Annotated in this window: 53 protein-coding genes and 2 pseudogenes (1 of these 55 only partly in view); 24 read left to right on the top strand and 31 right to left on the bottom strand. The window is 75.8% G+C overall.

Features of this window, described 5'->3' with window-relative positions; all coding sequences use genetic code 11:
• Positions 1–207, bottom strand: the beginning of a protein-coding gene (locus tag FHN55_RS02460; RefSeq protein WP_218974282.1) for a TetR/AcrR family transcriptional regulator. It extends 363 nt beyond the left edge of the window; 207 of the gene's 570 nt are visible here — the first part of the coding sequence; its start codon is at positions 205–207; the stop codon falls past the left edge of the window.
• A gap of 126 nt (positions 208–333) precedes the next feature.
• Between FHN55_RS02460 and FHN55_RS02455 the strand changes: the two genes are divergently transcribed.
• Together FHN55_RS02455 and FHN55_RS02450 are read left to right on the top strand one after the other, a co-directional pair.
• Positions 334–1353, top strand: coding sequence for an aldo/keto reductase (locus tag FHN55_RS02455; protein ID WP_139710447.1), 1020 nt, complete (start codon positions 334–336; stop codon positions 1351–1353).
• Positions 1353–2228: pseudogene (locus FHN55_RS02450) on the top strand (LLM class flavin-dependent oxidoreductase). The gene FHN55_RS02455 and the pseudogene FHN55_RS02450 overlap by 1 nt, the downstream one beginning before the upstream one ends.
• Before the next feature lie 14 nt (positions 2229–2242).
• On the opposite strand, the gene FHN55_RS02445 reads toward FHN55_RS02450, so the two are convergent.
• From FHN55_RS02445 to FHN55_RS02430, 4 genes are all read right to left on the bottom strand, one after another.
• Positions 2243–3493 carry a Bcr/CflA family efflux MFS transporter gene (locus FHN55_RS02445; RefSeq protein WP_139710445.1) on the bottom strand — a complete coding sequence of 417 codons (1251 nt, stop codon included), beginning with the start codon at positions 3491–3493 and terminating at the stop codon, positions 2243–2245.
• Positions 3494–3589: 96 nt separating this feature from the next.
• Positions 3590–4291 carry a hypothetical protein gene (locus FHN55_RS02440; protein WP_218974281.1) on the bottom strand — a complete coding sequence of 234 codons (702 nt, stop codon included), beginning with the start codon at positions 4289–4291 and terminating at the stop codon, positions 3590–3592.
• Entirely contained in the window at positions 4288–5436 is a 1149-nt protein-coding gene (locus tag FHN55_RS02435) for a zinc-dependent alcohol dehydrogenase (RefSeq protein WP_139710443.1), read from the bottom strand. The genes FHN55_RS02440 and FHN55_RS02435 overlap by 4 nt, the downstream gene beginning before the upstream one ends.
• Before the next feature lie 96 nt (positions 5437–5532).
• Positions 5533–6366 (bottom strand): helix-turn-helix transcriptional regulator, encoded by an 834-nt coding sequence (locus tag FHN55_RS02430; protein ID WP_139710441.1) that lies wholly within the window; start codon positions 6364–6366, stop codon positions 5533–5535.
• Positions 6367–6477: 111 nt separating this feature from the next.
• Here FHN55_RS02430 and FHN55_RS02425 point away from each other — a divergent pair, with 111 nt between their 5' ends.
• A complete protein-coding gene (locus tag FHN55_RS02425) occupies positions 6478–7461 on the top strand; it encodes an SDR family oxidoreductase (RefSeq protein ID WP_139710439.1) in 984 nt (327 codons plus the stop codon).
• 32 nt (positions 7462–7493) lie between these two features.
• Here FHN55_RS02425 and FHN55_RS02420 read toward each other — a convergent pair whose 3' ends face one another.
• A complete protein-coding gene (locus FHN55_RS02420) occupies positions 7494–7895 on the bottom strand; it encodes a LuxR C-terminal-related transcriptional regulator (RefSeq protein ID WP_139710437.1) in 402 nt (133 codons plus the stop codon).
• Between the two features lie 172 nt (positions 7896–8067).
• On the opposite strand from FHN55_RS02420, the gene FHN55_RS02415 reads away from it, so the two are divergent.
• Positions 8068–9006, top strand: a complete 939-nt coding sequence (locus tag FHN55_RS02415; RefSeq protein ID WP_139710435.1) for a hypothetical protein — start codon at positions 8068–8070, stop codon at positions 9004–9006.
• A gap of 7 nt (positions 9007–9013) precedes the next feature.
• Here FHN55_RS02415 and FHN55_RS02410 read toward each other — a convergent pair whose 3' ends face one another.
• A complete protein-coding gene (locus FHN55_RS02410) occupies positions 9014–10258 on the bottom strand; it encodes an FAD-dependent monooxygenase (protein WP_139710433.1) in 1245 nt (414 codons plus the stop codon).
• Between the two features lie 55 nt (positions 10259–10313).
• On the opposite strand from FHN55_RS02410, the gene FHN55_RS02405 reads away from it, so the two are divergent.
• The gene (locus tag FHN55_RS02405) at positions 10314–10754 is read left to right on the top strand and encodes a MarR family winged helix-turn-helix transcriptional regulator (RefSeq protein ID WP_180357586.1); all 441 of its coding nucleotides are present in this window, start codon (positions 10314–10316) and stop codon (positions 10752–10754) included.
• 40 nt (positions 10755–10794) lie between these two features.
• Here FHN55_RS02405 and FHN55_RS02400 read toward each other — a convergent pair whose 3' ends face one another.
• Together FHN55_RS02400 and FHN55_RS02395 are read right to left on the bottom strand one after the other, a co-directional pair.
• On the bottom strand, positions 10795–13176 hold the full coding sequence (locus tag FHN55_RS02400; RefSeq protein WP_139710429.1) for an EAL domain-containing protein: 2382 nt from the start codon (positions 13174–13176) through the stop codon (positions 10795–10797).
• Positions 13177–13316: 140 nt separating this feature from the next.
• Complete coding sequence (locus FHN55_RS02395; protein ID WP_373995692.1) at positions 13317–13667, bottom strand: antibiotic biosynthesis monooxygenase; 351 nt, start codon at positions 13665–13667, stop codon at positions 13317–13319.
• A 112-nt stretch (positions 13668–13779) separates the two neighbouring features.
• Here FHN55_RS02395 and FHN55_RS02390 point away from each other — a divergent pair, with 112 nt between their 5' ends.
• The gene (locus FHN55_RS02390; RefSeq protein ID WP_139710427.1) at positions 13780–15300 is read left to right on the top strand and encodes a cell wall-binding repeat-containing protein; all 1521 of its coding nucleotides are present in this window, start codon (positions 13780–13782) and stop codon (positions 15298–15300) included.
• Positions 15301–15332: 32 nt separating this feature from the next.
• The gene (locus tag FHN55_RS02385) at positions 15333–16415 is read left to right on the top strand and encodes a hypothetical protein (protein WP_139710425.1); all 1083 of its coding nucleotides are present in this window, start codon (positions 15333–15335) and stop codon (positions 16413–16415) included.
• Between the two features lie 19 nt (positions 16416–16434).
• Here the strand turns inward: FHN55_RS02385 and FHN55_RS02380 are convergent, their stop codons facing one another.
• A complete protein-coding gene (locus FHN55_RS02380; RefSeq protein ID WP_139710422.1) occupies positions 16435–16647 on the bottom strand; it encodes a hypothetical protein in 213 nt (70 codons plus the stop codon).
• 236 nt (positions 16648–16883) lie between these two features.
• On the opposite strand from FHN55_RS02380, the gene FHN55_RS02375 reads away from it, so the two are divergent.
• Positions 16884–17867, top strand: a complete 984-nt coding sequence (locus FHN55_RS02375) for a hypothetical protein (protein ID WP_139710420.1) — start codon at positions 16884–16886, stop codon at positions 17865–17867.
• 34 nt (positions 17868–17901) lie between these two features.
• Positions 17902–18267 (top strand): nucleotide pyrophosphohydrolase, encoded by a 366-nt coding sequence (locus FHN55_RS02370; RefSeq protein ID WP_139710418.1) that lies wholly within the window; start codon positions 17902–17904, stop codon positions 18265–18267.
• Here FHN55_RS02370 and FHN55_RS02365 read toward each other — a convergent pair.
• Both FHN55_RS02365 and FHN55_RS02360 read right to left on the bottom strand, forming a co-directional pair.
• Positions 18257–18982 (bottom strand): class I SAM-dependent methyltransferase, encoded by a 726-nt coding sequence (locus tag FHN55_RS02365; RefSeq protein ID WP_139710416.1) that lies wholly within the window; start codon positions 18980–18982, stop codon positions 18257–18259. The genes FHN55_RS02370 and FHN55_RS02365 overlap by 11 nt on opposite strands.
• A 20-nt stretch (positions 18983–19002) precedes the next feature.
• Positions 19003–20571, bottom strand: coding sequence for a glycosyltransferase family 39 protein (locus tag FHN55_RS02360; protein ID WP_139710414.1), 1569 nt, complete (start codon positions 20569–20571; stop codon positions 19003–19005).
• Between the two features lie 110 nt (positions 20572–20681).
• Between FHN55_RS02360 and FHN55_RS02355 the strand changes: the two genes are divergently transcribed.
• From FHN55_RS02355 to FHN55_RS02345, 3 genes are all read left to right on the top strand, one after another.
• Positions 20682–22466 (top strand): sodium:proton antiporter, encoded by a 1785-nt coding sequence (locus FHN55_RS02355; RefSeq protein ID WP_218974280.1) that lies wholly within the window; start codon positions 20682–20684, stop codon positions 22464–22466.
• A 72-nt stretch (positions 22467–22538) separates the two neighbouring features.
• Positions 22539–24833, top strand: coding sequence for a glycoside hydrolase domain-containing protein (locus FHN55_RS02350; RefSeq protein ID WP_180357602.1), 2295 nt, complete (start codon positions 22539–22541; stop codon positions 24831–24833).
• A 128-nt stretch (positions 24834–24961) separates the two neighbouring features.
• Complete coding sequence (locus tag FHN55_RS02345) at positions 24962–26296, top strand: glycosyltransferase (RefSeq protein ID WP_218974278.1); 1335 nt, start codon at positions 24962–24964, stop codon at positions 26294–26296.
• A 51-nt stretch (positions 26297–26347) separates the two neighbouring features.
• Here FHN55_RS02345 and FHN55_RS02340 read toward each other — a convergent pair whose 3' ends face one another.
• Genes FHN55_RS02340 through FHN55_RS02320 form a run of 5 tightly spaced genes read right to left on the bottom strand, consistent with a single transcriptional unit; the run spans position 26348 to position 31821 of the window.
• Positions 26348–27655, bottom strand: coding sequence for an alpha/beta hydrolase (locus tag FHN55_RS02340; protein ID WP_257570636.1), 1308 nt, complete (start codon positions 27653–27655; stop codon positions 26348–26350).
• 32 nt (positions 27656–27687) lie between these two features.
• A complete protein-coding gene (locus FHN55_RS02335) occupies positions 27688–28494 on the bottom strand; it encodes an enoyl-CoA hydratase-related protein (RefSeq protein WP_139710412.1) in 807 nt (268 codons plus the stop codon).
• A gap of 5 nt (positions 28495–28499) precedes the next feature.
• A complete protein-coding gene (locus FHN55_RS02330; protein ID WP_218974277.1) occupies positions 28500–29186 on the bottom strand; it encodes an RraA family protein in 687 nt (228 codons plus the stop codon).
• A 23-nt stretch (positions 29187–29209) separates the two neighbouring features.
• Positions 29210–30592, bottom strand: coding sequence for an NAD-dependent succinate-semialdehyde dehydrogenase (locus tag FHN55_RS02325; protein WP_139710410.1), 1383 nt, complete (start codon positions 30590–30592; stop codon positions 29210–29212).
• A complete protein-coding gene (locus tag FHN55_RS02320) occupies positions 30592–31821 on the bottom strand; it encodes an iron-containing alcohol dehydrogenase (protein ID WP_218974276.1) in 1230 nt (409 codons plus the stop codon). Before FHN55_RS02320 ends, FHN55_RS02325 begins: the two co-directional genes overlap by 1 nt.
• A gap of 135 nt (positions 31822–31956) precedes the next feature.
• Between FHN55_RS02320 and FHN55_RS02315 the strand changes: the two genes are divergently transcribed.
• Together FHN55_RS02315 and FHN55_RS02310 are read left to right on the top strand one after the other, a co-directional pair.
• Positions 31957–32658, top strand: a complete 702-nt coding sequence (locus FHN55_RS02315) for an RraA family protein (RefSeq protein ID WP_139710408.1) — start codon at positions 31957–31959, stop codon at positions 32656–32658.
• Between the two features lie 51 nt (positions 32659–32709).
• Positions 32710–33396: a GntR family transcriptional regulator gene (locus FHN55_RS02310; protein ID WP_139710406.1), complete on the top strand. Its 687-nt coding sequence runs from the start codon at positions 32710–32712 to the stop codon at positions 33394–33396.
• Positions 33397–33445: 49 nt separating this feature from the next.
• On the opposite strand, the gene FHN55_RS02305 is transcribed toward FHN55_RS02310, so the two are convergent.
• The 13 genes from FHN55_RS02305 to FHN55_RS02245 form a co-directional block, all read right to left on the bottom strand.
• The gene (locus tag FHN55_RS02305; protein WP_218974275.1) at positions 33446–34774 is read right to left on the bottom strand and encodes an alpha-amylase family glycosyl hydrolase; all 1329 of its coding nucleotides are present in this window, start codon (positions 34772–34774) and stop codon (positions 33446–33448) included.
• A 107-nt stretch (positions 34775–34881) separates the two neighbouring features.
• Entirely contained in the window at positions 34882–37011 is a 2130-nt protein-coding gene (locus FHN55_RS02300) for a methyl-accepting chemotaxis protein (RefSeq protein ID WP_180357585.1), read from the bottom strand.
• 32 nt (positions 37012–37043) lie between these two features.
• Entirely contained in the window at positions 37044–38144 is a 1101-nt protein-coding gene (locus FHN55_RS02295) for a Gfo/Idh/MocA family protein (protein WP_180357584.1), read from the bottom strand.
• Positions 38141–39220, bottom strand: a complete 1080-nt coding sequence (locus FHN55_RS02290; protein WP_218974274.1) for a Gfo/Idh/MocA family protein — start codon at positions 39218–39220, stop codon at positions 38141–38143. Before FHN55_RS02290 ends, FHN55_RS02295 begins: the two co-directional genes overlap by 4 nt.
• A complete protein-coding gene (locus FHN55_RS02285) occupies positions 39217–39753 on the bottom strand; it encodes a gamma carbonic anhydrase family protein (RefSeq protein WP_218974273.1) in 537 nt (178 codons plus the stop codon). The genes FHN55_RS02290 and FHN55_RS02285 overlap by 4 nt, the downstream gene beginning before the upstream one ends.
• Positions 39750–40643, bottom strand: a complete 894-nt coding sequence (locus FHN55_RS02280) for an amidohydrolase (RefSeq protein ID WP_139710397.1) — start codon at positions 40641–40643, stop codon at positions 39750–39752. Before FHN55_RS02280 ends, FHN55_RS02285 begins: the two co-directional genes overlap by 4 nt.
• On the bottom strand, positions 40640–41437 hold the full coding sequence (locus FHN55_RS02275) for an enoyl-CoA hydratase-related protein (RefSeq protein ID WP_139710395.1): 798 nt from the start codon (positions 41435–41437) through the stop codon (positions 40640–40642). The genes FHN55_RS02280 and FHN55_RS02275 overlap by 4 nt, the downstream gene beginning before the upstream one ends.
• Positions 41438–41447: 10 nt before the next feature.
• Entirely contained in the window at positions 41448–42644 is a 1197-nt protein-coding gene (locus FHN55_RS02270; protein ID WP_218974272.1) for a CaiB/BaiF CoA-transferase family protein, read from the bottom strand.
• Positions 42644–44032, bottom strand: coding sequence for an ABC transporter substrate-binding protein (locus FHN55_RS02265; RefSeq protein WP_180357583.1), 1389 nt, complete (start codon positions 44030–44032; stop codon positions 42644–42646). Before FHN55_RS02265 ends, FHN55_RS02270 begins: the two co-directional genes overlap by 1 nt.
• 51 nt (positions 44033–44083) lie before the next feature.
• Positions 44084–45004 (bottom strand): carbohydrate ABC transporter permease, encoded by a 921-nt coding sequence (locus FHN55_RS02260; RefSeq protein ID WP_257570635.1) that lies wholly within the window; start codon positions 45002–45004, stop codon positions 44084–44086.
• Positions 45001–45960, bottom strand: coding sequence for a carbohydrate ABC transporter permease (locus tag FHN55_RS02255; protein ID WP_257570634.1), 960 nt, complete (start codon positions 45958–45960; stop codon positions 45001–45003). The genes FHN55_RS02260 and FHN55_RS02255 overlap by 4 nt, the downstream gene beginning before the upstream one ends.
• Complete coding sequence (locus tag FHN55_RS02250) at positions 45957–46859, bottom strand: NAD(P)-dependent oxidoreductase (protein WP_218974271.1); 903 nt, start codon at positions 46857–46859, stop codon at positions 45957–45959. Before FHN55_RS02250 ends, FHN55_RS02255 begins: the two co-directional genes overlap by 4 nt.
• 10 nt (positions 46860–46869) lie before the next feature.
• Positions 46870–47637 carry an RraA family protein gene (locus tag FHN55_RS02245; RefSeq protein ID WP_139710391.1) on the bottom strand — a complete coding sequence of 256 codons (768 nt, stop codon included), beginning with the start codon at positions 47635–47637 and terminating at the stop codon, positions 46870–46872.
• Between the two features lie 209 nt (positions 47638–47846).
• Between FHN55_RS02245 and FHN55_RS02240 the strand changes: the two genes are divergently transcribed.
• From FHN55_RS02240 to FHN55_RS02230, 3 genes are read left to right on the top strand one after another with little or no spacing between them, the layout of a single operon-like run.
• Positions 47847–48539, top strand: a complete 693-nt coding sequence (locus FHN55_RS02240) for a GntR family transcriptional regulator (protein ID WP_218974270.1) — start codon at positions 47847–47849, stop codon at positions 48537–48539.
• Positions 48536–49537 (top strand): C-terminal binding protein, encoded by a 1002-nt coding sequence (locus tag FHN55_RS02235; protein WP_139710389.1) that lies wholly within the window; start codon positions 48536–48538, stop codon positions 49535–49537. The genes FHN55_RS02240 and FHN55_RS02235 overlap by 4 nt, the downstream gene beginning before the upstream one ends.
• A 3-nt stretch (positions 49538–49540) precedes the next feature.
• Complete coding sequence (locus FHN55_RS02230; RefSeq protein ID WP_139710387.1) at positions 49541–50440, top strand: fumarylacetoacetate hydrolase family protein; 900 nt, start codon at positions 49541–49543, stop codon at positions 50438–50440.
• Here the strand turns inward: FHN55_RS02230 and FHN55_RS02225 are convergent.
• Entirely contained in the window at positions 50374–51177 is an 804-nt protein-coding gene (locus FHN55_RS02225) for an FxLYD domain-containing protein (protein WP_139710385.1), read from the bottom strand. The genes FHN55_RS02230 and FHN55_RS02225 overlap by 67 nt on opposite strands.
• Before the next feature lie 82 nt (positions 51178–51259).
• Here FHN55_RS02225 and FHN55_RS02220 point away from each other — a divergent pair, with 82 nt between their 5' ends.
• From FHN55_RS02220 to FHN55_RS02190, 7 genes and pseudogenes are all read left to right on the top strand, one after another.
• Complete coding sequence (locus FHN55_RS02220) at positions 51260–52189, top strand: sulfurtransferase (RefSeq protein ID WP_218974269.1); 930 nt, start codon at positions 51260–51262, stop codon at positions 52187–52189.
• 48 nt (positions 52190–52237) lie between these two features.
• The gene (locus tag FHN55_RS02215) at positions 52238–53404 is read left to right on the top strand and encodes a diguanylate cyclase (RefSeq protein WP_139710383.1); all 1167 of its coding nucleotides are present in this window, start codon (positions 52238–52240) and stop codon (positions 53402–53404) included.
• Entirely contained in the window at positions 53401–53964 is a 564-nt protein-coding gene (locus tag FHN55_RS02210; RefSeq protein ID WP_139710382.1) for a hypothetical protein, read from the top strand. Before FHN55_RS02215 ends, FHN55_RS02210 begins: the two co-directional genes overlap by 4 nt.
• Positions 53965–53984: 20 nt before the next feature.
• Positions 53985–54305, top strand: coding sequence for a hypothetical protein (locus FHN55_RS02205; protein ID WP_139710379.1), 321 nt, complete (start codon positions 53985–53987; stop codon positions 54303–54305).
• Positions 54306–54380: 75 nt separating this feature from the next.
• Positions 54381–54920, top strand: coding sequence for a dihydrofolate reductase family protein (locus FHN55_RS02200; RefSeq protein ID WP_139710377.1), 540 nt, complete (start codon positions 54381–54383; stop codon positions 54918–54920).
• 120 nt (positions 54921–55040) lie between these two features.
• Positions 55041–56033 carry a hypothetical protein gene (locus FHN55_RS02195; RefSeq protein ID WP_139710376.1) on the top strand — a complete coding sequence of 331 codons (993 nt, stop codon included), beginning with the start codon at positions 55041–55043 and terminating at the stop codon, positions 56031–56033.
• A pseudogene (locus FHN55_RS02190) lies at positions 55954–56607 on the top strand (hypothetical protein); the annotation flags it as partial. The gene FHN55_RS02195 and the pseudogene FHN55_RS02190, both read left to right, overlap by 80 nt.

Here is a 56607-nt window from a genome sequence, read left to right as displayed (position 1 = left end):
GAAGACGGCGGCGACCAGGTCCGAGCGCTGCGGGAAGCGCCGGTACACGGTGCCGACGCCCACCCCCGCGCGCTCGGCGACCTCGCGGACCGGGGCGTCGACGCCCTTCTCGGCGAAGAGGGCGGCCGCGGCGTCGAGGACGGCGGCCTCGTTGCGCTGCGCGTCAGCGCGCGGGCGGCGCACGGCCGCGGGCTCCTCGACGGTCACCGCGCACCTCCCCTCGACAAGCGGAACGATGTTCCGTATGTTTGCGGACGAGCGTTCCGCTTCTGTCGCCACCGTACGGCACGGCGAGCCGCGCGCTCCCACCCCACACCCACCCGGAGGCACTCCGTGCGCTACCGCACCCTCGGCGGAACCGGCATCAAGGTCAGCACGTACGCGCTCGGCGCCATGGTGCTGGGCAGCTACGGCAACCCCGACCGCAGCGAGGGGATCCGGATCATCCACCGGGCCCTCGACGCCGGCATCAACACCATCGACACCGCCGACTTCTACGGGGACTCCGAGGAGGTCGTCGGCCTGGCGCTGCAGGGCCGCCGCGACGACGTCGTCCTGGCCACCAAGGCCGGGCTGCCCTTCCCCGGAGACCCCAACCGCGGCGGCGGCTCGCGGCGCTGGATCGTGCACCAGGTGGAGGCGTCGCTGCGGGCGCTGCGCACCGACCACATCGACCTCTTCCAGCTGCACCGCCCCGACCCGGACACCGACGTCGAGGAGACCCTCTCGGCGCTGACCGACCTCGTGGCCAGCGGCAAGGTCCGGGCCATCGGCACCTCCTCGATGCCGGCCTCGGACATCGTCGAGGCGCAGTGGGCGGCGCAGCGGCGCGGGCTGCAGCGCTTCCGCAGCGAGCAGCCCACCTACTCGATGCTCACCCGCAGCGCCGAGGCGGAGGTGCTGCCCGTCGCCCAGCGCCACGGCATGGGTGTGGTCGTCTGGAGCCCGCTGGCCATGGGCATGCTCACCGGCCGGGTGCGCCGCGGCCAGCCGACCGACCTGACGCGCAGCGAGCGCTTCACCCACCTCGCCGACGCGGCGCGCATCGACGCCGTGGAGCGGCTGGTCCCGGTGGCGGACCAGGCGGGCCTGTCGCTGACCCACCTGGCGATGGCCTTCGTGGTCGCGCACCCGGCGGTCACGGCCGCGCTCATCGGTCCGCGCACCATGGAGCACCTGGAGGACCTGCTCGCCGGCGCCGAGGTGGTGCTGGGGGACGACGTGCTCGACGCCGTCGACGCGGTCGTGCCGCCCGGCACCGACGTGGGCCGCGTCGACGTCGCCCACACCCCGCCGGCGCTGGAGCGACCGACGCTGCGCCGGCGGGTGCTCGCCGAGCGGGCGGCCGCCTGATGAGCACCACGAGCTTCGGGATCGCCACCCCGCCCCAGCAGGTGCAGTACACCGACCTGCAGCGCGCCTGGCTCGAGGCGGACGAGCTGGAGGCGCTCGAGCACGCGTGGCTCTTCGACCACCTGATGCCCATCGGCGGCGACCCGCTCGGGCCGGCGCTGGAGGGCTGGACCGCGCTGACCGCGCTGGCGGCGCAGACGCGCCGGCTGCGCCTCGGCCTGCTGGTGACGAGCAACCGCTTCCGCCCGCCGGCCCACCTGGCCAAGATCGCTGCGACCGTCGACGTCGTCTCCGGCGGCCGGCTGGAGCTGGGCCTGGGCGCGGGCTCCCGACCGAGCCTGCCGACGGCGCGGCGCGAGTACGACGCGCACGGCCTGCCCTACGACGACGCCGCCACCGCCGTGTCGCGGCTCGCGGAGGCGTGCCGCGTCATCCGGCGGCTCTGGACGTCGACCGAGCCGTTCGACCACCACGGCCCGCACCTCGACCTCGTCGGGGCCTGGTGCTCGCCGAAGCCGGTGCAGCCCGGTGGACCGCCGCTGGTGGTCGGCGGGAGGTCCCGCGCGACGCTGCGGGTGGTCGCCGAGCACGCCGACACCTAGAACTACCCCGGCGGTGACGTCGAGGACGCCGCGGCCCGCAGCGCCCTGCTCGACCGGCTGTGCGAGGAGGTGGGGCGCGACCCGGCCCGGGTCGTCCGGTCGCTCGTGGTGCCGGCCGACCTGGGCGGGCCGGGCGGCGCCGCCTCCGTGCGCGACCACGTGCGCCGCGCGCAGGACGCCGGGTTCCGGCACGTGGTGCTCTCACCACCGGCGCCGTGGCCCGCGGGCTCGGTGCGACGGCTGGTCGACGAGGTGGTCGCTCCCCTGGTGTGAACGGCGGTGGCCGCTCAGGGGGCCGTGACGGCCCGCCGGCGCAGGTCCGGGGCGAGGGCGACCGCGGTCGCCGCCACGAAGCCGGGGACCATCAGCGCGGCCATGGCCAGCACCGACTCGTCGCCGACGAGCCCGGTCAGCGGGGTCACCGCGGCTCCGACGAGGAACCCGGACCCGCCGAGCAGCGAGCTCGCCGTGCCCGCGGACCGCCGCCCGGCCTCCTGCGCCAGCACGGTGCTGGCGGGCAGGGTGAACCCCATGCCGGCGACGACGACGGTGAGCAGCGGCCACACGACGCCCAGGTGCGGGTCCCCGCCGTCGTCACCCGAGGAGGCGACCACCGAGGTGACGAGCAGTGCCAGCGCCCCCGCGGTCGAGGTGAGCAGCCCGACGCGGCGCAGCGCTCGGGCCCCGAGGCGCACCACGGTGAGGCGGAAGGCCAGGCTCGTCGCGGCCATGGCGGCGGCGTTGGTGGCGAACACGAGGGAGTAGGTGCCGCTGCTGATGCCCAGCGCCCCCTGCAGCACGATCGACGACCCGCCGATGTAGACGAAGAACCCGGCCGTGGCCAGGCACTGCACGACGACCGGGTGCAGGAAGGCGCGGTCGCGGCCGAGGTCGGCCACGCGCGCCCCCAGGGCCCGCAGGCCGCCGCGCTGGCGGTGCTGCGGCGGCAGGGTCTCCGGCACGCCGGCCAGCGCCGCGGCGAGCATGAGCGCACCCAGGGCCCCCATCAGCCCGAACACCGCGCGCCAGTCGGCCACCTGCAGCACCAGCCCGCCGATGGCCGGCGCGATGACGGGGGCCAGCAGCGTGATGGCCGCCAGCGTGCCGAAGGCCTTCGCGGCGGCCGGGCCGTCGTGGGAGTCGCTGATGACGGCCCGTCCCACGGCCACGCCCGCCCCGGCCACCAGCCCCTGCAGGACGCGCAGCAGCACGAGGAGCGCAGCGCTGGGGGCGAGGACGCACAGCAGCGAGACGACCGTGAAGGCCGCGGCGCTGCCGACGACGACGCCCCGCCGCCCGCGTCCGTCGCTGACCGGCCCGGCGACCAGCTGCCCGACCGCCAGCCCCACGATGAAGCCGGTGATGGTCAGCTGCGCGCCCGTGGAGCTGGTGGCCAGCGCCTCCCGGACCTGGGGCAGGGCCGCGAGGTAGGTGTCGGTCGCGAAGGGACCGATGCCCGTGACGAGCGCGAGCGCCAGCAGCGACGGCCGGCGGGCGGTCGAGCGGTCCGGGTGGTCGGGCCGCTCGGTGGTCGCCATCAGCAACCATCGTGCGCCCGTCCGCGGCGGACCGCCCCTCCACGCGGAGGAGGGGCGGTCCGCGCGGAGGGGCGGGGCTGTCCGCCGGCTGCCGTGCTAGCGGCGGACGGCGCGGGTGAGCGCCCGCGCGCCCAGCACCGCACCGGCGGCGGCAGCGACCCACGGCCCGGCCACGAGCACCGGGTCGAGCAGCTGGTGGCGGGTGTCGGTGCGGCTGCTCCCCAGCCGCGAGCGCAGGCCGTGGTGGGTCACCTCGCCGACCACACCGGTCTCGGTGAACGGCTGGTCGGGCCGCCCGCTGAGCAGGGAGCGCGCGTGCGCACCCCACGCGTCGATCCGGTCACCGGCGATCAGCAGCAGCCAGTGCGCCAGGCGCCCCTCGCTGTAGCGGGCGTACGCCAGGCGCCGCACCGCGCCGGACACGCCGTGCAGCGGCTGCGCCGTCCCGAAGACCGGAGTGAGCTGCGCGTGCTCGATGGACCGCTCCCGCCCCCGCCCGCCGGGCTGCTCGTCCGGGTACTCCCAGTGCGCGCCGTACCGCTCCTCCTGCCACTGGAGCCGGGGGAAGGAGGGGCGGTCGGCGGGGTCCAGGTCAGCGCCCCACCCCGGGATGCGCGCCCGCAGCTCCTCCGCGCTCGGCGCGGGACTGCGCTTCTGGCTGATGTGGGGGGTGGCGGGGCCGCTGCGCCGCTCGGCTGCGCCGTCGGCAGTGCGGTCGGCAGTGCCGTCGGCAGGGCGGTCGGTCCGCTGGTGGGTGCTCATCGTCGTCGGGCCCTTCTCGTCATCAGCCGTGGTCACGCGGCGTCGGGGATCACGAGCGGCTTGATGCACCCGTCGAGCTTGCTGGAGAACACGTGGTAGGCCTCGGCGATGTGCTCCAGCGGGAAGCGGTGGGTCACCAGCTCGCTGGGCCGCAGGTGGCCGGCCTTCACGTGCTCGAACAGGCGCGGCCACTGGCGCTTCACCGGGGCCTGGTTCATCCGCAGCGTGAGGCCCTTGTTCATGGCGTCACCGAACTTCACCGCGTTGGGGACCGGGCCGTAGGCCCCGATCACCGAGACGGTGCCGCCCTTGCGCACGCCGTCGATCGCCCAGTTCAGCGCCACCGGCGACCCGCCCTGCAGCTTGAGCTTGGCGCCGGTGAGGTGCTGCAGGAGGTTGCCGTCGGCCTCGGCCCCCACGCAGTCGATGACGGAGTCGGCGCCGAGGAAGTCGGTCTGCTTCTTCATCTCCAGGACGACGTCGTCGACGTGCGTGAAGTTCAGCGTCTCCGCGTACGCCCAGGTGCGGGCGCGCTCGAGGCGCTCGTCGAGCTCGTCGACCACGATGACGCGGCCGGCGCCCATGAGCCACGCCGACCGCGCGGCCACCAGGCCGACCGGCCCGGCACCCAGCACCACCACGGTGTCGCCCTCGACGACGTCGGCCAGCTGCGCCCCGAAGTAGCCGGTGGCCGTCATGTCGGTGAGGAGCACGGCGTCCTCGTCGGCCATCCAGTCGGGGATCTTCGCCGGGCCCACGTCGGCGAACGGCACGCGCACGTACTGCGACTGCCCGCCGTCGTAGCCGCCGGTGGTGTGGGAGTAGCCGTAGATGCCGCCGACCGCCGTGGCGTTGGGGTTGACGTTGTGGCAGTTGGACACCAGTCCCCTGGAGCAGAACCAGCAGGTGCCGCAGAAGATGTTGAAGGGGACCATCACGCGATCACCCACGGTGAGGTTCTCGACGGACGAGCCGACCTCCTCGACCACCCCGATGAACTCGTGGCCGAAGGTGTGGCCGATCCGGGTGTCGGGCATCAGCCCGTGGTAGAGGTGGAGGTCCGAGCCGCAGATCGCGGCCAGGGTCACCCTGATCACAGCGTCGTTCGGGTGCTCGATCCTGGGTCTGGCCTTCTCCTCGACCCTCACCTTGTACGGGCCGCGGTACACCATCGCCTTCATCAGGACCACCTCATCCGTTGACTCCGCTCCACGCTCCTCCCTCCCCCGCCTGGGGGCGAACCGATCACGCTGCGTGATCACCGGCCGTGCGGTCGCTCAGACCGCCTGGTGGCCGAGGACGCCCAGCAGCTGGAGCTTCTCGGCGCTCTCGGAACCGGGCTCCGCGGTGTAGACGAGCAGGTGGTGCCCCTGGTCGGGGTCCAGCAGGGTCTGGCAGGCCAGCTCGAGCCGCCCCACCTGGGGGTGCACGAAGCGCTTGGGCTCCCGGGGCCGCAGGCCCACCTCGTGCCGCTCCCACAGCGCGGCGAACTCGGGGCTGCGGACCAGGAGGTCGTCGGCGAGGGCGGCCGCGCGGGAGCCGGGCCCGCGCCGCGCCACCACCTCGCGCAGGCCGGAGGCCCACAGGCGGGAGAGGTGCTCGTGGTCGACGTCGTCGTACAGCGCGCGGGCGGCCGGGTCGGTGAACCAGCGGTAGCCGAGACTGCGCGCGGGCCCGGTCCGCTGCGAGGCGTCACCGGTCAGCGCCACGCCGAGGCGGGTCTGGCGCAGGGTCTCCCCCAGCTCGGTGACCACCTCGGCCGGGGTGTCGTCGAGGCGGTCGAGGATCCGGAGCAGCCCGGGGCTGACGTGCTCGCTGCCCGGGCCGCGCTGGGGCGGTGCCTGGCCGGCCAGGCGGAAGAGGTGGTCGCGCTCGTCGACGGACAGGTGCAGCCCCTGGGCGATGCCCGCGAGCACCTCGGCCGACGGGTGCGGGCCGCGCTCCTGCTCGATCCGGGTGTAGTAGTCGGCCGAGAGGTGGCACAGCTGCGCCACCTCCTCGCGGCGCAGCCCGTCGGTGCGGCGGCGCACCCCGCGCGGCAGGCCGACGTCCTCCGGCTGCAGCGACTGACGACGACGGCGCAGGAACGCCGCCAGCCCGGACCTGTCCACGCGCCCATCCTGGGCGCGGGAGCCGCCGGGCACGAGGGCGCGTCCAGGGACTGCCGGTCCCTGGATGCGCGGGCCCTGGAGCGCCTCCGCAGGACGTCGCAGTCTCGGGGCATGGCACAGCAGCGAGCAGGGCGAGCAGCACGAGCGCGGGCGTCGGCGGAGCAGGCCGTCGTCGTCCCCGACCTCACCGGGCGGCGGGCGGTGGTGACGGGGGGCAGCGACGGCATCGGGCTGCGCATCGCCACCCGGCTGGCGGCGGCGGGCGCCGAGGTGGTGCTGCCCGTGCGCTCCCGCACCAAGGGAGAGGCCGCGGCGGCGACCATCCGGCGGTCAGCCGCGGCAGCGCGGGTGGAGCTGCGCGACCTCGACCTGGGGTCGCTGGCGTCCGTGGCGGCGCTCGGGGAGGCGCTGTGCGCCGAGGGGGCACCGGTGCACCTGCTGGTCAACAACGCCGGCGTGATGACGCCGCCGTCGCGGCAGACCACGGCCGACGGCCACGAGCTGCAGCTGGGCACCAACCACCTGGGGCACGCGGCGCTGGTGGCGCACCTGCTGCCGCTGCTGCGCGAGGGGCGGGCGCGCGTGGTCTCGCAGGTGAGCGTGGCCGCGGCGCGCGGGGCAGTGCACTGGGACGACCCCGACTGGGAGCGCTCCTACGACGGCATGGCCGCCTACCGCTCCTCGAAGATCGCCCAGGGCCTGTTCGCCCTGGAGCTCGACCGCCGCAGCCGGGCCGGAGGGTGGGGCGTCACGAGCGTGCTGTCGCACCCCGGCGTCGCGCCGACGAGCCTGCTGGCAGCTCGCCCCGAGGTCGGGCGGTCCGGCGACACCCCGCAGGTGCGCCTCATCCGGTGGCTCTCGCGACGGGGGCTGCTCGTGGGGACCCCGGAGTCGGCCGCGCAGCCGGCCCTGCTGGCCGCGACGACGCCGGCGCCCCCGGCGGCGGAGCGCGAGGTGCAGTTCGGCCCGTCCGGACCCGGCCGCCTCGGGGGGCGGGCGGCGGAGCAGCCGCTGTACCCGGCGCTGCGCAGCACCGCCGACGCCGCCCGGGCGTGGGACCTGTCCCAGCGACTGGCCGGGGTCACCCTGCCCTGAACCGCCGCGGGAGCGGGTCGGGCGGCGGCCCGTCAGTCGACCGTGAGGGTGCCCTCCCGGATGGCGGCCATCACGGCGCCGTGGCGGCTGACCACCTCGTACTTGCCGAGGATGCTCGACACGTGCCGCTTCACCGTGTTCTCGCTGATGAACAGCGTCGCGGCGATCTCCGCGTTGGTCTTCTCCTGCGCGAGGAAGTGGAGCACCTCGCGCTCCCGCGGGGAGATCTTGGTCCTGGGCACCTGGGGCGTCGGCTTCTCGACCACCTCGGCCATGCGCGAGAAGAACATCTCCAGCGACTCGGACCCCTCGCCGAGCGACAGCCGGCTCTGCAGGAGACGCCGGACCCGCAGGTAGAGGTCCAGCAGCTCGAACTCCGACAGGCCGTCCAGATCGTCGTGGGCTCGGAGGTCGACGACGTTCACCGTCGTCATCCGTGGCCCCGCGGTGTCACGTCGTCACGCATCCGCACAGTCTGTGACGATACGCAGCAGTTCGCTACGGTTCGCGCCCAGGTCGTCATGGGCGCTGCGCCACACGCCGCCCGGTGACCTCCCCTCCCGCGGGGCCGTGCTCGTGGGGCCGTGCTCGTGAGAGCGTGCCGCTGTGAGGGGGCCGGACGAGGGCGGTGACGAGCTCGACGACCTCGACCTGGACGCCCCGCCTGCGGCGCCGCCCGACCGGACCCCTGCCTCGGCCCGGCCCGTCGCCGGCCCCGACCTGCGCCGCAGGCGGCTGGGGGTGGCCGCGGGCGTCGTCGTCCTGCTGGTGGCGGTGGGCGCGACCGTCACCGCGCAGCAGCGCGCCGCCGACAGCCGCACCGACCCGCCGGACCAGGCGGCCGCGGCGCGGCAGCTGTTCCCCGCGCTGGGCGTGCCTGAGGTCGTGGGCAGGGAGATGGCCGACGACGACCTGGCCCGGAACGTCGGGGTGCAGGCAGGATCGGGCCGGCTGCTGGCGTCGGCGCCGGCGGCCTCGTACTGGGTGGCGCTCTCGCCCTCGGGCGGGGTGTGCCTCGTGGTGCGTGCGCCCGACCCCGAGCTCTCGGGCGGCCTGTGCACGTCCGCCGCGCGGGCCGTGCGCGGGGTGTCGCTGCCGCGGGGAGGCGGGCCGAGCGGCACGCTGCTGCCGGCCGGGGCCTCGACGCAGGAGGTAGAGGCGGCCGGTGACGCGGAGCTGGTGCCGGGCCTGTGGGTGGACGAGCAGACGGCCGCCGGCGCGGTGAGCGCGACCGTGCGGGGCGCCTCCGGCCGGCAGCCCGCCGTCGACGTCACCGTGCGCCGCGGCACCGGGTGGCTGCCGGTGCTGCTCACCGAGCCGGGACGTCCCTACGCGGTCGTGCTGGCGTGCCTGCGCCCCACCCGCGTGAAGCTCAGCCTGGACGCCGAGGAGGTGCCGTCGCGCCCCTGTCCCGACGACGTGCTCGTGAGGCCGTTCACCGGGACCGGTGAGCCCGTGCAGGTGGGGCTGCAGGCACCCGAGGGGCTGGTGTGGGCCGCCGAGGTGGTCACGTGCGCCGGCCCCGCCACCGCACCGGCCTGCTGAGGGAACCTCAGCGCAGGTGAGCGTGCTCCGGCAGGTCGACGGCGTCGGCCGGCGGGGAGATCAGCCTCTCGCCCAGCCTGAGGCGCTGCACTGGCCTGCTGGACGCGGCGCTGACGAGCGCGCCGAGGACGCGGATCTCCGCGGTGTGCCGCGGGTTGCCGATGCGCGGGGTGCCCGGTGGCAGCTTCTGCGCCGCGTCGACCAGGGGCCGCAGCGTGCGCTCGTAGGCCTCCAGGGCCTGCGGCACCGGTGCCCCGGGACGGGTGAGCTCACCGGCCAGCACGTACGCGCCCACCAGCGCGAGCGTGGTGGACATGCCCGAGACGGGCGAGGCGCAGTGCGCGGCGTCACCGGCGAGCACCACCCGGCCCTTCGACCAGCGCGGCAGCACCGCCTGCCCGAGCGCCTCGAAGTAGAACGGCTCGGTGTCGAGGGCGGCGGTCAGCCGCTCGCCGATCGGTCCCGTGCCGGCGTACAGGCGCTGCACGACCAGGGCCGCGGCCCGGGGCTCGAGCTCGTCCAGGCCGGGTACGTCCGAGAGGAAGGTCAGCAGCCCGCGCGTGGTGCCCTCGTCGTCGGGGCGCAGGTGGGCGCTGCGGCCGCGGCCGAGCACCTGCCAGGTCCAGTACCGGTCGTCGGTGGGCTCGCGGGGCACGGTGAGGTAGGCGCAGTACGCACCCAGCTCCTTGACGTGGGCGCTCCGGTCGCCGCCAAAGACCTGCTGGCGCGTGCGGGAGCGCAGCCCCTCGGCGACGACGACGACGTCGAAGCGCTCGCGCACGCCGGAGGCCAGCACGACGTCGACACCGCTCGCGTCGTCGTCCCCGCCCAGCCGGTCGTGGACCTCGGCGACCTGGTCCCCGAAGCGCCACTGGACGCGGCCGGGCAGACCCTCGCAGCTGTCGACCAGGAGCCGGCTGAGGCGCCCCCGGAGGACCTCCACCTCGGCGGTCGGGCCACCGGTCTGCGAGGTGGAGGCGGGGAACTCCCCGAGCACGCGACCGCGCTCGTCGAGGAAGCGGGTGCCCTCCTCCCCGGTGGTGTGCGCGAGAACGTCCTCCTCCAGGCCCATCCGGCGCAGCACCTCGCGGCCAGCGCCGCGCACGTCGATGTTGTGGCCGCCCTCGCGCAGCTCTGGCGCGCGCTCGACCACGGTGACGTCGACGCCGGCGCGGGCCAGCCAGTGCACGAGAGCGGGACCGGCGATGCTGGCGCCGGAGATGAGGACCTTCGAGGCGCGTGCCGTGGTCACGATGACTCCCTGCCGCTAGAGGTTGGCTAGACAATCTAGCGATATGCTCTGCGGCGTGCACCTCGAGCCGGACGACGTGACGCGGGCGCTGCAGGCCTTCGGCGACGCCAGCCGGGAGCTGCTGGCGCGCGTCTCCCGCCAGCAGGGGCTCGGGACCACCGACGTCACCGCGCTCTACCTGCTCGAGGGCCACGGCCCCCTGGGCGTGGCCGAGCTGTCCGAGCGGCTGGGCATCAGGACGGCCTCGACCACGGTGCTCGTCGACCGGCTGGCCGCCGCCGGCCACGTGCACCGCCAGCCCCACCCCACCGACCGCCGGCGCACCCTCGTGGTGCTGGACGAGGGCGCGCGGGCCGCCAACGAGGCCGCGTGGTCGGGGCCCATCAGCCAGCTCGACGCGGTGAGCCGCTCGCTGACGCCAGCCCAGCGCGACGTGGTGCTCGCCTTCCTGCGGCGCGCGACCACCGCGCTGGAGCACGGCGCCACCGGGTCCTGACCCCGGCGCGCCGCCCACCGTCCACCGGGCGGCGGGCGCGTCAGCGGCGGCGGTGGACCCGCTTCTCGGCGAACATCCGCTGGTCGGCGACGTGCACGAGCGCGGTGACGTCGTCACCGTCGGCGGGGTGCAGGGCCACCCCCGCGCTGACACCGACCGACACCGCACCGAAGGCGGTGCTGACGGGCTCGGTGACGTCCCGGCGCACCTGGGCCACCACCGCCGCGGCCTGCTGCGCCGCCTCGGACGGGTCGAGGCCGGGCAGAGCGAGGAGGAGCTCGTCACCGCCCAGGCGGCAGACCAGGTCGGCGCGGCGCAGGCGCCGGCGCAGGCGGTCGGCGAGGGCCACGAGCAGCTCGTCGCCCGCGGCGTGGCCGTGGGTGTCGTTGACGGTCTTGAACCCGTCGAGGTCGAGCAGCACCACGGCCAGGGCGGTGCCCCCGGCGCGCGCGTCCCACAGCGCGGTCTCCAGGCGCGACTCGAACCGGCGGCGGTTGTCCAGGCCCGTGAGGGGGTCGGTGAACGCCAGCTGCTCGATCCGCGCCAGGTGCGCGGCGCTGCGGTCCCGCTCGGCGGCGAGCTCGCGCTGGGCGCGGACCCGCTCGGTGACGTCCGTCTGCACGCCGATGTACTGCACGAGCACGCCGTCGTCGTCGCGGACCGGGGACAGGTGGATCTCGTTCCACCACGGCTCCCGCTCGGGTCCGCGGTGGTTGAGCAGCACGCCGTTCCACTCGCGGCCCGCGCGGACGGCGGCGCGGATGGAGGCCACGGCGCGCGGGTCGGTGTCAGGTCCCTGCAGGAACCGGCAGTTGCGCCCGAGCACCTGGTCGGCGCTCAGCCCGGTGAGCCTCTCGAAGGCGGGGTTGACGTAGACCAGCGGCTGGTCGGGACGGCGCAGCTCGGCGATGCAGACGCCGCTGGTGGACGCCGCGAGCGCCCGGCGCAGCAGCGCGTCGGTGACCGCGCCGGTCTCGCCGGGCTCGGGCGCGCGTCCCGTCGCGGCGGTGCCCGGGCCGGTACCCGCTCCGGCCGCGCGCGGCGCACGGTCCGGGGTGGCCACCTCGGCCACCGGCACCGGCGCGGGGGCGGGCACGGGCAGCGTCGGGACCCCGTCCTGGGCGGCGACCCGCGCCAGCAGCGCCCGGCCGGCCGCGGCGACGGTGGCGCGCTCGTAGGTGAGGGCGTACTCGAAGCGGCGCGCGGCGTCGGGGCCGTCGTCTCCCAGGTCACGGGCCAGCAGCGCGGCGCTGAAGTGCGGCGCGATGACGACGACGTCCCACTCCCCGCGCACCGGGTCCGCCGGAGACAGCGTGGCGCCGCGGACGCCGGGCATCGGCTCGGCGGGCAGGTCCTCGCCGAGGGCGCAGACGAAGGCGGTGCGCTCGGCCAGGTCGCGGTAGCGCCCGGTGGTGGCGGGGGTGAAGTGCCGGGCCTCCTGGAAGGTGGAGGCCACCACGCACGTGCTGCCCTGCCGCAGCGCCTCGCGCTCCAGCTGCTTGCTGAGCTCCACCAGCAGCTTCTTGGGCGCCTGGCGCAGCTCCACGCCGTCGGGCAGCAGGGCGAACGGGCTGGAGGCCAGCGGGTCGCGCCCGGCGCTCGCCGAGCGGCGCGGCAGCTGCAGCGCACCGGTGGGGAGGTGCTCGGCGGGCACGGCCTGCGGCCTGCCGAACATCCACCCCTGCCCCAGGCCGGCGCCCAGCGCCTGCGCCAGGCGCAGGTGCGCCTCGTGCTCGATGCCCTCGGCGAGCACCAGCGCGCCGCTGTCCTCGGCGTAGGCGTTGACGGCGTTCATCACCTGCGCGACGTCGGGGCCGGGCGCGTCCTGCACGAGGCGCAGGTCGAGCTTCACCACGTCGGGGCGCAGCAGCGGCATGAAGGCGAGGGAGAGCTCCTCGGCGCCGACGTCGTCCAGGGCCACGGCCCACCCGGCCTCCCGCACGCGCTCCACGGTGCGCAGCAGCTCCGCCGGGCGCTTGGCCAGCGCCCGCTCGGTGAGCTCCACGACCACCCGCAGGTGCCCCGGCGCGCTGGCGGCGATCTCCAGGAGGACGTCGAGCGGAGCGCTGTCGAGCACCTCGGGCTCGACGTTGACGAACAGCGACAGCGGCTCCACCAGGCCGTGCACGGCGGCCCCGCGGAACGCGGCCGCGCGGCAGGCCGCGTCCAGCTCCGGCAGCAGCCCGTGACGGCGGGCGGTGCCGAACAGCGCGTCGGGGAGGTGCAGCGGGGAGTCGGCGGGTCCCCGCACGAGCGCCTCGTGGGCGACGACCGCGCCGGTGGACAGGTCGACGATCGGCTGGAACCAGCTGACCAGCCGCTGCTCGCGCAGGAGGCGGCGGAGCTCTTCCGGGTGGCCGGCGGCGTGGTCGAGGGGTGCAGGCCGGGAGGGCAGGTCAGCGACCCTGTCGACGGCAGTCATGGCGGCTCCGAACGTGGTGCTGACCGCCCGAGGTCTCGACCGGCCCTTGAGCATCGGCTCCCCCGACGCTCGCCTTGACCCCCGAGGACCGATCTGCACAACCCCTGGCGCGCTCTGACCTGATCGGCCCCCGCGGTGGCTCAGAGGTCCACCACCTCGAACTCGAGCAGCGCCGACCCGGTGGCGACCGGGCGGCGCGGCGCAGGGCCGCCGTCGCCGTCGCTGTGGGCCACCCGCGGGCTGCCGTCGCGCCAGGCCTCGAAGGCCTCTCGGCTCGCCCACTGCGTCACCACGAAGTAGCGGCTCTCCCCGGCCACCGGTCGCAGCAGCTGGAAGCCCTCGAAGCCCTCCGCGCCGTCCACGGCGTGCTTGCGGGCGGCGAAGCGGCGCTCCACCTCCGCCCCGGCTCCGTCGGGGACGTCGAGGGCGTTGATGACGACGACGGACACGGGCGGACCTCCCAGGTGCGGGCGCTGGCTCAGCCCGATCATCGCGTCCACGGCCGACCCCTGCGCGACCGGGGTCGGCGCGTCGCGGGCGCGTCCTGGGCCGCGTCCGGGCGAAACGACCACGCGCGGCGCTCCGGGTCCCTAGCGTCGGGTCGTGCCGATCGTCCCGGTCCCGCCGCCGACGCAGCCGACGCCTCCGACGACGCCGCGCCAGACCCGCCTCACCGCGCTGGTGCTCGCCGGCGCGCTGGGGGCGGTGGCGGCGGGAGCGGTGCTCACCGCGCCACCCGCGCGCGCCGGGGTGCTCGCCGGGGTGCTCGCCGACGTCACGGCCGCGCAGGTGCCCGCGCAGCAGGCGGCGATCGCCGCCGTCCAGCAGGGCACGGAGGCCGAGCGCACCGCGAAGGGCCTGGACCAGCTCCACCGCGACGCCGCCCTCAACGCCGTCGCGCAGAAGTGGTCGGACCGGATGGCGGCCAGGGCCGACGGCGGCGCCGGCGGGTCGGCGCTGGTGCACTCCCCCGCCGAGCCGGCCTACGACTACACGAAGACCATGCCCGCAGGGTGGCGCGGCGCCGCGGAGAACATCGCCTACAACTCCGGCTCCGGCCCGCAGATGCAGCAGATGTGGATGGACTCGCCCGGTCACCGCGCCAACATCGACAACGGCGCCTTCGACTCCGTCGGCTACGGCATCTCCTACGACCGCGCCGGCCGCATGTGGGGCACCGTCGTCTTCGGCGACTACTACGCGGGCCCGTGGGCTGGCGCCCCCTCGCCCTCGCCGTCGTCCTCGCCGTCGTCACCGTCCCCCGCCGTCCCCACCAGCGTGGTGAAGGGCGAGGACCGCTACCGCACCGGCGTCGCGCTGGCCGCGAAGGTGGCCAGCGCGCCCGCGGCCGCGGTGCTCGTCTCCGGGGAGCGGCTCGTGGACAGCGTCCCGGCGGCGCCCCTGGCCAAGGAGCTCGGTGGGCCCCTGCTGCTCACCACCACCGGCGGGCTCTCGCCGGCGGTCGCGGACATGCTGAGGACCACGCCGTCGATCAGGTCGGTGGTGGTGGTCGGCGGGGAGGCGAGCGTCTCCCCGCGGGTGGTCAGCGACCTGCAGGCGCTCGGGCTGGAGGTGACCCGCGTGGCCGGCGCCGACAGGTACGGCACCGCCCTCGCGGTGGCCGCCCGGCCGGAGCTGGCCGGGAGCACCACCGCCTACGTCGCCCGCGGCAGCGGCTCGCTGGCGGACGCCGTCGCCGTCGGCGGCACCGCCGCAGCCCTCGGCGCCCCGGTGCTGCTGGCACCGCCGCGCGCCGCGGACGTGCCGCCCGCCCTCGCGTCGGCCACCAGCGGACGCACGGTCGTGGTGGTCGGCGGGACCGCGTCCGTGCCCGCGGACGTGGCGGCCGCCCTGGGTGCCGACGAGCGGCTCTCCGGAGACGACCGGTACGGCACCGCCGCGGCCGTGGCCGACCACGCGGTCGCCAAGGGCGTGGCGGTGAAGAGGGTGCTCGTGGCCTCCGGTGACGACGCGCGGCTCGCCGACGCCCTGGTGTCCGGGGCCGCCGGCCAGGTGGTGCTGCTGGTCCGTCCCTCGGGGTGGGGCAGCGCGACCACCGCCTGGATGACCTCGCACGGGGTGGGCGAGGCGCTCGTGGTCGGCGGGTCCACGCCCACCCGCTGACCGCGGCCGCCGCCGGGCCCTACCGTCAGCGCGTGCCCCGCGAGCGCGGCCCCTCCCCGGGAGCCGGTGACGTCGTCGACCTCGACGAGCCCCGGAGCGCGCCGCTGCCCCGCGGCGGCCCGCACGACCGGGCCGACGAGGACGAGGACGACGACGGGCGCCCGCACCGTCGGGTCCGTCCGCGCTGGCTGGCGTCCCGGTGGACCCTGCCGGTGGCCGTCGCGGTGGTCGCGCTGCTGCTGGAGCTGTCGGCGGGCCGTCAGCTCCGTGCGTCCGCGCAGGACGAGCTCGCCCGGGCGGTGCAGCTGAGCGCCGTCCAGCTGGGCGGCGCCAGCGTCACCAGCGCCTACGCCGGGGACCCGTCGACCTACGACGCCCAGGGCCGCCTGCTCACCGTCGTCCAGGTGCAGGTGCTCAACGGCGGCGACCGGCCGGTGCACATCACCGTGCGGGGCACGTCCGAGCCGCTCCTCACCCTCGCCGGTCCGCCGGCGGCCGCCGCCGTGGGACCTGCCGGCAGCAACGTCCTCGCGCTGCCCGTCGCCGTCGACTGCTCGAAGGCGCCCCCCGTGCCGCGCGCGTACACGGGCGCGGAGGACGCCGAGGGCGAGCAGGAGGCGCGGGTGTTCTCCCTCGACCTCGACGTGGCCGTGACCGCCACCGGCGAGGGGCCGGTGGAGCGCCGCCGCTACCTGGTCGCCGACTCGGGCTGGGGCTGGGGCGACATCGCCCAGCAGCTGGCGTACGCCTGCGACCCGGTGTCGTCCGGGGCGCTCTCGGTGTCGATGACCCCCCGCGACGACGGCCGCATGGACCTGCAGGTCCGCAACGACGCCGACACCGGCACCACGGTGGCGCTGGAGTCGACCCCCTGGCTGCGCGCCACCTCCGACGTCGAGCTGCCCGCGCGGGTGCCGGCGGGGAGCCGGCTGTCCGCGGTGGTCTCGCTCGACCCGGACTGCGCCCGCGCCGGGCACCCCTCCGAGGGCGGGCTCGAGCTGCACGTGGACCCGGTGCTGCTCGACGACGACGGCACCAGCCAGCCGGCCCAGTACCCGGGCGCCGCCCCCACGGCGGCGTGGGCGGCGCGCCAGGTGGCGCTGGCCTGCGGCTGAGCCGCCGCTGGTCCTCGGCTCAGGCGCCGCCGAGGAGCAGGTTCCTGCGGAGCTCCTCGAAGCGGTCGGGCGACGGGTCGGCCCCGTGCCCGACGGGCTGGTCGGTGGTCCACGTGCTGGGGTCCGGGCCCTGCGGCAGCGCCCCGAACCGCGCCAGCCGGGCACGAGCGCCGTCGTCGTCCCGCTCGCCGGCCCGCTCGCCGGCACCGTCGCGGGGCTCCTCCTCGGTCATGCGCCGATCGTCGTCCTGCGGCGCTCTCCGGGCAACGCCCTGGCCCTCGCGGACCGCCTCCAGGTGTCGGAACCCTGCCGCGACGCGTCGGAACCCGGCCCCGGTTCCGACAGGTCCAGGCAGGGTTCCGACACCTCCGGGCGGGGTTCTGGCTGGTGGCCCGGGCGGGCGACCCACGCCCGCCGGCGCCTCGCGACGGGGAGCACGCGGCGCCGCGCGGGGTGAGGATGGCGGGCGTGGTGGGCCCCCGGGACGACGTCGAGGAGCTCGACGCCGACCTCGACGGGCCCGAGCCACCCGCTGCCGCGCCATCCGCTGCCGCGCGCCGGGCGGCCGGACCGGGCGCGGCGCGGCGGCGCCGCAGGCGGCTGCTCGTCGTGGCGGGCCTCGTCGTCGTCCTCGTGGTCGCCGGGCTGGTGCGCCAGGCCGTGGTGCGGGACGCGCAGGGCCCGCCCCTGGACGGGTCGGCGTCGGCCACCGAGCTGTTCCCCGCGCTGCGCGAGGGCGGCGCCGCCGGCGCGGGTGACGGCTTCCCCGCGCAGCAGGCCGCCGACGGCCTGGGCGTGGTGCCGGGGACGGCGCACCTGCTCACCGCCACCACGGACCTCCTCTTCTGGGTGGCGCAGGACGACGACGGCGAGGTCTGCCTGGTGGTGCGCACCGCCGGGGAACCGGTGCGGCTGGGCGGGAACTGCGCGCCGCCCGACGAGGCCGCCTCCCGCGGCGTCTCGCTGCCGTCCGGGAACGGCGTCGTCGCCACCCTCGTGCCGGAGGGCTTCGACACCGCGCCCCTGGTGCGGCAGGGCTACGTCCGGCTGGCCGCGGGGCTGTGGGTGGGCGAGGAGACGGCGCAGCAGGTGGCCTCCGACGCCGTCGGCTCCGTCACCGCCCGGCCCGTGGTGCCCACCCAGTCCCAGACCGGCAGCGGGCGGCTGCCGGTGTTCCTCACCCGGGACGCCACGACCTACGCCGTGGTGCTCGCCTGCGTGGGCGTGCCCGACGCCGGCGGGCTGGCCGCGGACCCGACCGCGGCGCTGGCCGTGGACGGCCAGGAGCAGCGCCTGGGCTGCTCCTCCGTCCCCTCCTTCCGCAGGTTCACCGGCGACGGCGGGCCGGTGCGGGTGGACGTCGGCGTGCCGGGCGGGGTCCGGTGGGCGGCCCGGGTGGTGGAGTGCGAGGGGTCGCTGCGCGGCCCGGTGTGCGACCGCGGCGGCTTCTGACCTGCCCGGGTGCAACAGAGAGCACGATGGGCTCGTGCACGTGAGCGAGCTGCAGCAGCTGCTGCGCGACTTCTCCGCCGAGCGCGACTGGCAGCGCTTCAACACCCCGCGCAACCTCGCGCTGGCGCTGGTCGGAGAGGTCGGCGAGGTGGCCGAGCTGCTGCAGTGGCTCACCGACGCCGAGGCCGCCGACCCCAGCGACCAGCTGCGCCAGCGCGCCGGGGAGGAGGTCTCCGACGTGCTGGCCTACCTGCTGCTCCTCGCCGACTCCCTGGGCGTGGACGTGGAGCGCGCCTTCACCGAGAAGCTGGCCGCCAACGCGGAGAAGTACCCGGTGCACCTGGCCCGCGGCAGCTCGGCCGAGCACACCGAGCCGCCCCCGGAGCCGGTCACTCCTTGACGAGGTCGAGGGCGAGACCGCCGGACAGGAACGGCACCCGCTCGAGCCGCCGCTCGAGGCGCTCGGCCCACGGCGGCACCTGCTGCACGGTGCTGGGGAAGATGTAGAGCCGGTCCTTGCCGGCCAGGCGCCACCCGGCGGCCTGGGCGCGGCGCACGAAGTCGCCGGCGTCGAAGGTGCGCTCCCCCGCGGTCACGGTGTGCCAGAGGAAGACGTAGGGGTGCAGCCGGTTCGGCTCCATGGCGCGCCACCGAGCGCCGGGAGCCGCGACGCGGGAGGCCTCGGCGATGACGGCGTCCAGGTCCTCCACGTGGTGCAGCGCGTCGACGCTGACGATGAGGTCCACGGAGCCGTCGGCCGCGCCGGCCGGCAGCGCCTCGCCCGTGCCCACCTCGAAGACCACGTTGGCCAGGCCGAGGTCCTTGGAGCGGGCGTTGGCGAAGTCGACGTAGTTGGGCAGCGGCTCGACACCGGTGAAGCGCCGCTCCGGGTGGCTGCCGGCCAGGCGGCGCAGCAGCGTCCCGGTGCCCGAGCCGATCTCGAGGACCGTGCCGGGCACGCGGCGCAGCACGTCCTCGAAGTACTCGACGCGGCGCCGGGTCATGTGACCCTCGGCGCGCAGGGACTCGTAGGCCTCGGGCTGCTCGTCGTAGCTGGCGTTGTAGCGCCGCTGCTCCTCTGATGACCGAGCGGCCGGGTGGTCGCTGGAGGGCATCGCAGAAGAGTACGGCTCGCTCACTGCGCCACGCCGGGCGGCTCCTGCGACGCGAGCGCGCCGGTGGTGTCGGGGTCTCGGACCTCCCACAGCTCCACCCGCAGCCAGTTGTGGTCGGTGCTGGAGAGCAGGCGGCGGCCGTCCATCACCGCGCGCGCGTTGCCGGTGGTGCGGCCGAGGTCGTCGGTGGCGGTGGCCACGGACCCGACCAGCCACACCCGCCGGTGCGGGGCGAGCGCCGCGACCTTGTCCCCCACGCGGCGCACCTCGAGGCCGCCGAGGGTGTCGCTGGCCTCCGGGGAGGCCACGAGCAGCGGGTCGGCCAGGCGGTCGCTGCCGGCCAGCCCCGGCGGGTAGTACGCCTCGACCATGGGCCTCACGACGTTGCCGACGTAGACCACCGCGTCTCCCTGCTCCGCCTGCGCCGCGATCTGCCGGGCGGCGCCCTCCGGGTCGTCGAAGCCCGCCCGCGCCTGGCGGAACTGCACGCCCGCCGGCACCAGGGACACCAGGAGGACGACGACGGCGGCCGCGGCCGCCCACCCCGCCCAGCGGCGCCCGCGGGCCCGGCGGCGGGCTGCGGCGGGCAGCGCGACCAGGGCCACCGCGGCGAGCACGGCGATGGCGGGCAGGGCCGCGCTGGCGTAGCGCTGGTTGAAGTAGCCGCCCGTGAGCCCGAGCGTGGTGACGGCCAGCAGCGGCATCGGCGCCCACAGCGCCAGCACGAGGGCGTGCTCGGCGCGGCGGCGCAGCAGCAGCACGGCACCCACCACGGCCAGGCCCAGGAGGGGCCACCCGAGGAAGGGGACGTCGCTGGCGAGGCGCCAGAAGGTGAAGTACTCCGGCAGGGTGGCCGGTGCCGGGGGGCGCTCGGCGGCCTGCGCCGACCCGGCGGCGACGAGGCCCAGACCCACCACGCCAGCGGGCGCGGCGCTCGCCACCAGCGCCCAGCGACGCGCGCGGCCCGGCCGCAGCCACACCGCGAAGAACGCCGCCCCCACGGACGGCAGCGTCACCAGCGGGTGCAGGACGACGGCCAGCAGCGCCACCACCGCCAGCACCGGCCACAGCCAGGCGCGGGGGCGGTGGGTGGAGCGCAGGAGGAGCAGCACGGTGACCACCACGCAGGTGAGGGCCATCGGGTACGGGCGGGCCTCCTGCCCGTGCAGGTACACCGCCGGTGCCAGCGCTGTCAGCGCGCCCGCCACGAGCGCTCCCCACGGCCCGGCGAAGCGGCGCCCGAGCACCGCCACCAGCGCCACGAGGACGACGGTCGCCACGGCACCCGGCAGCCGGATCCACCACGACGCCTCGCTGACCGCGAGCCACGGGTGCATCAGCAGGTAGTAGCCGACGAGGCCGGCGTCGCGCTCGGACAGCAGCCCCATCATCTCGCCGACGCCGCGGCCGGCGGTGCTGAGGGTGTAGACCTCGTCGCGCCAGAAGGGCTTGGCGTCGTAGCGGTAGGCGGTCAGCGCGGCGGCCAGCAGCGCGGGGAGCAGCACCGGCAGCCAGCCGGAGCCGGCGCGCCAGCGGGCGCGCCGGGGGGCGGCCCGCTGCGTCGGCGGGTCGTCGAGGAGCGCGGTCACACCCGCGATCCTCCCAGCGAACGCTGGGAGCGGCCCGCCGGTGATCCCGCCCCCGGTCAGCGCGCGGGTCGGGTCGCCGCACCACCGTCCCCGCCTAGGCTGCTGTGCTCGTGACCCTGCCGGTGGAGCCCGAGGTCGTCGTCCTGCTCCTCCTGCTGGTGGTGGGCCTGTCGGCGGCGCTGTCGGAGCGGCTGCGGGTGGCGGCGCCGCTGCTGCTGGTGGCCCTGGGCGCGGCGGTGGCGGCGCTGCCCGGCGTGCCGGCCGTCGAGGTGTCCCCGCAGCTGGTGCTGTCGGGGATCCTCCCGCCGCTGCTGTACTCCGCGGCGGTCCAGCTGCCGGCGATGGGCTTCCGGCGCGACGCCTCCGCCATCAGCGGGCTGTCCGTGGTGCTCGTGCTGGCCAGCGCAGCGTCGGTGGGCGCGCTCATGAGCTGGCTGCTGGGCGTGGGCTTCTGGTGGGGCGTCGCCCTGGGCGCCGTGGTGTCGCCGACGGACGCCGTGGCCACCTCCATCGTCAAGGGCCTGGGCGCCTCGCCGCGGGCGGTGGCCCTGCTGGAGGGGGAGGGGCTGCTCAACGACGCGACGGCCCTGGTGCTCCTGCGCACGTCCGTCGCGGTGGCGGCGGCCGCAGCGGCGGTGGGGGCCGGCACCCCGCAGGGCGCGTCCGAGGGCCCGTCCGTGGGCTCGGCCCTCGGGGACTTCGCGTGGGCGGTGGCCCTCGCCGTCGTGGTGGGCCTCGTGGTGGGCCACCTCGACCTGGCGGTGCGCCGCCGCCTCGACGACCCCGCCGCCGGCACGCTGATCTCCTTCGCGGTGCCGTTCGCCGCGTCGCTGCCGGTGGAGCACCTGGGCGGCTCGGGGCTGGTGGCGGCCGTCGTCGCCGGACTGGTCACCAACCACCACGCGCCGCGCGTGCTGGGCCCGCGGGCGCGGCTGTCCGACGGGCAGACCTGGCGGTCCGCGTCCCTGCTGCTGGAGGGCGGCGTCTTCCTCCTCATGGGGCTGGAGCTGCCGGCGGTGCTGGCGGCCGTGGCGGCCGACCCCGACTCCGGCGGCGGCGTGGGCGAGGTGGGCCTGGGCCACGCCGCGCTCGTGGCGGCGGTGGCCCTGGTGGCCGTGCTGGCGGTGCGGGCGCTGTTCGTCGCGCTGCTGCTGGGGCTGTCCCGGCGGCGCCGGGACCGGGGCCGGCAGGTGCGCGAGAGGTTCAGCGCCTTCGCCGAGCGCTTCGAGGACCGCACGCCGGCGGAGGTCGCGGCCGCCATCACCGCCCGGCGCGCCCTGGCCGGTCCGGCGGGCCGGGTGAGGGGCGGCCTGCGGCGCGGCGGGCTGCGCGGTGCCTGGCGCGCCGCGCGGCGGCGGCCGGTGACCGAGGACGCCGTCGCCAGGATCACCGCCCGGCTGCGGCGCGTGCGCGCCGACCTCGACTACCTGCTCGACGAGCCGCTCGGCTGGCGCGAGGGCGTGGTGGTGGTCTGGGCGGGCATGCGCGGTGCCGTGACCGTGGCCGCCGCCCAGACCCTCCCGGTGGACGCCCCGCAGCGGGAGCTGCTGGTGCTGGTGGCCTACCTCGTGGCCGCCGGGTCGCTGCTGCTGCAGGGCCTCACGCTGCGCCGGGTGGTGCTGGCGGTCGGCTCCACCCGGCAGCGCAGCGAGGAGGAGGAGGCCGCGCAGCGCTCCGCGCTGCTGCAGCTGGTGGCCGACGCGGGGCGCGCCGCCGCCGTCCCGGACGGCACCGACCCGCGCCAGGCGCGGCTGCTGCGGCTGCGCGCGCAGCGCGACGCCCTGCTGGACGCGCGCGACGAGGGCTCCTTCGACGCCGAGGCGCTCTCCCGCGCCCTGGACGTGGTGGACGCCGACGAGATGAGCCTGGTGCTGCGCGGCGGCCCCGAGCGCTGACGGCCTGACGCCCCGTCCACAGTTCACGCGGACGAAACCCGGACGACCCCTGGGTGCCGCTACGTTCTCGCCATCTTCACCGAGATCGATCCCTTCGTCGGGACCGCAGCGACCCGGTTGCCGGCGCCACGCGGTCTCGCCGCTGCGTGGTGGTGGCCCAAGCCGCAGGTGGGCAACACCCACCCCGGCGCCACCAGCCCGCTGGGCATGGTCAGCGCCTGCGCCTACTCGGGGGCCTACCCCACCGGCTACGGCCAGTACGACAAGAGCCTGGAGGGGCTGCCCTCGGAGGTCTTCGACACCCTGCAGGCCTCGGGCTTCACGCACTTCCAGCAGTCGGGCACCGGCGCCATCCGCAAGTACTACAACTACCTGCGCGTCACGCCGATGGTGCAGCCCCTCGACGACCTCGGGCAGAGCTGGGAGCTCAGCGAGGAGACCGCCGAGGCCGGCTACTACGCCGCCACGCTCGAGTCGGGCATCCGCTGCGAGCTGACCGTCGGCCCGAAGACGGCGGTGCACCGGTACACGTTCCCGGCGCACCGCTCGGCGCGCGTCGTCGTCGACGCCTCCTGCGGTGGCCTGGCCATCGAGCACGGGCGGACGGTGCCGCTGCGCGCCCAGGTGGAGAACCTCGGCCAGGGGCGCGCGCAGGGCACCATCGTGGTGGAGGGCGTGCCGCTGTCCTTCGCGCTCGAGGTCGACACCGACGTCCCCGGCCCCTCCGGGCCCGCGCGGCACTCGGCGCCGTGGCGGCCGATGCTCTGGCACGACCGGCGGCTCATCGAGGGCGGCACCCGGCTCGACTTCGACAGGATCCGGCAGACCACGCTGCGGCCCTTCGGCCTGCTCTTCATGGGGGCGGCCCGCGCCGGCCAGACCGTGGAGGTGCGGATCGGCTTCTCCCTGCGCGGGGTGGAGCAGGCCCGCGCCAACCTCGAGGCCGAGCGGGCCTCGCGGCTGCCCTCCGCGCCCGGTGAGCCGGTCTTCGACGCGGTCCGCGAGCGCACCCGGGCGCGCTGGGCCGACCACGTGGGCCGGGTGGCGGTGGAGGGCGGCACGCCCGCGCGCCGCACCGTCATGGCGACGGCGACGTACCACTCGCTCATCAAGCCGTGCATCGCCGACGACGAGAGCCCGTTCTGGCCCTCGGACGGCCCGTTCGCGTTCGACATCTCCACGATGTGGGACATCTACAAGACGCAGGTGCCGCTGCTCGCCGCGATCGCGCCGTCGCGCGCGGCGGACCTGATGGAGTCGCTCATCAGGGTCAGCGAGGAGGAGGGCAACTTCCCCATCGGCTACCGGATGGCGCGCGGCGCGGACCGGTTCTTCCGGCAGGCGAGCGCGCTGGCGCACACGGCCCTGGCGGACGCGCACGCCACCGACCTCGCCCCGATCGACTGGTCGTGGGCGCTGGTGCACATGGACGACGACCTCCGCCGCGGCTACGGCGAGATGTTCATCGACAACGGCGTCGTCCACCCGATCTCGCACACCCTCGACCTGGCCTTCGCGCACCACTGCACCGCGCAGGTGGCGCGGGCCGTGGGTGACCGGCGCCTCGCCGAGGACCTCGCCGAGCGCTCGCTGCGCTGGGTCAACGCCTTCGACGCGTCCACCGGGCTCCTGCGCGACTCGGAGTACTACGAGGGCGGCAAGTGGAACTACTCGTTCCGCCTGCTGCACGACATGGCCGGCCGGATCGCGCTGGCCGGCGGCGACGAGGCCTTCACGGGCATGCTCGACAGCTTCTTCGGGTTCGGGGCCCCAGCGGTGCGCCAGCCCGGGCTGCGCCCCAACGCCGCGGAGATGGCCGCCGGGTACGCCCTCAACAGGTTCGAAGGCCTCAACAACGAGCCCGACATGGAGGCCCCCTGGGCCTACCACTGGGCGGGCCGTCCCGACCGCACCGCCGACGTCGTCCACGCGGCGCTCACCCACCAGTTCGGCACCGGCCGGGGCGGTCTGCCCGGCAACGACGACTCCGGCGGGCTCTCCTCCTGGTACGTCTGGGCCTCGCTCGGCCTGTTCCCGGTGGCCGGGCTCGACCTGTTCCTGCTGTCGGCGCCCGCCTTCGAGCGCGCCGTGCTGGCGGTGCCGGACGGCGAGCTGGTGGTCGAGGCCGTCGGCCACCGGGAGCAGCCCATCAGCTCCGACGCCGGCTTCGACCCCGACGTCCCGCCGTCGTCGTCCAGACCCCAGCACCTCCTCTCGGCGACGCTCGACGGCGAGCCGCTCCCCGGACCGCACCTGTCGATGGCGCGGGTCCACCGCGGCGGACGGCTGGTGCTCCACCTCGGTGAGGAGCCGAACGGCTACGGGCGCGCGGTGCGGCCGCCCTCCCCGGCAGCCCGCCCGCGCTGACGCCCCGGCAGCTCCCCCCGCCAGCTCCCCGCCAGCTCTCCCCGCCAGTCCCACCCGCACCACCGCGCCGGACCCGCCGGGACCGGTGCTCCACCCCACCCGATGCACCCACACCCGAGGAGGACCTCATGACCGGCATGAGCAAGCCCGAGCGCCGTCTCGTCATCCTGGTCCGCGCCGACCCGGTCATCTGCGGCCACTCCGGGGAGGCCCGCAACCTCGCCGAGGCAGCGCTGCTGCGCGGCTTCGACGACGTGCGGATCCTCACCTGGCCGATCGAGGCGCTGCAGGCGGCGGGTCTGCCCCTGAAGCCCCTCGACGCCCTGCTGCCCTACTCCCCCGGCATCACCGTGGAGCGGCCCGAGCCGGTCGGCGACAACCGCGTCCCCGACGGCCGGTACATCGCCGGGCTCGCCGGTCGCCTGGTCGAGCTGCTCGCCGAGGACGTGCCGACCGTGGTGCTGTCGATGTACCTCACGCCGCACACCGACGTCGTCGTCCAGGCGGTGGCGGGGGCGCGCGTGGCGGGCTTCGCCCCGGACGTGCGCACGATGGCCAAGGCCGTCGGGTCCGACATCACCAACGTGGTGTCCAACGCCCTGCGGACGGGCGCCTGGGGCGCCGCGGCGGTGGTGCTGAGCACCTACCTCCAGAACGACGACCTGCTCGCGGTGTCGGAGTTCACCAAGGAGGAGGTGGTGCGCTGGGCCGAGCAGGTCGACGCCCGCACCGGCACCCGGTTCGCGGCCGAGCTCACCGAGCGGGTGCGGATCAGCTACCCGCCGATCGACACCTCCGCCTTCCTCGACCTCGACCCGGCCGCCGTCGACGCCGCGCTGGCGGCCCGCGGCCTGGAGCGCGACGGGTACGTGCTGTTCCTCTCGCGCATCACCCGCGCCAAGGGCGTGGACGACCTCATCAACGCCTACCGCGCGTCGCGCACGCAGGCCACCAAGAAGCTGGTGATCGCGGGGGCGGGCAACGCCGTGGAGGCCGCGCGGGCGCAGATCGCGGAGGTCCCCGGGGACGAGGAGCGCATCCTGCTGCTGACCGACGTCTCCGACGCCGAGAAGCCGCTGCTCATGCGCGGGTGCGCGGCGTACGCGCTGCCCACCAAGCCGGTGCCGGAGTTCGTGGAGACCTTCGGGATCGCGCTGACCGAGAAGATGCTCGCCGGTGGCGGTCCCGTCATCACGACGCTCGTGGGCGGCACGGGCGAGGCGGTCGGCGACACCGCGCTCATCGTCGAGCCGGGTGACGTGGCCGGGCTGACGGCGACGATCGACCGGGCCGTGCTCGACATGGGCGAGGTGGAGCGCCTGGAGCTCGAGCAGCGCGCCCGCGAGCACGCCCTGCGCTTCGACAGGGTGCGCGTCTTCGACGAGATGCTCCCGGCCGAGGAGCCCGTCGCCGAGCAGCAGCACCAGGTCGTCGAGCTCCCCCGCGAGGGAGCTCCCCTCTGAGGCGCGCCTCCGGGACCGCAGCCGAGCGCCTGGCTGCGGTCCCGGGGGGCGTCAGAGGCGGCCGGCGGTCATGTCGACCAGGCGCGACAGCACCCGGTCGCCGTCGGCGCGCAGGCCGTTGTGGAGCAGCTCGTCGGTGACCCAGGTGCGCGCACCGAGCAGCGACGCCGTGGCGCGGGAGTGCTCGGCGAGCACGTACGGGTCGTCGAGGTAGACCGCGGCGGCCACCGGCACGCCGTCGGCCCCGCGGGCGACGCCGTCGAGCGCCGACGGGTCGTACAGGCGGGGCCAGGGGCGGTCCGCCAGCAGCCGGGCCGCCTCCGCGACCGGCGCCAGGGCGCCGACGCCGCCGCGCTCGGGGTCGAGCAGCCAGTCGCCGACGTGCTCGCCGGAGAAGAGCGCCGGGTCCCCCAGCAGGTCCGCGCCCTCACCGCCGCCGCCGAAGTCGTCGGGGCGGGTGCGCTCGGCCGACCACGCCGTGGTGGCGCCGTCGGCGTAGCAGGCCTCGTGCACCAGCAGGTAGAGCGGGTTGCGGGCCAGGCCGAGCGGGTCGGCGGCGTCGGCGCGGAACGCCGGGGAGCCCACCGGCCGCTCCAGCAGCGCGTGCAGGGCGTCGGCGCCGTCGCTCATGCCGAGGGAGTGGCCGGCGGCGCGCAGCACGCGCGACGTGACGCGGTCGCCCGTCGTCGTCCTGAGGTCCTCGGCGGCGAGGTGGGCGTGCAGCCGGCGCAGCCGCTCGAGGTCGTGCGGGTAGCGCTCGTGGTAGCGCGCCGAGAGCACGCGCATCTGCGCCCAGGTGGCGGCGTAGACCTCGTCGGGGTGGACGCCGACGGGCGGCAGGCCGCCCGTGATGTGCACCGAGCGCAGCGACGCCGGCGCCAGCGAGAGGTAGGTGAGCGCGCAGAAGCCGCCGAAGCTCTGCCCGAGCAGGCTCCAGCGGTCCACGCCCAGCGCCTCGCGGAGCACCTCGGCGTCGCGCACGATGCTGTCCGCGCGGAAGTGCGCGAGGTGGTCGGCCTGCTGGGCGGGCGTCATCCCGGGCAGGTCGCCGACGGGCGTGGAGCGCCCGGTGCCGCGCTGGTCGAGCAGCACGACGCGGAAGTCGCGCAGCGCCCGCGCCATCCAGCCGGACGTCAGCGGCGCCCCCGCGGGGCGGGTGGCCTCCTGGCCGGGACCGCCCTGGAGGAACAGCAGCGCCGGCCTGCCCGCGCCGTCGCCCACCGCGCTGACCTCGCGCGCGAAGAGCACCAGGGACCCGGCGGCCGGGTCGGCGTGGTCGAGCGGGACGTCGAGCTCGTGCTCGAGCACCCGCAGCCCGGGCAGGTGCAGCTCGGCGGTGCGCAGGTCGGGTGCGGTCACCGGTCCACCCTGCCGCACGCGGGGGCGGACGGTCAGGGGGTCGACCAGCGGGGGCGACGGCGCTCCAGGAAGGCGGCGACGCCCTCGTGGAAGTCGGGGTGGGAGTAGACGGCGGCGTAGACGTCGTCGGCGTCGACGGGCCAGCCGCCCGCGCCGACCACGTCGGCGTCGTCGAGGCGCTGCCCGATCTCCTTGGCCGCCGCCACGGCGTGCGGCGCGCACCGCGAGACGGACGCGAGCAGCTCCGCCTCCACCGCCGCCAGCTGCTCCGGCTCCACGACCCGCGACACCAGCCCCGCCGCCCGCACCTCCTCGGCGGTCGCGAGCCGCCCGGTGAGCAGCAGCTCGTTCGTCAGCGCCCGCCCCAGCGACGCGCGCAGCCGGGCCGTGGTGCCCGGGGAGACGCAGTTGCCGAGCGTGCGCGCCACCGGTGCCCCGAAGCGCGACGACGGCGTGGCCACCACCACGTCGCAGCACGCGACCACGGCCAGGCCCCCGCCGACGGCGGGACCGTCGACGAGGGCCAGCACGGGCACCCGCAGGGCGCGGACGGCGTCGAGCACGTCGACGATGTGCCGCTCGTACGCGACGCCGTCCTCCCCCGTGCGGATGCCCACCAGGTCGGCGACGTCGGTGCCGGCGGCGAACGTCCCGTCGCGCCCGGTCACGCTGACCAGGCGGACGGAGGCGTCGGCCGCGAGCGCGAGGCAGTGGTCGCGCAGCTGGGCGTACATCGCCTCGGTGAACGCGCCCCGCGCCGCGGGGTTGGAGATGACCAGCCGCGCGAGCCCGCCCTCGCGCTCCAGCAGCACCCGCCCCGCGTCGCCCTCGGTGGACATCGGCCTCAGCGGGTGCTCTCGTCGAGCTCCCAGCCGAGCTTGCCGTAGAGCGCGGCCCGGCCCTTCTTGTCGTTCTCGTTCTCCTGGCGGGCGTACCTGGCCACCAGCTCGGCGTGCTCGCGCGGCACGGCCACCACGCCGTCGCCGTCCCCGACGACGATGTCGCCGGGCTTGATCTGCACGCCGCCGATGGTCACGGGCACGCCGTACGTCTCGTACTCCACCCGGCCCTGCGTCATGGCCTGGTTGCGCCACCGCGCGAAGATCGGCACGCCCTGGGCGATGCACTCGTCGCGGTCGCGCGCGCCACCGGAGGTCACCACCGCCGCGGCGCCCTTGATGTGCATGTCGAGGGAGTTGTACGAGCCGATCTCCCCGCACCCGGCGTCCGGGGACTCGAGCACCACGATGTCGCCCTGCTGCAGCTCGGAGTCCCAGGGCTGGATCTGGACCTCCTTGTACCAGTAGTTGCGGGCCCACTCGGTGTACTCGTCGCCGGTGATCTGCGGCACCTGCTTCTGCGTGACGCGGGAGCGCACGGTGAACGCCGGCCCGCAGAACCTCATGCCCTCCGCGATCGGCATGATCGACCTGTCGACGCTGCCCTTGTTGGGCATGCCGATCCAGTCGAGCCCGTCGCGCACGTCCGCCACGCGCAGGCCCTCGAACAGCTGGGCGATCTCGTCAGCCACGTCACTCCTTCGTGTTGGTGCCGTCACCAGTCGACGGCGGTGTAGGTCGTCTCGAGGTACTCCAGGAGGCCTTCGGCGCTCCCCTCCCTCCCCAGCCCGCTCTCCTTGGTGCCGCCGAACGGTGCGGCCGGGTCGGAGACCAGCCCGCGGTTGACGGCGACCATCCCCGCCTCCAGGCGCTCGGCCACGCGCAGCGCGCGCCCCAGCTCCCCGGCGTAGACGTAGGCGACCAGCCCGTGCTCGGTGTCGTTGGCCAGCGCGACTGCCTGCTCGTCGTCGTCGACGACGACGACGGGCGCGACCGGCGCGAAGACCTCCTCGGCCAGCACCGCCGCGCCGTCGGGCACGTCGGTCAGCACGGTGGGCGGGTAGAAGCAGCCGGGGCCCTCGAGGCGCTCGCCGCCGAGCAGCAGGCGGGCGCCGCGGGCCACGGCGTCGTCGACGAGCCGGGCGGCCTTGTCGACGGCGGCGGTGTCGACCAGCGGCCCGCAGCCGGTGGCCGGGTCGCTCCCCCGGCCGACCACCACGGCGCCCATGCGCTGCGCGAGGCCGGCGGAGAAGGCGTCGGCGAGGCTGCGGTGCACGTAGAAGCGGTTGGCGGCGGTGCACGCCTGGCCGCCGCCGCGCATCTTGGCGACCATCGCGCCGTCGAGCGCGGCCTCGACGTCGCTGCCCTCCAGCACGAGGAAGGGCGCGTTGCCGCCGAGCTCCATCGCGGTGCGCAGCACCCGGTCGGCGCTGCGGCGCAGCAGCAGCTTGCCGACCTCGGTGGACCCGGTGAAGGACAGCATCCGCACCGCCGGGTGGCCCAGCAGCGCGTCGACCACGGGTGCCGCCTGCGACGTGGTGACCACGCCGAGCGCGCCGTCGGGCAGCCCGGCCTCGCGGAGGAGGTCGGCGAGGAGCAGCGCGGTGAGCGGGGTCTGCTCGGCGGGCTTGAGGACGGCGGTGCACCCGGCGGCCAGCGCGGGGCCGACCTTGCGCGTGACCATCGCCGCGGGGAAGTTCCACGGCGTGACGAGCGCCGCGACGCCGATCGGCCGGTGGCTCACGAGGATGCGGTTGCCGCCGCCGGGTGCGCGCCCCAGCCGGCCGGGGACGCGGACGCCCTCCTCGGCGTACCAGCGCAGGAACTCCGCGGCGTAGCTGACCTCGGCGCGCGCGTCGGGCAGCGCCTTGCCGTTCTCGAGGCTGATGAGCTGCGCGACCTCCTCGGCCCGCGCGGTCATGAGCGCGAAGGCGCGGGTCAGGACGGCGGAGCGCTCGCGCGGGGCGGCGGCCGCCCAGGCCGGCTGGGCGCGGGCCGCGGCGTCGGCGGCGGCCAGGGCGTCGGTCGGCCCGAGGTCGGGGACGGAGCCGACGACCTGGTCGGTGGCGGGGTCGAGGACGTCGAGCTGGGCGCCCATCAGGCCGCACCTCCCACGGTCAGGTCCCCGGCGTGCGCGGCGCGCAGCAGCGCGAGCGCGGCGTGCTCGTCGAAGGGACGGGGGCTGTTCTCCACCAGGCGACGGGCGCTGAGCGACGCCGTCGCGAGGGCGGGCAGGTCGGCCTCGTCGACGCCGAGGTCGGCGAGGGTCCGCGGGATGCCGGCGCTGGAGAGCAGGTCGGCGACGGCGAGGACGGTCCCGTGGGCGGGCCCGGTGCGCCGGTCCTCGGGGACGCCGAGGGCGTCGGCCAGCTCCGCGAGCCGGTCGCCGACGACGGGCGCGGTGAAGGCCACGACGTACGGCAGGAGCAGCCCCACGCCCACGCCGTGCGGGGTGTGCGTCAGCGCGCCGAGCGGGTACTGCAGCGCGTGCGCGGCCGCCGTCCCCGCCGTCCCGAAGGCGAGTCCGCCGGCCAGCGCGGCCAGGGCCATGCCGGTGCGGGCCTCGAGGTCGTCGCCGTGCTCGACGGCGCTCCGCAGGTGCTGTGCGGCGCTGCGGGCGCCGAGCAGCGCCCAGTGGTCGGTGAGCACCCCACGACCCACGAACACCCGGCTGCCGCTCAGCTCGTCGCCGTCGCGGCGGACGGCGGTGAACGCCTCGACGCAGTGCGACAGCGCGTCGGCGCCGGCCGCTGCGGTCACCGACGGCGGGCAGGTCAGCGCGAGCTCGGGGTCGACCACGGCGGTGTGCGGCACGAGGTGGCGGCTGGAGACGCCGACCTTCGTGGCGCGCTCGGCGTCGGTGACCACCGCGACCGGCGTGGCCTCCGAACCGGTGCCGGCGGTGGTGGGGACGGCGACGACGGGCGCGACGGGCCCGGGCACCAGGTCCTCGCCGTAGTAGTCCTGCGGGCGGCCGCCGTGGGCGAGCAGCACCGCGGCGAGCTTGGCGAGGTCGAGGCAGCTGCCTCCCCCGAAGCCGACGAGGACGTCGGTGCCGTGGCGGCGGGCCTCCTCGGCCAGCGCGGCGGCGTCCTCGACGGGCAGCTCGGGGACGGCGCGGTCGTGGACGGCGACGTCGAGGCCGGCGGCCCGCAGGCCGTCGACGAGCTGGCCGGTGGCCGGGTCGGCGGCGAGGCGGGGGTCGGTGACCACGAGGGCGCGCTGACCGAGCCGGGCCGTGGCGGCGGGGACGGACGTGCGGGTGCCGGCTCCGAAGAGGACCTCGCGGGGGCTGCGGAGCAGTCCCCCCAGCGGCAGCTCTCCCACGCTCGACCAGCCCCTTCGCCGTCGTCACCGCCCACCAGAAATCCGATCGGATCTGATGGACGACGACCCTGGCACGCGGCACGAGGCGCCGTCAAGGGCTTCCACAGATCCGATCGGATCGGATACCGTCGGGCGATGGACGAGACCCACGACGACGTGCTGGCCCTCTTCGACGGACTCCGCGTGGCCGACGTGCGCGACGGCATGGACTGGGTGGGGCTGCCCCACCGCGGCTCCGTGACCAGGGAGATCACCCCCGTCGCCCCCGGCATGCGGCTGTGCGGACGCGCCTTCACCGTGCGCACCCGCCCCAGCGACAAGGTGGTCCCCCACGGCATCTCGCCGGAGGAGTACACCGCCTGGGCGCACGAGTACTGGTACGGCGAGGTCAACACCTCCAAGGCCTGGCGGGACGGCCTGCGCCCCGGTGACGTCGTCGTCATCGAGGGCGCCGACCTGGGCGTCGGCGAGGTCGGCTCCAACAACTCCCTCGGCTGGCACGTGCTCGGCGCCGTCGGCGTGGTGACCTCCGGCGGGGTCCGCGACGTCGACGAGGTGACCGCCCAGGGCGTCCCCGTGTTCGCCCGGTACCGCTCGCAGTCGATGACGCAGGGGCGGATCGAGTTCGCCGAGGCCGGGCAGCCGGTGGCCCTGGGCGACGTGGTCGTCAGGCCCGGTGACGTGGTGGTGGCCGACGGCGACGGGGTGATCGTCGTCCCGGTCGAGCGCGCCGAGGAGGTGGCCCGGTACGGTCGCCAGGAGCTCGAGAACGACAAGGCCATCCGCCGCGGCTACTACCAGTCGCTGGGGTGGGCCCTGGACGAGACCGTGCGGTGAGCCGAGCAGTGGGGTCAGCGGCCGAGACCGTGCCGCGGTCGGGAGGTCGCAGTGCCCAGCCAGGAGCGGGACGAGCAGAAGGGCCTTCCGCTGCCGCGCGTGCGCCTCGGTGACGAGGTCTACGACCAGCTGGTCTCGCGCCTGCTCTCCCACCAGCTGGCCCCCGGCGACCGGATCACCGTCGACGCGCTCTCCCGCGAGCTCGGCGTCTCCCAGACACCCATCCGCGAGGCGCTGACGCGCATGGAGGCCGGCGGGGTGGTGGTGCGCACCCACCTCGCCGGCTACCGCGTGGCCCCCGAGCTGGACCGGCGCTCCTTCGACGACCTCGTCGAGCTCCGCCTCCTGCTGGAGCCGGTGGCGGCGCAGCACGCCGCCGAGCGCACGACCCCCGAGCAGCTCGACGCGCTGCGCGAGCTGGCCTCCGCCATGGAGGCGCAGGAGTCCGGTCCCGACGGCACCCAGGACTACGCCGCGTTCGCCGGCCTGGACGCCCGCTTCCACGACGCCGTGGCCGAGGCCGCCGGCAGCGCGCTGCTGCGCGAGGCGCTCGCCCGCCTGCACACCCACCTCAAGCTGTTCCGCCTCAGCAGCGGGCGTCGGGTGCTCACCGAGGCCCTGGCCGAGCACCGGGCCGTGGTCGACGCCGTGGCCGCGGGCGACCCGGACGCCGCCGCGGCGGCCATGCGCGAGCACGTGGAGCGCTCAGCAGCCCGGTTCTCGGCCTTCTTCAGCTGACGCGACGGCGCGGCCGCCCGTCCGCGGAGAGGTTCCCCCCAGCTGCGGGTCAGGGGCGGCCGAAGACCGCGGCGCTGTGCGCCTCCACGGTGCCCTCGAGCAGCTGCTCACCCTCCCGTGGAGCGAAGCTCACCGGGGCGTCGGTGAGGTTGAGCACCACGCTCAGCCCCCGTGCCCCTGCACCCCGCCCGCCCTCGTCGCCGCCGGCGCCACCGGGGGGGCCGACCTCACTGAGGCGGTAGACCAGCACCGCGTCTTCGACGCGTTCCACCGCAACAGCGGCCTGCCAGAGCCACCGGTGGCGCCGCCGCAGACCGATGAGGCGCTGGTGCAGCCGGAACACCGGCTCCCCCTCCGCCCACAGCCCCTCGGGGGTGGCGGGGAAGGCCGGACGCACCGCGTCGTCCCCGCCGGCGCGCTCCTCCTTGACGCCGCGGTAGTCCCACTCGTCCCCGGCGTACACCGCCGGCACCCCGGGCAGGGTGAACAGCGCCGTCACCGCGTGGACCAGGTGCCGGCGGTCGTGCAGCTGGCTGGCGATGCGGGTGGTGTCGTGGTTGCCCAGGAACGTCGTGGGCACGAACGGCGGGTCCATCGCCCTGCCCGTCGCGACGAAGGCGTCGTGGCGGCCGAGGGCGTGCGCCAGCTCGTGGAAGTTGGCGTCGTTCAGGCTCGACCAGATCGCCTTCCACATCTCGTACTGGGTCAGGGAGTCCACGCCGGCGGCGGGGGCGAACTCCCGGGGGTCGGCGTGGATGGTCTCGCCCAGGAACCAGGCGTGCGGGTGGCTGGCGCGGACCTGGTCGATGATCTCGCGCCAGGCGGCGGGGGCCACGGCGTAGGCGGCGTCCAGGCGCCACCCGTCGACCCCTGCGTCGAGCCAGTGGCGCACCACCGCGACGACGTGCTCGCGCACCGGTGGGTGGGTCAGGTCCAGCTCGACCAGCGCCTCGTGCCCCTCGAAGACCGCCCACCCGTCCTCGCGGTCGGGGTCGCGGGCGAACCACGCCGCGGCCTGCTCGTCGCCGGCCTGGGCGGCGCGGAAGCGCTCGTGGGAGCGACCGACGTGGTTGAAGACCCCGTCCAGGACCACCTCCACCCCTCGGGCGTGCGCCTGCTCGACCAGGTGGCGCAGGTCGCCCTCGTCGCCCAGGCGCGCGTCGATGCGCAGGTGGTCCCGGGTGTCGTAGCCGTGGCTCTCGGAGTCGAAGATCGGCCCCAGCTGCAGGGCGTTCGCGCCGAGGGCGACCAGGTGGTCCAGCCACGCCTCCAGGTGCGGCAGGCGGTGGGTGACCGCCAGACCACCGTCGTTGGTGGCCTCGGCGCCCGTGAAGCTCAGGGGGTGGACGTGCCAGATGATGGTGTCAGCAGAGCGCACCGCTCCCATGATCCTGGTGGGCGGCGCTGCGGGCCAGGCGACTCTCGCGGAGGAGGGGCCGGTCCCCGGGCACCGGTCGTCGAAGGACGGGGAGCACCGCCGCCAGCTCAGCGGACGACGAAGTGGCTGACCTCGCGGGTCAGACGAGCAGCGACCCCGCCCAGCTCCCCGGTGGCCGTCCTGACGGTCGCGGCCTGGGCCGTGGTGTCGCTGACGGTCCCCACCAGGGCCTGCATCGAGGTCGCCATGCTCTCCGTGCGCTCGGCCGCCGACGACAGCACGGCCCCGACCGACGTCGCTGTCCGGCGCTGGGCGTCGACCGCCGTGGTGATGTCGCGCTGCATGCCGTCGACCTCGGTGATCGTGGCGGTGATGCGGTGGATCTCCTCGGCGGCGGCCGCCGCCTCGGCGCGCACGGAGTCCAGCGTTCCCGCGATGTCCTCGGTGGCGCGGGCCGTCTGCGCGGCCAGCTGCTTGACCTCCCCGGCGACCACGGCGAAGCCCCGGCCCGCCTCCCCCGCCCGGGCGGCCTCGATGGTCGCGTTCAGCGCCAGCAGGTTCGTCTGCGAGGCGATCGCGCTGATGGTGCCGAGCACGTCCTCGATGCGCTGGGTCGAGGCGCTGAGGCGCTCGACGGTGCCGTTGGCCGCCGCCGCTCGGAGCACCGCTCCGGCGGCGACCTCGGAGACCGCGCCCACGGTGTGGGACACCTCGTCAGCAGCCCCCCGCAGCTCCTCCACCGCGGTGGCGACGTGGTGGACCCCCGCCGAGACGTCATCGGCGCCGCTGGCCGCCGCCGACGCCTCCTGCGCGGTGCGCTGCGCTCCCCCGGCGAGCTCCTCGCTCACCGCCACGAGCGCCGAGCTGGTGCGCTGCAGCTGGGCGGCGCCGTCACTCATGGCCGACACCGCGGCACGCACCCCGCCCACGGCCTCGTCCACGGCCCTGGCCATGGCTCCGAGCTCGTCGGGTCGCGCAGCGTCCTGGGGGTCCGCTCCCCCGGAGAGGTCGCGTCCGGCCACACGGCGCAGCGCCTCGGTCAGCCGCTGGACGCGGCGCACGATGCGTCCGGCCAGCAGTGCCACCAGCAGCGACATCACCACGGCGACCACGAGACCGGCCAGGAGCATGTCGCGCGTCTGGGACGCGGCCCCCTCCTGGATGCGGTCGGTGACCGCTGCGACGTCGGCCTCGGGGGACCACGCCGTCACCACCCACTGGTACGGCGCGTACTCGGACACCCCGACCGACGCCGGTCCACCCGCAGCATCGATCCGCAGGGTGGTCGAACCACCCTCGGGGAGCCCCGCCGCCGTGTCGAGGATCCGCTGCACGTAGGGCTCCCCCGCGGCGTCGGCGTCGTCCAGCAGCGGCTGCCCGGCCGGGACGCCCGTCGGCGGCACGACCGCCAGGCCCGGCGACGCGGGGGCGCTCGAGTAGACGACCACCTCACCAGAGCGTCCGACGACAGAGGCCTCCAGCCTCTGGCGCAGGTCCGCGGTGACCTCCTCCTGCGGGAGGCCCACGAAGAGGGCGCCGGTCACCGCGCCGGCCGCGTCACGGGTGGGGGCGTACACCGTGACGAAGGGCCGTCCCACCACCGTGGCCGGCCCGTGGAAGACCTCGCCGGCCAGCAGGGACGCGACCACCGCGTTGGGGCTCGCGTCGGGGTTGGTGGCGGGGATGTAGGTGCCGATGGCCCGGCGGCCCTCGGCGGTGACCACGGTGGTCGCCACGCGGAGCATGTCGCCCTGCTCGTTGACGCGCTGGAACAGGGTCACCGAGGCGCCGGTGACCCTGGCCGCCTCGTCGATGCCCGACACCGGCGCTGCGGGGTCGGAGACCTGTCCGATCCAGCGCCCGCCCAGCTGCACCCCCGGCAGGTCCACGGCGGTGACGGACCCGTCGGCCTGGTTCTTGGCCTGCCAGCTCACCGGAGCGCCGTAGGTGGTGCCGCCCTCGCGGTCGATGACGTCCTGGGCGGCGACCAGGCTGGTGTCCAGACGGGCCTGCACGGCCTCCGCCTGGGCGGCGATCATGTCCGAGACCTGCTGCCCGGTGGCGCGCAGGGCAGCGGCGTCCAGCTCCTGGACGTCGGCCTGCACGTCGGTCAGCAGCGACTCGGAGCGCCAGCTGCCGAGGGCGGTCAGCCCGACCGCGGTGAGGACCACGGCCGCGGCCGCGGGGAGCACGAGCTGGCGGCGCAGGGTGGCGGTGAAGGGTCGAGGCAGGGGCACGGTGTCCTCCGGGACGGTCCTGGACGACTCCTTCATCCACTCCTCGCATCGGCAGGCGCGATGGCGACCTTGACCGTGCGGCGACCGCTCCCCGCAGGAGCGAGCGCTCGCTCCAGGACGTCGACGACGTCGCGCCCCTGCTCACCCGGCACGGCCACCGGCGGGCCGCCGCGCAGCGACGCCGCGAGGCTCGCGTACAGCTCCGCCCCCAGCCGGCCGGGCGGCTCCAGGCCGTCGTGGACGACGACGACGGCGCCACCCGCGTCACGCACGACCACCGCCGTGCCGTCCTCGCTGGTGATGTCGCCGCGCTCGCCGACCACCCGGAACCTCGGCGCCGCGTGCTCGGCCTCGCGGTGCACGTCGATGCGCGCGCTCGCGCTGATCCCGCGCTGCTCGAAGACGAGGTCGATGCGCAGGTGGTCCTCCACGTCCGAGCCGGGCGGCCGGTGCGCGGTGCCCGTCACCCCGGAGGGTGGGCCGAGCAGCTGCAGCACCTGGTCGACCGGGTGCGGCCCGATGAGCCAGCCCACTCCCCCGCCGGTGTCCGCGCCCTCGGTCCAGGTGGCCACGTCGTCGCCGGTGTGGGGCGTGCCGTCACCAGCCGTCCGGTAGCGGCCGGCGTGGCTGCGGTGCACCTCCACGCGGCGCACCGGCCCGACCGCGCCCTCGCGCACGAGCTGCAGCACCCGCTGGAAGTCGGGCTCCCACCGCCGCTGCTGATGCACCGACAGCTGCCGGCCCGCGGCGCGCGCCGCGGCGAGCATCGCGTCGGCGTCGGCGCGGGAGGTGGCCATCGGCTTCTCCACGTGCACGTGGCGCCCCGCCTCCAGCGCCCCGGTCACGACGTCCCGGTGCAGGTGGTGCGGCAGGGCGACGACGACGAGCTCGACGCCGCCCCGCTCCGGCTCGAGCGCCACGAGCGCGCGCCAGTCGGTGTGGGCCCGCGCGCCGAAGCGCTCCGCCGCTGCCGCCGCGCGGGCGGGGTCGGCGTCGCAGACGGCGACCAGCTCGAGCTGCCCACCCGCTCTCGCCGGCTCGAGGTTCTGCTCCGCGTGGTAGTACCAGCCGCTGTTGCCGAGCCCGACCAGGCCGACCCGCACCGCCCCGCCCGCCCGGGTGCCCGCGCTCACCGCCACACCGCCCCGGGGCCTGCGAGCACCTCGCCGCCGAGCGCCTCCTCGACGTCGACCGCGGCACCACCGCGGGACGCCGACAGGTAGGCGGCGTCCATGACCCCCATCGTCCGGAGGTTGTCGCGGCCGCTGTGCGGAGCCTCGACCCCGGCGTCGAGCGCGTCCAGCAGCGCCGCGGTGCTGCTCCCGTACGACAGGTGCGCGCGCGTGACGGGCCCGGCGTCGACGAAGGACGCCTCCACCACCTCGTCGCCGCGCAGCTGCAGCTCACCGAGCGCCGGCCCGGCCATGGGGTGCTCGCGGGACGTCCTGGCGCTGCCGTGCTCGCCGTCGGCGCGCAGCTCCTGGGTGGGCAGGCCGCGGGCCCTCCAGGACGACGTCATCGTGGCGAGCAGCCCGTCCTCGAAGGAGACCAGCAGCGCGGCGAGCTGCTCCCCCGGCAGCCCGGAGGCGGGGTCGCGGCGGGTGAGCGCGCTGACGGTGCGCGGCGGGCTGGCCGCCAGCCACTGCAGCCTGTCGATGAGGTGCACGCTGAAGATGGCCATCTCCAGGCGCTGCTCGGAGGCCCGCCAGACGCCGGGCGCCTGCGGGCGGTCCTGGAAGGAGCGGTGCTCCAGCAGGTGCAGCGGCCCCAGCTCGCCCGAGCGCACGCGGTCCGCCAGCCACTGCTGCTCGGGGTACCAGCGGAAGTTCTGGCTCACCGCCAGCGGCACCCCGGCGGCCTCGGCGCGGCGCACCAGCTCCACCGCGTGCGCACCGCGGGGCGCGAACGGCTTCTCCACGAGCAGCGCGACACCGCGCTCCAGCGCCGGGTCGACCACCTCGTCGCGCACGGCGGGCGGGGTCAGCACGAGCAGGACGTCGACCCCGGCACCTGCGGCCGCGTGGTCGAGCAGGTCCTCCACCCCTCCGAACGGCTCCACCCCCGCGTGCTCCACGGCGAACGCCTCCCGGGCGGCGGGGTCCGGGTCGCACACGGCCACCACCTCGGCGCGGCCGGCGCACACCGCGGCGATCCCCGCGGCGTGCTGGCGCGCCACCCACCCCGCGCCGACCAGCCCGACCCGCCTCACTGCTCCACCCCGGTGCGGTGGAGGTCGGTGAGCTCCACGTACGCCGGTCCGTTCGCGCGCACGCGCTCCAGCTCGGCCCGGGTGAGGTCGCGCAGCACCCGGGCGGGCACCCCGGCCACGAGCACGCGGTCGGGCACGGCGGCGCCCTCCTTCACCACGGCCCCGGCGGCCACGAGCGCCTCCGCGCCGACCACCGCTCCGGTGAGCACCACCGCCGCCATGCCCACCAGCGCGCCGTCCCCGACGGTGCAGCCGTGCAGCACGGCGCGGTGCCCCACCGAGACGCGCTCGCCCACGTCCACGGCGCCGTGGGCGTCGGCGTGGACGACGCAGCCGTCCTGCAGGTTGCTGTCCCGCCCGACGCGGATCGGCGACCCGTCGGCGCGCAGCACACAGCCGTACCAGACGCTCGCCCCGGCGGCGACGTGCACGTCACCGACGAGCACCGCGGTGGGAGCCACCCACGCGCCGTCGTCGACCACCGGCCGGCGCTCCCCCAGCGCGATCAGCAGCGGCCCCTGGCCAGCCCTCACAGCCCGTACCAGCGCACGGCGGAGCCGCCGCAGACCTGCGCGAGGGCCCCCTCGACGTCGTCGGACCCTCCGTCGGCGAGGGCCTTGGCGACGGCGTCGCGCAGGTCGCCCCACGCCTGCGCGTAGCTCGCCCGCAGGAGCACCACCGGCCAGTTGCTCGCCAGCAGCAGCCGGTCGGCGCCGAAGCCGTCCAGGACGTGGCCGACGTAGCGGGGCAGGACGTCGGCGCGCCAGGCGTCCCACGCCGTCAGCGCGTCGACGCCCACCGACACCTTGAGCGCCACCCCGGGCAGCTCCGCGAGCGCGGCGGCGTTGGAGGCCCACGGCTCCCAGCCACCGGTGTCGAGCGGGGGCCGGGCGAGGTGGTCGACCACCACCCGCAGCTGCGGCACCGCGCGGGCCAGGCCGGCGACGGCGCGGACCTGCTCGGGGGTGATGGGGACGACGTCCCACACGAGCCCGCGCTCGGCGAGCTCGGCGAACAGGGCGACCACGCCGGGGTCGGCGAGCCGCTCCAGCGGGTCTCGGCCCACCAGCGTGCGCACGCCGCACCAGGAGGTGGTGTCGGCGCGGGCCAGCTCGGCGCGGGCGGCGGCGGGGTCGAGGACCGGGAGCCACCCGACGACGCCCCGCACGTGCGGGGTCTGCGAGGCCCAGGCGGCGAGCCTGTCGTTCTCGGCGGGCTCGTCGACCGACTGCATGAGCACTCCTGCGTCCACGCCGGCGGCGGCGAGCTCGCCGGCGAGGTCGGCGGGGCCGTAGTCGCGGGCGATGGCGCCGTGGGCTCCGGTGCGCCAGGCCGACTGGTCGGCCTCTCCGTAGGTCCAGAAGTGGTGGTGGGCGTCCACCACGGAGGTCTGGCTCATCTGCTGGCTCGTCTGCTGGCTCATCTCGCCTCCCAGCGGGGCGGTCGGTGGTCGAGGAACGCGGTGACGCCCTCGCGGAAGTCGGCGCTGCCGTAGCAGGCGCGCAGGAGGTCGGTGTCGTCCGGGAACCCGGCCGGCCAGGCCGCGGCGGCGAGGCGCCGGTCGGTCTCCTTGAAGGCGGCCAGGGCGCCGGGTGCGGCGGCGAGGAGGCCGTCCAGCAGCTGCGCCACGCCGTCGTCCAGCTCCTCGGCGCCCAGGACGACGTCCGCCAGCCCGGCCGCGGCGGCCTGCGGCGCGTCGAGCATGCGGGAGGTGAGGAGCAGCGCGCGGGCCCGCGCGGGTCCGGTGCGCCGCGCGAGCGCCGCGACGACGGCGGCGGGCACGCAGTTGCCGAGCGTGCGCGCCACCGGCAGCCCGAACCGCGCCCGCGGGCCGGCCACCACCACGTCGCTGACCGCGACGAGCGCGAGGCCGGCGCCGGCGGCGGGCCCGTCGACCACGGCGACCACCGGCACCGGCACGGCGGCCAGGGCCTCGAGCACCGCGCCGACCCGCCGCTCGTAGGCCACGCCCGCCTCGCCGGCGTCGGGGGCGCCGAGCACGTCGGCGGCGAGCACGCGCACGTCGGTGCCCGCCGCGAAGGCGCCGTCGGTGCCGGCCAGCACGAGCACCCGCACGGACGGGTCGGTGGTGGCGAGGGCGGCCACCTCGGCCAGCTGGTCGTACATGGCCGAGGTCAGCGCCCCGAGCCGGCGCGGGTGGTCGAGGACCGCGCGGAGCACTCCCCCGTGGTGCTCCGCGCGGACCCGGCCCGTCACGGCAGGACCGTCACGAGGCGGCGTGCTGGACGTCGTGCTGCCGGGCGAGCAGCTCCTCGGTGTGCTCCCCGAGCAGCGGCGGCGGCCGGCGGATCACCGGCGGGGTCTCCGACAGGCGCAGCGGCGAGGCGAGCACCGGGACCTCCCCCTCCACGGGGTGGGTGAAGGTGGCGACCATCTCGCGGGCCTTGACGTGCGGGTCCTCGGTGAGCACCTGCCGGTAGTCCTGGATGGGCCCGGCGGGCACCCCCGCCCCGAGCAGCACCTGCACCCACTCGTCGGTGTCCCGCTCGACGAGTCGCTCCTCCAGGGCCACGACGAGGTCGGGCAGGTGGGCCATCCGCCCCACGTTGGTGGAGAACCGCGGGTCGGTGACGAGGTGCTCCAGGTCGAGGGCTGTGCACAGCCGCCGCCAGAGCCGGTCGTTGTTCGCCCCCACGGTGACGTGCCCGTCGCGGGTGGCCAGGGCCTGGTAGGGCGCTGACATGCGGTTGGCCGAGCCGAGCTTGGCGGGCGTGCGCCCGGTGTCCCAGAACTCGGTGGACTCCCACACCGCCAGCGCCAGCGCCGACTCGAACAGCGACGTCTCCACCTGCTGGCCGACGCCCGTGCGCCGGGCGCTGGTCCACGCGGCGAGGATGCCCACCGCGCAGAACAGGCCCGACCCCAGGTCGGCGACGGGGATGCCGCTCTTCACCGGGCGCCCGTCCGGCTCGCCGGTGATGGACATGACCCCGGTCATCGCCTGGGCGATGAGGTCGTACCCGGGCCGGTCCGCGTACGGACCGGTCTTCCCGAAGCCCGAGATGCTCGCGTAGACGAGCGCCGGGTTGACGCGGGAGAGCACCTCCCAGCCCACGCCGAGCCGCTCGGCGACGCCCGGCCGCCAGTTCTCGACGACGACGTCGGCGTCCGCCACCATCGCCAGGAAGCCGTCCCGGCCCTCGTCGGACTTCAGGTCGAGCACCACGCTGCGCTTGTTGCGGTTCAGCGACAGGAACGCGCGGCTGTCCTCCCCGATCCCGGAGCGCCCCCACGAGCGGCGGGTCTGGTCGCCCGCGTCGGGGTTCTCCACCTTGATGACGTCGGCGCCGAGGTCGGCCAGCACCATGGTGCAGAACGGCCCGGCCATGACCTGGGTGAGGTCGAGCACCCTCATGCCGGCCAGCGCCCCCGGGGGCGCGGTGCCGGGGTCCACGGTGTCCATCAGGCCTGCGCCAGCGCGGCGTTGAGGTTGTCCACGAACTGCTGCGCCGTCTCGCGCGGGTCGGCGCCGTTGAGGGCCACCGCCTCGTAGGAGCGGGTGAACGCCGTCTCGAAGTTGGCCTGGTACCCGGCCGGGTAGAGCACCGTCGGCGGCTCGTCCTTGACGATCTGCTGGAACAGCTCGAGGTTCTGGCGCACCGCCGGGGCGAGGGAGGTGTCGGCCAGCTGCGCCTCCAGCATCTTCGTGTTGGTCACCGCGCCGTTGTTCGAGGCGAACAGGGCGTTGGCCTCCGGGTCGTTGACCCAGAAGTCGATGTAGGCGGCGGCGGTGGGGATGTTGTCGCAGCTGGTGGGGATGGACCAGCCGGAGGTGAACAGCACCGTGCTGGAGGCGCCGTCGTCGCCCCGGGGCAGCTGCACCGTGGTGAGCTTCGCGCCGGGCTGGGCGCCGTCGATGGCGCCCTGGGCCTGGCCGAGCTGGTTGCCGGGCTTGTTGTCGAGCAGGGTCCTCCCCTGGGCCACCCAGCTCTGCTCGACCTGCGCCGCCTCGGCGGCGCGGTCGGGGGCGGAGATGGTGACGCCGGAGGTGCGCAGCTGCTCCCACAGGCCCCAGTACTCGACCACGTCGTCGGCGGTGAAGGCGGCCTCCTTCCCGTCGAAGACCTCCTTGCCGTTGCCCCGCAGCCACTCGATGAAGGTGTTCGGGTGCCCGCCGAGGAGGTTCACCCCGGCCACGCCGTCGGGCAGGGAGGCCTTGGCCTTCGTGGCGTAGGTGAAGAAGTCGTCCCAGGTCCAGCCCTCCGGCGGGGTGCCCACGCCGGCCTGCTCGGCCAGGGTGGTGTTCACCATGATCGCGTCGTAGGCGGCGCCGTAGGGGATCTCGTAGAGCTTGCCGTCCGGGCCGCGGCCGGTGTCGAGGACCTCGGCGGGGATGTCGTCCACGTTGATGGCGCCGGAGTCGACCAGGGGCTGCAGGTCGACGAGCAGTCCCTGGCCCGCGTAGTCGTTGAGCTGACGGCCCTGCAGCTGGGTGATGCAGGCCATGCCGCCGGACGTGGCCTGCACGTTGAGGCGCTGGAAGTAGGCGGCGAAGTCGGTGAACTCCGGGGTGACGGTGACGCCCGGGTGCTCCTCGACGAACAGGTCGGAGACGCCGTTGGTGAGGTCGACGCGGGCGCCGGAGCCCCAGTAGGCCAAGCGGACGGCGCCGGTGACCTCGCCCTTGCCGGCGTCCTCGCCGGTGGCGGCCGAGGGCGCGTCACCGCCGACGCGGGTGCCGCCGGAGCAGGCGGTGGCGAAGAGCGCGAGCGCCGCGGTGCCGGCGAGCAGGGCCGCCCGCCGGCGGGTGCGGCGGCTGCGAGGGGAGCGGTCGGTGGTGGAGCTGGACACGGTGGTGCCTCCTGGATCAGGGATTGTCGACATTGACAGGCAGAAGAGAGGTCACTTGAGGCCGCTGGTGGCGACCCCTTCGATGAGCAGCCGCTGGGAGACGAGGAAGAAGCCGACGATCGGGGCGACCGCCAGGGTCGCCATGGCGAACAGCGGGCCGAACGCGCTGGTGCCGGTGGCGTCGAGGAAGCCGTTGAGGCCCAGCGTCACGGTCCAGCGGTCGGGGTTGTTGAGGTAGAGCAGCGGGCCGAGGAAGTCGTCCCAGGTGCGGATGAAGGTGAACATCGCGGTGGTGCCGATGGCCGGCAGCGACAGCGGCACGATGACCCGCCAGAAGATGCCGAAGTGCCCGCACCCGTCGAGGCGGGCGGCGTCGTCCAGCTCCCGGGGCAGGGTCCGGATGAACTGGACCATGAGGAAGATGAAGAACGCGTCGGTGGCGAGGAACTTCGGCACCGTGAGCGGCAGGATCGTGTTGATCCAGGCGAGCTCGTTGAAGAGCACGTACTGGGGCACGATCGTCACCTGGTAGGGCAGCAGCAGCGTGGCCAGCACCATGGCGAACAGCACCCGCTTGAACGGGAACTCCAGCCGGGCGAAGGCGTACGCGGCCAGGGCGCACGAGACGACGTTGCCGACGATGGCCAGCGCCGAGATGACGAGGCTGTTGAGGAAGTAGCGGGAGAAGTCCAGCGTCCCGTACGACCAGCCGTCGCGGTAGTTGTCCAGCGTGAAGTCGCGCGGCCAGAGGCCGAGCGTGCCGAACGCCTCGTTGCCGGGCCGGAAGGACGCGCCCACCATCCACAGCAGCGGGTAGAGGACCACCACCAGCACGCAGACGAGCACGGCGTGCCGGGCCAGGCCCCGCACCAGCGCCGACCGCGACGGCTTCCGCTGGTCGACGACCATCCTGGTCGCCGGGTGGGCGCCCTGCGGCTTGGACGGCGGCCTCGGGGGTGCGCTGGTGCTCATCGCTCGTCTCCGTAGTAGACCCAGAAGCGGGAGGTCGCGAACATCACGGCGGTGAAGATCCCGAGCACCACGAGCAGCGCCCACGCCATCGCCGAGGCGTAGCCCATGTCCAGCTCGGTGAAGCCGCGCTGGTACAGGTAGAGCGTGTAGAAGAGCGTGGAGTCGGCCGGGCCGCCGGTGCCCCCGGAGATGACGTACGCCGGGGTGAACGCCTGGAAGGCGTTGACCGTGGTGAGCAGCACGTTGAAGAAGATCAGCGGGCTGATGAGCGGCAGGGTGACGCTGACGAACCGGCGCACGGGCCCGGCGCCGTCCACCTCGGCGGCCTCGTACAGGTCGCGCGGCACCTGCCGCAGCCCCGCCAGGAAGATGATCATCGGGGAGCCGAACGTCCACACGCTGAGCACCACGAGGGTGAGCAGCGCCGTGTCCGGGTCACCGATCCACGTCCGCCCGTCGATGCCGAACACCCCGAGCAGCGCGTTGAACACGCCGTCGCCGGCGAACAGCTGCCGCCACAGGAAGGACACCGCCACGCTCGCACCGATGAGGGACGGCAGGTAGAACGCCGCCCGGTACAGCGGCAGGAACCGCATGCCGCGGGCCAGCACCATCGCCACCCCGAGGGAGACGACCAGGATGCCCGGCACCGCGAGCGCCACGTACACCACCGTGACCTCGACCGAGCTGGCCAGCCGGGGGTCGGTGAGCATCGCCCGGTAGTTGGCCAGCCCCCGCCACTGGGGCGGGGAGAGCAGGTTGTACCGGGTGAAGGACAGGTACAGCGAGTAGAGCATCGGGCCGATGGTCAGCCCGAGGAGCCCCGCGAACCACGGCAGCAGGAACACGAAGGCGACCAGCGCCTCGCGCCGCCGGCGGGCCGACGGGCGGACCCGGGGCGGCTCCACCGCGCGCTGCGGGTGCAGCGGCGAGGCCGGCGCGTCCACCGCGCTCACGACCCGTCCCCCCGGCTCGCGCGCTCGGCGTGCGCCTCGACCCGGTCGGCCAGCACCTGCGAGAGCAGGGCCGCCACAGGCAGCCGCAGGTCCGCGGAGCGCGCGGCCTCGACCACCTCGAAGAGGTCCTTGCTCCACGGGCGCTCGCGCCGCGGGGTGCCGGCGGCGTCGTAGGCGGCGGACGTCGCGTCGAAGAAGCCCCAGTTGCTGGCCACCCACGACCCGCCCGTGGACGACGACACCGCGTCGAGCACGGTCGCCTCGTCCACCTGGTAGGCCGCCGCCAGCTCGACCGCCTCGTGGGCGCCGGCCAGCGCCGACAGCATCATCAGCTGGTTGGCCAGCTTGGTGGCGGCGCCGGCGCCCGCGGGCCCCACGTGCAGCACGCGGGAGCCCACGGCGTCCAGCAGCGGACGGCCGAGCTCGACCGCGTCGGGCTCGCCACCGACGAACACCGTGAGGTCGCCCCTCTCGGCGCGCTCCGCTCCCCCGCTGACGGGGGCGTCGAGCAGGGCGACGCCGCGGTCGCGGGCCACCTCTTCCAGCCGCACCGCCGTGGCGGGCAGCACGGTGCTGTGGACGACGACGAGCCGGTCGCCGCCGCCCCCTCCGGCGGAGGCGCCGGCCGCCAGCCAGCCCTCGCCGTCGTCGTCGCCCTCGAGCACCGCGGTGACGGCGGCGTCGTCGGAGACGGCGAGCAGCAGGACGTCGCACGCGGCGAGGTCGGCGGGGCTGCCCGCGGGCTTCGCGCCCTCGTCGACGAGCCGCTGCACGCGGCCGGCGTCGAGGTCGCTGACGGTGACCGCCCACCCGGCGGCCAGCAGGGCGCGCACCATGGGCGCGCCGATGTTCCCCAGGCCGGCGAAGCCGACCGAGGTCGAGCCTCGGGCGAGCGGCACGGGGTCCGCCTCAGAGGCTCTCGTAGTACGCGATGACCGCGTCGGCGTCGACCGTGGAGTCGGGCTTCTTGCCCTGCGCGTCGTAGTGGCGGCGGCGGGCGTGCATGTCGGCCAGGAGGATGGCGCGGGCGTGCACCGCGACCTCCTCGGCCACGGCCGCGGGGACGACGACGGCGCCGTCCTCGTCGCAGCCGACGACGTCTCCCGGGTCCACCCGGACCCCGCCGCAGGCGATGGTGCCCTGCACCTCGACCACCTCGATGCGGCCGGGGATGATCGTGCGGCCGCGTCTGCGGGCCACGACGGGCGTGCGCTGCAGCTCGATCTCGGCGGTGTCGCGGCAGTAGCCGTCCGTGATGATGCCGGCGGCGCCCTTGCCGACCGCGCCCATGGCGTTCTCCGAGCCCCAGAAGCCGACCTCGGGGCCACCGCCGGACTCCATGACGATGACGTGGTTCGCCGGCAGGTCGTCGGGCAGCCGGGTCGCGGGGTAGCGCTCGAACCAGATCCGGTGGGCCTCGACGATGTCCTGGGTGGAGTCGAGCTTCCACATCGGCTTGTTGGAGGGGACGGCGCGCATCGTGACGGCCGGGCCCCAGAAGCGCATGCCGCTCCACAGGGGCCGCAGCTCGGGCGACATGAGCGTGAGGTTGAAGTAGCCGATGCCGTCGAGGGCGTCGGCGACGTCGACCACGCGCAGGTGCTTGTAGAGCGCTGCGAGGTCGGGGCCCCCCGTGCTGCTGGTCGCCTGCTGGGTGGGGGCGGTGCTCGTGGACATGCGGCTCCTCGTCGCTGAGGGCGGAGGCGCTCCACGGGTCTCGACAGCGCCGTGAGCCTGCGGTGGGCGCGGCAGTCCGTCCTGGCGCGCCGGTGGCTCGATGGATATTGTCTACAACAGACACGACACGAAGACAAGACTGTCGTTGCGGCGGCTGCGGGGCTAGACCTGTCGCACCGCCCTGCACCGCCCCACCCCAGGAGACGACCGTGAGCCACGCCACCACCGACCCGCCGGCTCCCGCCCCGCTCATCCAGGCGCCGAGCCTGGTGCAGCTGGCGGTGGAGCAGCTGCGGCGGATGATCCTGTCCGGGGCCCTGGCGGAGGGCGAGCGGCTCACCGAGGAGAGGCTGACCGAGGAGCTCGGCATCAGCCGACCGCCGCTGCGCGAGGCGATGCGCACGCTGCAGCAGGAGGGCCTCATCGAGGTGCGCCCCCGGCGCGGTGCGGTGGTCACCACGCTCACCGAGCAGGACGTCATGGAGATCCTCACGCTGCGCAGCGCGCTGGAGCGCCTCGCCGTGGAGCTGGGCGTGCCCGTCACCGTGCCGGCGCGCCTGGAGCGGTGCCGCCAGGCGCTCGCGCGGATGGAGAGGGAGGCGGAGGCCGCCGACCGCGGCGCGCTGGTCAGCGCCGCCTACGACTTCCACTCCGCCCTGGTCGCCCTCGCCGGGCACGGCCGGCTCGACGCCGCCTACGCCTCGGTGCAGCGCCAGCAGCGGCTGTGCATGGCGCGCAACCTCTACACGCGGGAGAACGAGTACGAGGACCTCGTCACCCACGTCAAGCGCCACCGCCGCCTGCTCGAGGTGGTGGAGGGCGGGGACCCGCAGGCCGTGCTCGCCGAGCTCGCCGTGCACGGCGAGCGCTCCTTCCTGGCTCCCGCGACGGTCCGCCCGTGAGCTCCGGCAGCCCGACGGTCCTCGTCACCGACTGCGACATGGGCCCGGCCGACCTCGAGCGCGCGGTGCTCGAGCCGGTCGGCTGGCGCCTGGTGGAGGCGGCCTGCCGCACCGAGGACGAGGTCGTGGCCGCCGTCCGGGAGAGCGGCGCCTCGGCGCTGCTCGTGCAGTACGCGCCCATCTCCCGCCGGGTCCTGCAGGAGTGCCCGGACGTGCGCGCGGTGGTCCGCTACGGCGTCGGGCTGGACGTCATCGACCTGGAGGCCGCCGCCGAGCTGGGCGTGACAGCGCTCAACGTGCCCGACTACGGCTCCCGCGAGGTGGCCGACCACGCCACGGCGCTCCTGCTGTCGCTGCTGCGCGGGGTGCCCGCCTGGTCGGCCGCGGCGGCGTCCGGGAGCTGGCCGGCCCGCGGCGACCTGCCGGACCCGCGCGAGCTGGCCGACTGCACGGTCGGGCTGCTGGGCCTCGGCGCCATCGCGCAGCAGGTGGCGCGCCGACTGCGCGCGTTCGACGTCGTCGTCGTGGCCAGCGACCCGTTCGTGGCGCCGGAGGTGGCGCGCGAGGCCGGTGTGGAGCTCGTAGCGCCCGAGGAGCTGTGGGCGCGCAGCACCGCCGTGAGCGTGCACGTGCCGCTCACCGCCGGCACCCGCGGGCTGGTCGGCGCGGAGCAGCTGGGCGCGATGCCGCGCGGGGGGTTCCTCGTGAACACGGCCCGCGGCGGGCTGGTGGACCGCGGCGCCCTGGAGGACGCGCTGGCCTCGGGCCAGCTGGCCGGGGCGGGGCTCGACGTGTGGTGGACCGAGCCCGCCGCCCCGGACGACCCGCTGCTGGCCGACCCGCGCGTGCTGGTGACCCCGCACGTGGCGTGGATGTCGACGGGGTCGGTGGGACGGCTGCGCACGCGGGCCGCGCAGAGGGCGCTGGAGGCGCTGGGCGCCCTGCGGAGCAGTGGGGCGACGGAGACGACGGGGACGACGGGGACGACGGGGAGCTGAGCGATGGCGCTGCTGGTGAGGACGACGGAAGACCGGTGGGAGCTGCGGGAGGGCGGTACCGCGGTGGAGGTGCCGCCCCTGCGCGAGCTGCTCGCGCTCCCGCTGCAGGAGGCGCGGGCCGTCCTGGAGGAGGCGGGGCGCACGGGGGCCGCGCGGGCCGTGGACCCGGACGCGGCCGTGCTGGCCCCGGTGGACGCCCAGGAGGTGTGGGCGGCGGGCGTGACCTACCAGCGCTCCCGCGACGGGCGCGCGGAGGAGTCCGACCACGCCGACGTGTACGACCTCGTCTACGACGCCGACCGCCCCGAGATCTTCTTCAAGGCCACCGCCGGGCGCGTGGTCGGCCACGGCGGGGCGGTGGGCGTGCGCGTCGACTCGGGCTGGGACGTGCCCGAGCCGGAGGTCGGCCTGGTGCTCACCAGCCGCGGCGAGCTGTTCGGCTACGTGCCCGGCGACGACGTCTCGAGCCGCACCATCGAGGGCGAGAACCCGCTGTACCTGCCGCAGGCGAAGGTCTACGACAGGTCCTGCGCGCTCGGGCCGGGCGTGGTGCCCGTCTGGGACGCGCCGCAGGGCCCGCTCGGCCTGGCCGTGACCATCGAGCGCGGCGGGACGGTCGTCTACGAGGACACGACGACGACGGCCGCCATGGCCCGCACCTTCGAGGAGCTCGCGGCGTGGCTGTTCGCCGGGCTGGAGCACCCGCACGGCGTCGTCCTGCTCACCGGCACCGGGCTCGTGCCCCCCGCGGACGTGACGCTCCAGGAGGGCGACGTGGTCACGGTGGTCGTCGAGGGGGTCGGCCGGCTGACCAACCCCGTCGTCACCGTGGGCCGTCAGCCGGCGGTGCGCGCCGCCTGGGACACCTCGCAGGAGGCGATGTCGGCGCCGGCGTCGACGTAGCCGAACGCCTCCGCCTGCACGCTCTGCCCGGGCTCGACCGAGTCCTGCACGGCGTAGAGCTCCCCGACCTCCTGACCGCTCGCGTCGAGCGCGTCGATGTTGACGACGTAGGAAGCGGCGGCGCCGGTGCTGTTGGTGATGGTGACCCGCCCGGTGGCCACACCACCGACGAGGGCGTCGCAGCTGTCCACGGACACGTCCGCCGCGCCGTCCTCCGTGCCCGGCAGGTCGGTGAGGTCGCTGGGGAGGTCGCTGGGGAACTCGCTGGGCAGGCCGCTCGGGAGCTCCGTGGCGGTCGACAAGGACGACGCGACGTCGCTGACGGTCGTTGCAGCGCTCCGCACGAACGCGACCGCAGCGAGGATCCCCGCGATCCACAGGAGCGTGCCGAGGACGCCGACGACGACACCGGCGACCGCCAGCCCCCGGCCCGCCTTGCGACCACCGCGGGTGTCACCGATGCCGAACGCGGAGACCACCGCTCCGACCGGGCTGAGCAGGAACGCCAGGACGAGTCCGATCACCGCGACCACGGACGTCGGCCGCGAGGGGGCTCCCTGGTAGCCCTGCTGGTACGGCTGCTGGTAGGCCGGCTGGTCCCCGGTGTACGGGGCCTGCTGGCGCGGCGCGTACTCCTCGTACCCCGGCGGCGGCACGTACGCCGGGGGCTGCCCCGGCGGCTGGTCGTCGTCGGGCTGGCGGGGCTGCTCGGGGTAGCGGGACGTGGGGTCCGACACAGTGGCCTCCGGGCGACGGGAAGGGCCCGACCGTACCGGCCTGGGGTGTCCGCCCGGCAGGGTCGACCGGCAGGATCGGCGGGTGCCCGCCACGCCGTCCGTCCCGCCGTCCGTCCTGCCGCCTGTGCCCCCGTTCGTCGACGCCGCCTGGCTCGACACCCGCCTCGCGGAGGGGCGCGCCTCGCTCGCTGACGTCCGCTGGTACCCCGACGGCCGCTCGCCCGCGGACGCCTTCGCCGCGGGCCACCTGCCGGGGGCCGTCCGCGTGGACGTCGACGGCGTGCTCGCCGGGCCGCCGTCCGACGCGGCGGGCCGCCACCCGCTGCCCGCCCCGGACGCGTTCCTGCGCGCCCTCGCCGGGCTCGGGCTCCCCGTGGACGACGGCGACGACGAGCGGGTGGTCGTCGCCTACGACGACGCCGGGGGCGTCATCGCCGCGCGCCTCGTGTGGATGCTGCGGGCCCTCGGTCGCCCGGCGGCGCTCCTCGACGGCGGGCTGCTGGCGTGGCGGGAGGCGGGGCGGCCGCTGGAGACCGGCGCCGGCGAGGCGCGCACCCCGCTCACCCCCGGCGCTCCCCTGCCGACGGCGTGGCCCGAGGACCTGCTGGCGGACGTCGACGACGCCGCCCGCGCCGGCGCGGACCCGGACGCCGTGCTCCTGGACGCCCGACCCGCGGAGCGCTACGCGGGCGGGCTCGACGCCCTCGACCCCCGTGCCGGCCACGTGCCCGGCGCGGTCAGCCTGCCGGTGCGCGAGGACGTCGACGCCCACGGCCGCCTGCTGCCCGACGACGTGCTGCGCGAGCGGCTCGCGGCGGCGGGCGTCGTCGTCGACGGCTCCGGTGGGGTCGCGGGCGAGCAGGAGGTCGTCTCCTCCTGCGGGTCGGGCGTGACCGCCTGCCACCGGCTGCTGGTGCTGGAGCACCTCGGTGCGAGGGGGGCGCGGCTGTGGCCGGGCTCGTGGTCGCAGTGGTCGCGCGACCCGGCGCGCCCGGCGGCGATCGGGCGATGAGCTGCTCCGCCGCTCAAGTGCCCGTGAGCGGCCCACCGATGAGGAGCCGTGACCCTGGCCGGTGCCGTGGAGAAGCTCCGCGACGTGATCGAGTGGCGCACGGCGCTCATGGCGGCGCTGGTGCTGCTGGACGCCGCGGCGCTGGTGGCTGTCGCCTCCCTGCCCCTCGGCGCCGCCCCCGTCCAGGAGGCCCACCGCGGTGAGCTGCTCGGACTGGCCGCGGTGTGGACGGCTCTGGCGGTCGCCCTCGCGGCGCGCCGGGACGTCCGGGGTCGCGAGATCACCGCGGCCGTCGTCGTCGGCATCGTGCTGGTGGGCGTGCACGGCTCGCTGGTGCCCGACGTCCACTGGCGCTGGCTGTCCATCGCGACCCTCCCCCTCGTGGCGGCGGTGGCCACGGTGCACCACCGGGGCTGGCCGCTCGTCGGTCTGGTCGCCGGGGCCGTGGCCACGGCGGTCGGGCTGCTCCGCCAGCTGGACCTGGCGACCCCGTACCTCGTCTTCAACGCCGTGGCGGTCACGGTGCTGATCGCCGCACCGGCGGTGGTGGTGTCGGCGCTGGCGACGGCGCTGGAGCGGGCTCGTGCCAGGTCGGAGGCCGCGGCGCGCACCGACCCCCTCACCGGCCTGCTCAACCGCCACGGCGTCGCGCAGGCGATCCCACCCCTCGTGCGGTCGGCCGCACGGCCCGGTTCCGCCCTGGCCGTGCTGCTGCTGGACGTCGACCACTTCAAGGCCGTCAACGACACCTGGGGGCACGGCACCGGCGACCGCGTGCTGCAGGCGGTCGCCGGCTGCGTGCGCGCCGGCATGCGCTCCCACGACCTCGTGGCCCGCTGGGGCGGGGAGGAGCTGCTCGTCGTCACCGCCGTTGCCGACGACCAGGACCTGGTCGCCGTCGGCGAGCGGCTGCGCGCTGCGGTGGCCGCTCACCGCGTCGAGGCGCTGCCTCCCGTCACCGTGAGCATCGGGACCGACCGCTGCTGGGTCCCGGAGGGCGGGATCGGTCCCGGCGCCAGGGCCTCCGACGACGAGCTGAGGGAGCTCGTCGGCGCGATGGTGGACCAGGCGGACGGCGCGCTCTACGAGGCGAAGGCCTCCGGACGCGACTGCGTGGTGCACGCGGCGCTGGACGCGCAGCGGTCCCCGTCCACCGAGGAGTCACCCGTTGCGGGTGTCTCGGCCGGGGCGCGGGGTGCGACAGTAGGGCCGTGACGTCGCTCGGATCCGAAGCCCTCCCCGCGCGGTTGTTCAAGGCGATCCCGATGCTGCGCGAGGCCCTGCTGGCCGCCGCGGAGGAGGGACGGGTCGTGCCCCCGTCGGAGGCCTCCGAGGCCACCGACGGCGCGGTGACCTCGCGCGGCCTGGGCAAGGCCCTCGAGGTCATCACCGCCGACTGCGCCCGCCGCGGCGAGCCCGACCTGTCGGCGCTCGTGGTGCGCGAGGCGTCCCTCGTGGACGGCACCGACACGGGCGGGGGTGCCCGCCGCCGCGTGTGGATGCACTTCGGCGGCCAGCCCGCCGTCGAGTCCGGCGACCAGGACGAGCGCGACGTCGTCGAGCGCCTCACCCGCCACGCCGGCGCGTCCCGGCCTGCGAGCAGCACGCCTCGCGCGCCGAAGGAGCCCAAGGCACCGCGGGCCGCCGCGGCACCGCGGGCGAGCAGCACCCGGGCCGCCGCGCCCAAGAAGGCGGCCCCCGTGCCCGCCGCACCGCCGAGCATCTGCCCCGACTGCTTCACCGTGAGGTCTGCGAGCGGCACCTGCATGTGCTGAGCACGTGCTGAGATGGCCCGGTGCCCACCACCGACCCCTCGGCCGACAGGGTCGTCAGGCTCACCTGGGGCGCCGGTGACGGCGCGGACCGCCGGGTGCACTGGCCCGACCCCCGGCTCACGGGCAGGTCGCTGTGCGACCGCCGCCTGTCGACGTTCGAGCACGAGGACGCGACCCCCGAGCGGTGGGAGCGCTGGTGCCGCAAGAACGGCTGCCGCCAGCAGCTCGAGCTGTGGCTCTCGCAGCACGCGCCGTCGCTGGCCCAGGAGTACCGCGCCCGCGTCGCCGCCGACCGCGCCGCGGCCCGGGACGACGACGAAGGCCTCACCCTCGGCTTCTGAGGCAGACCGGTGACTCCGGACCGCCGCGGCGGTCCTCCTGGCACGACCCCTTTTTCGGACGGACGGAGCACGAGCGTGGGCAAGATCAAGGTGCACGAGTTCATGTCGCTGGACGGGGTGGTGGAGACCCCGTCCTGGACGGCGGCCTACCCGTGGACGGAGCCGATGATGGCGGCCATCGGCAGCATCACCGCCGGGTGCAGCGACATCCTCCTGGGGCGCACGACGTACGAGATGTTCGCGCCGGCCTGGTCGACCCGCACGGCCGAGGAGGACCCGGGCGCCCCCTTCTTCAACGACACCCCCAAGCACGTGGTGACCTCGCGGCCCGACGGCCTGGACTGGGGCCCGGCGACGGCGGTGGAGTACTCGCCGGACGCCGTCCAGCGGGTGAAGGACCAGGCCTCCGGCGACGTCTACGTCAGCGGCAGCGTGCAGCTGGTGAGGGCGATGCTCGCCGACCGCCTCGTCGACGAGCTGCACCTGATCACCTACCCGCTCGCGCTCGGCGAGGGACTGCGCCTCTTCGCCGACGGCGCCCGGGTGGAGCTGTCGCTGCTGCACGCGACCCCGTTCGAGAACGGCGTCGTGCACCTCGTCTACGGCCCCGCCTGACGGCGCCGCGCGTGTGGCCCACGCGCGGGGACCTCACGGAGCGCGATGTCATGATCACGCCCCTGACCAGCGGTGACGAGGTCCACCGGACTGTCGGTGGTGACCTCTAGCGTTCAGGACATGACCTCGAGCGCGCCCCCGGAGCGGGCGGTCGGCGATGCTGCCGACCGCCCGCTCGAGCGCGACGGGCTCGACCACGTCGACCTGGACGGCGAGGCGGGTCCGGTCGGCTTCAGCACCGACTGGTGGACCCACCAGCTGCTGGAGGACCCGCTGACCGGGTCGATCGCCGAACGACGCCGCGTCCGCCCGGCCATCGCCGCCGCCGTGGCCGGAGACCCCGGCCCCGCCCAGCTGGCAGCCCTGGACGCGCTGCTGAGCGCCGTCGGGCAGCGGCAGGTCCCCACCGGTACCGCCGCCGAGGACGGTGAAGCTGGCCCCGCTTCCCCGGTGCAGGGGCTGGAGCTGACCAGCAGGGAGTGGACCGAGGTCACCGCCGCCAGCGACCGCTGCGCGTCCTACCTGTTCGCGCTGCACCTGAACCTCATCGCCGGTCTGGACGCCGCCAAGCTCGCCGAGAACCCCGCCCGGGCGGCCGCGAAGGACTCCCGCCGCCCGGCCTCCGACGAGCTGGCTCCGGTGCTGCGGATCGCCGGGGGCACCGCCACCTCCCTGGTGGGGCTGGCCCGTCAGCTCGGCGACCTGCCCGCTGCTGAGGCGGCGCTGCTGGCTGGACGGATGAGCCCGGCGCAGCTGCGAGTGCTGGCCCAGGTGTGCGCCCGCCTGCCGCAGGGAGCCGTCGGGCAAGGCCGCGCGCCAGGTGGTGGAGGCCACGGCGGTCGCTGCGGCGGCCACGTTGAGCCGGGCCCGGTTGGTGGACGCGTTGGACGAGGCTGCCCTGGAAGCGGACCCGGGGTATGCGGCCCGGGCGATGGCCGCGGGGGTGCAGGAGCGGGACGTGGTCTTGCGGCCTTCGCCCAAGCCGGGGTGTCAGCGGGTGGTGGCGGACCTGGAAACCGCGGACGCGGCGCGGGTGTGGCAGGTGATCAACCAGATCGCGGCGAACGCCCAGGACGGGGACACCTACACCGATACCGATACCGACCTCGCTAAGCAGGAGCAGGAGCGGCGCACCCGGGCGCAGCTGCGTGCTGATGTGCTGGTCAGCTTGGTGGTGGGTGACTTCTCCCCGACCCCGCACACCATCGCGCAGGCCCTGGGCCAGCCCCTGACCGACGGCCAGACCGACGCCCACGCCGACGCCGATGGCGATGGCGATGGCGATGGCGATGGCTGTGGGGGTGCTGAGCGGCGGCAGTCGCCGGTGGGTCCGATCGCTGCGGACACCCGCGAGCTGGTGCGCATCCCCACCCCGGAGCAGCGCGCCCACCTGTCCGAGGTCCACATCGTGGTGCTCGCCGACGACCTCGCTGACGACCTCGCGGATGAGGACCTGACCGACCCCGAGGACCCCGACGACGGGCCAGATGACGGACCGGACGACGAGCCGGATGACGGGCCGGATGACGGGCCGGAGGACGGGCCGGATGACGGGCCCGACGAGGGGCCGGATGACGGTGGGCCACCGTCGGGGCCCAGCCCCGCCAACCCCGACCACAGCACCCTGCCCACCGGCGAGAAGTCGAGCCCGCCGCCAACGGCAGGGTCCCCACCACGCTCTGGGTCC

It is taken from the genome of Streptomyces sp. NP160 (genome assembly GCF_006335115.1).
Classification (GTDB): domain Bacteria; phylum Actinomycetota; class Actinomycetes; order Actinomycetales; family Quadrisphaeraceae; genus Quadrisphaera.
The sequence above is the reverse complement of the archived record's forward strand: the minus strand, read 5'-3'. Positions and strand labels throughout refer to the sequence as shown.

What these genes read in the sequence shown, in the direction of transcription:
- FHN55_RS02445 (WP_139710445.1), bottom strand. Translation starts at nt 3,493, where the DNA reads ATGGCGACCACCGAGCGGCCCGACCACCCGGACCGCTCGACCGCCCGC.
- FHN55_RS02435 (WP_139710443.1), bottom strand. Translation starts at nt 5,436, where the DNA reads ATGAAGGCGATGGTGTACCGCGGCCCGTACAAGGTGAGGGTCGAGGAG.
- FHN55_RS02425 (WP_139710439.1), top strand. Translation starts at nt 6,478, where the DNA reads ATGGCACAGCAGCGAGCAGGGCGAGCAGCACGAGCGCGGGCGTCGGCG.
- FHN55_RS02420 (WP_139710437.1), bottom strand. Translation starts at nt 7,895, where the DNA reads ATGACGACGGTGAACGTCGTCGACCTCCGAGCCCACGACGATCTGGAC.
- FHN55_RS02400 (WP_139710429.1), bottom strand. Translation starts at nt 13,176, where the DNA reads ATGACTGCCGTCGACAGGGTCGCTGACCTGCCCTCCCGGCCTGCACCC.
- FHN55_RS02395 (WP_373995692.1), bottom strand. Translation starts at nt 13,667, where the DNA reads ATGATCGGGCTGAGCCAGCGCCCGCACCTGGGAGGTCCGCCCGTGTCC.
- FHN55_RS02380 (WP_139710422.1), bottom strand. Translation starts at nt 16,647, where the DNA reads ATGACCGAGGAGGAGCCCCGCGACGGTGCCGGCGAGCGGGCCGGCGAG.
- FHN55_RS02365 (WP_139710416.1), bottom strand. Translation starts at nt 18,982, where the DNA reads ATGCCCTCCAGCGACCACCCGGCCGCTCGGTCATCAGAGGAGCAGCGG.
- FHN55_RS02345 (WP_218974278.1), top strand. Translation starts at nt 24,962, where the DNA reads ATGACCGGCATGAGCAAGCCCGAGCGCCGTCTCGTCATCCTGGTCCGC.
- FHN55_RS02335 (WP_139710412.1), bottom strand. Translation starts at nt 28,494, where the DNA reads ATGTCCACCGAGGGCGACGCGGGGCGGGTGCTGCTGGAGCGCGAGGGC.
- FHN55_RS02325 (WP_139710410.1), bottom strand. Translation starts at nt 30,592, where the DNA reads ATGGGCGCCCAGCTCGACGTCCTCGACCCCGCCACCGACCAGGTCGTC.
- FHN55_RS02315 (WP_139710408.1), top strand. Translation starts at nt 31,957, where the DNA reads ATGGACGAGACCCACGACGACGTGCTGGCCCTCTTCGACGGACTCCGC.
- FHN55_RS02280 (WP_139710397.1), bottom strand. Translation starts at nt 40,643, where the DNA reads ATGAGCCAGCAGACGAGCCAGCAGATGAGCCAGACCTCCGTGGTGGAC.
- FHN55_RS02270 (WP_218974272.1), bottom strand. Translation starts at nt 42,644, where the DNA reads ATGGACACCGTGGACCCCGGCACCGCGCCCCCGGGGGCGCTGGCCGGC.
- FHN55_RS02260 (WP_257570635.1), bottom strand. Translation starts at nt 45,004, where the DNA reads ATGAGCACCAGCGCACCCCCGAGGCCGCCGTCCAAGCCGCAGGGCGCC.
- FHN55_RS02245 (WP_139710391.1), bottom strand. Translation starts at nt 47,637, where the DNA reads ATGTCCACGAGCACCGCCCCCACCCAGCAGGCGACCAGCAGCACGGGG.
- FHN55_RS02230 (WP_139710387.1), top strand. Translation starts at nt 49,541, where the DNA reads ATGGCGCTGCTGGTGAGGACGACGGAAGACCGGTGGGAGCTGCGGGAG.
- FHN55_RS02195 (WP_139710376.1), top strand. Translation starts at nt 55,041, where the DNA reads ATGACCTCGAGCGCGCCCCCGGAGCGGGCGGTCGGCGATGCTGCCGAC.